Origin of the sequence: Bradyrhizobium sp. 521_C7_N1_3, assembly GCF_052075975.1 — a bacterium.
GTDB classification, from domain to species: domain Bacteria; phylum Pseudomonadota; class Alphaproteobacteria; order Rhizobiales; family Xanthobacteraceae; genus Bradyrhizobium; species Bradyrhizobium japonicum.
Genome location: NZ_CP197232.1, coordinates 7,085,245 through 7,142,915, shown reverse-complemented (window position 1 = coordinate 7,142,915; position 57,671 = coordinate 7,085,245). Strand labels below are relative to the sequence as shown.

Genomic DNA, 57,671 nt, shown 5'->3' with positions numbered 1-57,671 from the left:
TTGCGGCGCTCGGCGTCTATGGCGCCTCCGCCATCACGGCCCTGACCGCGCAGAACACGCGCGGCGTCACCGGCATCCACGCGGTGCCAGCCGACTTCGTCACCGCGCAGATCGATGCCGTGTTTTCCGATCTCGAGGTCGGTGCGGTGAAGATCGGCATGGTGGCGCAGGCCGCCAGCATCGATGCGATCGCGGAGGCGCTGTCGCGCTGGAAGCCTCGCCACATCGTGCTCGATCCCGTGATGGTCGCAACCTCCGGCGATCGCCTGCTCGCCGCGGAGGCGGTGGAAGCCCTGCGCAAGAAACTGATGCCGCTGGCGTCGGTGATCACGCCTAATCTGCCCGAGGCCGCGGCTCTGCTCGACGAGCCCGTCGCGACACGCGAGGCCGAGATCGAGAGCCAGGGGCGCCGGCTGCTGGCGCTGGGCTGCCGCGCGGTTCTGATCAAGGGCGGGCACGGCGAGGGCGCCGAAAGCACCGACTATCTCGTCGAGGCCGAGAACACGATCGCGCTTGCGGCGCCGCGCGTCGCCACCCGCAACACCCACGGCACGGGGTGCTCGCTATCCTCGGCCGTCGCGGCCGGGCTTGCCAGGGGCGAGGATCTGGAGCGGGCCGTGCGGAACGCCAAGGCCTGGATCAGCGCAGCGATCGCGGCCGCCGACCGCTTCAGCGTCGGCCACGGCCACGGGCCGATCCATCATTTCCACAAATTTTACTGATCCGGGCCGCGGGCGCACCGCCGGCGGCGCGCAAGACCGCTGCCGTTAACCTGTTCAGCCATCGGTTCCAGGGTCTTGCGGAGGCCGCTGCGGCGCCATGTCGCCTGATTGTCGCATGCGACTGATATTCGCGGGGAGGGCGAGGCAAGGTCTGATTCGTATTCGAGGGTGCCTCAAGGGTTCAATCTGTCATCCCCCTGTCACGGGACATTTGTTACAGGCTGGCGCATGGGAAGTTACGATGTGAGTGACGAGAGCCCGGAGCGGCGCTTTCGCACTTTGTTCATCTCCGACGTTCATCTCGGAGCCCGCGGTTCTCAAGCCGACCTGCTGCTCGACTTCCTGCGCTACCACGATGCCGATACGATCTATCTCGTCGGCGATATCGTCGACGGCTGGGCGCTGAAATCGAGCTGGCACTGGCCGCAATCGCATAACGACCTGGTCCAGAAGCTGCTGCGCAAGGCGCGCAAGGGCGCCAAGGTCATCTACATTCCCGGCAATCACGACGAGTTCCTGCGCAACTATTACGGCACGCATTTCGGCGGCATCGACGTCGTCGAGAACACCGTCCACACCGGCGTCGACGGCAAGCGCTATCTCGTCATCCACGGCGACATCTTCGATCTCGTGGTGCAGAACGCGCGCTGGCTCGCCCATCTCGGCGACAAGGCCTACGACTTCGCGATCCAGATGAATCGCTTCGTCAACTTCTTCCGGCGCATGTTCAAGGTGCCCTATTGGTCGTTGTCGCAATGGGCCAAGCAGAAGGTCAAGAATGCCGTCAACTATATCGGCGCGTTCGAGCAGGCGCTCGCCGCCGAGGCGCGGCGTCACGACGCCGACGGCGTGATCTGCGGCCACATCCACTATGCCGTGATCCGCGACGAGGCCGGCATCCGCTACATTAATTGCGGCGACTGGGTCGAGAGCTGCACGGCGCTGGTCGAGCATGACGACGGTCATTTCGAGATCATCACCTGGGCGGATCAGGCGCGGAAGCCGGCACAAGTCCCGCAGGTCGCAGCCAGAGCTGCATAACAGAGGCCGCTTGATGCGCATCCTGGTCGCGACCGACGCCTGGCACCCGCAAGTCAACGGTGTGGTTCGGACGCTGACCAAGCTCGCAGACGCCGCCAACGCGCTCGGCGTCGAGTTCACGTTCCTGACGCCGCAATCGTTCCGCACCTTCGCGATGCCGAGCTACCGCGACGTGCGGCTCGCCATGCCGCGCCCGGCGCGAATCGCGAAGCTGATCGAGGAGGCGCGCCCCGACAGCATCCACATTGCGACGGAGGGGCCGATCGGCCTGATGGTCCGCCGCTACTGCCGCCAGCGCAAGCTGCCGTTCACGTCCAGCTTCCACACCCGCTTTCCCGAATATGTCCGCGCCCGCGTGCCGGTTCCGGAATCCCTGATCTGGCGGGCGCTGCGCCGATTTCACGCGCCCAGCCGCGCCGTGATGGCGGCAACGCCGGCGCTCGCCCGCGAGCTTGGCGAACGCGGCTTCGACAACGTCGTGCTGTGGCCGCGCGGCGTCGACACCAGCCTGTTCCACCCCCGCGGGATCGACCTCTGCCTGCCGGCGCCGGTGTTTCTCTCGGTCGGCCGGGTCGCGGTGGAGAAAAACCTCGAGGCGTTTCTCGATCTCGATCTGCCCGGCACCAAGGTGATCGTCGGCGACGGCCCGGCGCGGGGCGCGCTGGAAGAAGCCTATCCGGATGCGATCTTCCTGGGCGAGAAGCACGGCGAGGCGCTGGCGGCAATCTATGCGGCGGCCGACGTGTTCGTGTTCCCCAGCAAGACCGACACGTTCGGCCTGGTCCTGCTGGAGGCGCTCGCCAGCGGCCTGCCGGTCGCGGCCTTCCCGGTGAAGGGCCCCCGCGACGTGATCGGCGATGCACCGGTCGGCGCCCTCGATCACGATCTTCGCAATGCCTGCTTCGCCGCGCTCGACGTGTCCCGTCAGGACTGCGTCGAATTCGCTGCCAATTACACCTGGGAAGCCTCGGCGAGGGCGTTTGTGGACAGCATCAAGGCGGTTGGCGCGGTGCTTCCAGGCAGGAATGGGGCCGAGCCGGTTAGTTTCGTAGCCTGAAAACCAAGGTTCATCGCGCGGAGGTGTCTTGCCCCGCGCCTCGTCCGGCGCGATAACATTGGGCATGACCGAACAGCTCCTCCCGATCGGCCCTGCCGATATCGAAGCAGCAGCGCGCGTGATCGCGCCCTTCGCCATCCGCACCCCGCTGTTGTCTTTTCCCGTGCTCAACGAGCGCGTCGGCGCGAAGGTCTTCCTGAAGCCGGAGATGCTCCAGCGCACCGGCTCCTTCAAGTTCCGCGGCGCCTTCAACAAGGTCGCCTCGATCCCGCAGGACAAGCGCGCCGGCGGCGTCGTCGCATTCTCGTCCGGCAACCACGCCCAGGGCGTGGCGGCCGCGGCCAAGATCCTCGACATGCAGGCGACCATCGTGATGCCTGCGGATGCGCCGCTGTCGAAGCGCGAGCGCACCAAATCCTACGGCGCCGAGGTCGTGCTGTACGATCGCGATCGCGACGACCGCGAGGCGATCTCGCGCGGCATCGCCGAGAAGCGCGGCGCTACGCTGGTCAGGCCCTATGACGACCCGTTCGTGATCGCGGGGCAGGGCACTGCAGGTCGCGAGATCGCGGAGGACATGGCTGCGCTCGGCCTCAGTCCCGACATCGTGGTGGCGCCGGCCTCCGGCGGCGGCCTGATCGCGGGCGTCGCCACGGCCGTGAAGGCGCGCTATCCACGAGCCGAGATCGTGGTGGCCGAACCCGAGGCGTTCGACGATCACGGCATTTCGCTGACCGCCGGCCACCGCGAGCCGCATGGGCCTGCGGGCCGCACCATCTGCGATGCGCTGATGGCGCTGATCCCCGGCGAGATGACCTTTGCGATCAACAGCAAGCTCTTGGCGCGCGGCGTAACTGCATCCGACAAGGAAGTCGGCGCGGCCGTGGCGTTTGCCTATCGCGAGTTGAAGCTGGTGGTCGAGCCGGGCGGTGCGGTGGGCCTTGCCGCGCTGCTTGCGGGACGTCTCGACGTCGCCGGCAAGAACGTCGTCATCGTCCTCTCCGGCGGCAATGTGGATGCGGATCTGTTTGCCGAGCTGGTGGCCTAGGTTTCGGACCTTCTAACATGAGGAAGGGGCAGAGCGTTGCCGCTCTGCCCCTTTGTCGTTTCGCTTGTGGCGATCAGCGCATGATGCCGCGGTGATTGTTGCCGCCGCCCATGGAGGGCGCCTGGTTCATCGACTGCCGGAAGTTGTTGCTGTTGCCGCCGTTGTTGACCACACGGTTGGTCGCATTGAACTGCGGGCGGTTGTTCTGCTGGTTGTTCTGGACCTGCACTTTGTTCACCGGGTTGTTGTTGAGCTTCACGATGCCGGTGTTGCCGTTGTTGACGCGGATCGCGTTGTTCTGCGTCTGAACGACCGGCTTCGTATCGACGGTCGTGCCACCCTTGCCGACATTCACCGGCATGCTCACGATCTTGCCAGAAGTGCCTTTGGTCGTGCCGCTATTGTTGCTGCCGCCGTTCGGCGTATTGTTGGTCGCGGGCAGCGTCACGATCTTGCCGGTGCTGCCATTGGTATTGGTCGTGTTGGTCGGTGCAGGCAGGGTGACGATCTTGCCCGGGGTCTGCGATGGCATGCCGTTCGGCTGATTGTTGCCCGAGGGCAGGTTGACGATCTGGCCGCCATTGCCGAGCTTGCCGAGGACGTTGCTGTCGACCGGCTTCTGCACGACCGGCAGGTTGCCGTTCACTTGCGCGCCGCCATTGCCCTGCTGCATCAGCGGCATGTATTTGGGCTGGCCGAGATTGCCGACCTTGAAGGTCGGGGCAACGTTCTGCGGTGCCAGGAACTTGGTCGCCTGCATCAGCGGGATCAGCTTCGGCTGGGCCTGCAGCTTCAGCGCGGATTGCGCATAGGGGCTGTTGCCGTAGCTGTCATAGAAGCTCTTGTAGCCGAGCGGGGAGTTCGCGAGCACCGCCTTGTGCCAGGCCTGCGTGATCAGCAGGTTGTTGAGCAGCCAGCGGATGTGGTCGCACAGCGGGTCGTGCGGGTACATCTGGATGAACTCCTCATAGTACTCCGGACGTCCCTCGGACACGACGTAATCATAGGCCTGGCGCGTCGAGCGGCTCGGCAGGTTGGAGGCCATCTGCACGACCGGCGCGCTCACCGGCGCGCGGTTGGCGGCGACAGCGGTGTCACCGAAGAAGGTGAAGTCCGAGGTCAGCGACGAGCTTTCCCACGGGATCTGCGCGCCGCTGGTGGTCTGGTTCACTTCCAGACGCACGCGCTTGAACAGCTGCTCGATCGGCACGTTGGGTTCGCGTGCGGCGTTGAGGAAGGCCTGGGTGTAGGGGCTGTGGCCGTTGGTGCCGTCCTGTGCTTCCGCGCCCGGCGCGGTCGAATAGCCGACGATCGAGCCGTTCGGCGCATCGACGATGGCCAAGCCGCGGCCGGCGTCGTTGACATCAGGGAACGGATTGTTGCGGCAGGCATCGAGGATGACGATGCGCATGCGGCTCGGGATCGTCTCCAGCGTCGACATCACGTCGACCAGGCGCACCGAGTTGCTCACGAGCTCGGTGGGGTTCGAAACCTTCGCGTCCACGGGAACGAGATAGTTCTCGCCGGCGAGCTGCACACCGTGACCGGCGTAGTAGACGATGGCGACAGTGTTCGGACCCCGCGCGGAAACCTTGGCGGAAAAGTCCTGGACGACGCGGAGCATGTCGTTCTGGGTCAGGTCGGTCGCGGCAACCACCTCGAAGCCGGCGGAGTTCAGGAACTGCGCCATCGACTCCGCGTCATTGTCGGGGTTTTGGAGCTGTGGCGCGTTCTTGTAGTTGGAATTGCCGATCACCAGCGCCACGCGCTGTTCCGGGCCTTGCAGCGCGGTCGGGGCAGGCTGGACCGGGGCGACCTGCGCGGAAGCAGGGCCGCAGGCGAAGCTGAACAGGCTTCCCACGAGGCTAGCCGTCATCAGGAAAGGCTTTAGGCGGAACATGGCGTGCTCCTCTGGCACTCATCTCGATGCGAGGTTGGTTGCGAGGAAGCTTGGTCGCGTTCGAGCCCGTGGCCCGTGCTCGCAAACACCATGGTGAGCTGCGTGATCTGAATCACGTTTGGAACCCGCTATGGTGAACGGCCGATGATCGGCCGCGCCGGTTCGGCCCGCGAAGACCGTGCTTTTGTTCTATCGCGCGGCGGCTTTGAGCTTTGGTGTGGCGCAGGTCGGCGACATGCTTCCTGATCAGGAAGGGCGTGATCTGAACGGTCATCGCGCTTCAGGCTGCTGTTTGAACATATCTCCGCGCTAGCCCCGCCCCATCAGATGAGCCGCCGAGCGCCAGGCGTGCTGCGACAGGGCTTCGAGGTTTCGCACCGCCTCGACACGAAGCAGGGCGGCGTCGGCGGTCAGGGTTCCATTGGCCACCGCACCGAGCGTCGCACTGCGATGGGCGCGCAGCATTTCGGCGAGCTGTGTCGTACAACGCTCGAGTTCGGCGATCGCCTCGTCGGGCGGGTCGGCGCGCGGACCGGCCATGGCGTCGCCGGCGCGCGAGGTGGGTACGGAGTGCGGCGATCCGTCGACGCGGGGCGGCGCCGCCACGCCGCGCGCAATCGCAGCCGCGCTTCGCATGATCTCGGCACATAGCTCTCGGGCGCGGATGTCCTCCGGTCCGCTTGCCACCGAAGCGAAATTGTTTCCTCCACTTGCGAGGTCCGTCAGCCGGGACGCGTGGTCGAGGGCGTGCAGCGTGCTCGTCAGACGCTGTTGCTCGTCGTCGGTCTCAGGCGGTCCAGCCACATCCGACAGGAATATTTGCGCCTGGCGCACGGCATCGGCCGCCTCCTCTACGGATACAGCGTCCTTCCCCAGGCGTATCGATCCAGCGCGGCCGTCCAGTTTCGCCTCGACCGAACTGCACACCGTCAAGAGCACGCGCGCGATCGTGCGCCGTACCGCTTCCACCGCCACGATCGGGGTCTCAAGCGCCGAAGGATCGAGACATCGCGTCAGCGGCGAGCCGCGCTCGGGCAGAATCCGTTCGACCAGTCGCGTGAACGGATTGATCAGGGGCAGCAGGACCGCGACGCCGACGACGTTGAAGGCCGTGTGGTAGCCGGCCAGCAGCGTGACGCCGTCGATCGTGTCGGAGGCGTGCAGCAGCAAGGGCGTTACTATGGGAAAAGCCACCAACGCGATGAGTGCGGCAATCAGCTTGAAAAGAACGTAGGCGATGGCCAGCCGCTTCGCGGTCGGGCTCGCGCCGATCGCGGCCAGGGCGGAACTCGTCGCTGTTCCGATGTTCTGGCCGATGATCAGGGCGCAGGCCTGGTCCAACCCGATCGCGCTCGCGAAATAGGCGGACAGGGTCACCGCGATCGCGGCCGTCGACGATTGCATCAGCGCTGTCATGACCAATCCGATCACGACCAGCGCCAGCACGCCGAAGAGGCCCGACCACCATGACACCCCGGGACTGCCGAGGACTGCGGGCAGGTCCGCCGGGTGCAATCGTTCAGCCAGGCCGCCCATGCCCTGCTGCAGGGTCGTCAAGCCGAACAGCACAAGTCCGAAGCCGGCGAGCGCGGCGCCGACCCCGGAGATTCGTCCCCTGCCGAGAAGCTTGGTCAGCGCGCCGACGAAGATCATCGGCAGCGCCGCGGCCGTGAGCGAGACGCGGACGCCGATCAGCGCGACCAGCCAGCCGGTCCCGGTGGTGCCGATATTCGCGCCGAAGACGAGGCTCAACCCTTGCTGGAAGGTCAAGAGGCCGGCGCTGACGAGACCGATCGTCGTCATGGTCGTTGCGCTGGAGGACTGCACCAGCAGCGTGACCACGGCCCCCCAAAACGAGCCAAGCAGCGGCGTTGACGCAGCGTTGCCGAGCACAGTGCGTAGCGCGGAGCCGGCCAGCGTCTTCAGGCCCTCCGTCATCACGGTCATGCCGAGCAGGAAGAGACCTACCCCGCCGAGCGTCGAGATCGCCGTGGACATGTGTGCTCCTTCCGACAGGGCACCCCGAATAGCGAAGCAGACAGTACAGCAACGGACTGCTGAAAGGTCGGATCAATTATTGCACGATGGTCGGGCTTCCCGCATTTCGGATGGGCGTGATCAGCCGGGGGACGTCATCGAATCGGTCCGGCCGCCCGATCGCCGCGTGCCGACGCGTAACGATTCCGCGAAAGCCGGCATGGCTGCGTGTGGGGGATATTGATCGAGGCGGCGAAAAGTCTCGCACCCGGATTTGAATGGCCTTCTCGCAAGCGACTGTCTATGGTCGATGCATGTCGCGCCTTATGTGTCTATCCATTGCTGTCGCCCTGTCGCTGCTGCCCGCCATCGCGTCTGCTGCGTCATCTCAAAAACGCCCCAAGCCGGTCTGGCATGGTTACGGCTTCCTGCCGGGCTATCGCCAGCCGCTGAGCAACAGCATTCCGCTCTACAAGCAGAAGGAGGCGATGCGGCGCATGTCGCGCAGCGACCGCCGCCATTGGTACATCGACCCGGTGCCCCAATATTACGGCTGGGATGGCGAATGGCGCTATTTCGGCCGGCCCGGCTTCGGCGGCGGCCGCTACAATGGCGGCAGCTTCGGGCCGTGCTGGACGCGGACCCCGATCGGCGCGGTGTGGAATTGCGGGTGAGCGCGCGCTGCGATTAAGGGAAGCTGTGGACGATTTCGATCATGCCGACGATCGCGGCGTTGAACGCATCAAGGTCTTCGGCCGGAATCCAGTACTCCAGATGTGAGCGCCCGCCGGCTTCTTGCACGTCGTACTTCGCGATGAAGCTGCGCTTGACCGCAAAGCGCGTCACGAAGCCCGAGCCGCTCGCCGGCACATTCCAGTCGCGCGCGATCTTGACGGCGTAGTCCTCGGTCAGCACCGGATAGAAGATCGGCTGATCACGCAGGCGCGGCGGAAACGCACGCATGCCGGATTGCTCGATCAGCTCCAGCTCCTTCGGGCCCACAGGGCGCCAGAGGGTGAGGGTGTCTGCGGTGGACATGGTCGCGATAACCGGGCTCTCGTGGACGTCATTGCGAGCGGAGCGAAGCAATCCAGAGTCTTTCTGCTGAGGCAGTCTGGATTGCTTCGCTGCGCTCGCAATGACGATGTAGAGCGTGCTTCCCTTTACGAGAAGAACGCGATCTTCTCGGCCTGGGTCATGCGGCGGATTGGCGCCATGGGGTCGTTGGCCGCCGCGCGGGGCTTTTGCAGGATGCCGCTGGCGAGGATGGTGGCGCCGAGCGAGGGCTCGGGCAAGGAGGTGGACAAGGGCGAGGGCATCGGAAGCGTCGCGGTCGGCGCCGCACCGAATGTCGCGGCGGCCGCCATGGCCGGGGCCGGCTGCTCCATCACTTCGGCGGCGGCCTCCGCGATGGCGTCGGTCAGGCGCGCGAGCGAGTCCATCGCGATCGGCGCGTCTTCGGCGGGCTCCTCCGCGACTGCGGTGGCGGCCGGCTCGGCTGCGACCGGCTCCGGAAGCTCTGCGGCGATGGGGGCTGCGACCTCCGCGACCATCGGCGCCGGAATGGCCGCTGCCAGCTCGACCGGTTCGGTGATCTCGTCGAACTCCGGATCGGGCGCGGCCATTTCCAGCGCGATGGCCTCGAGGATGGCTTCGTCCTCGGCTTCCGCGGCGGCATCGAGCGAAACCCCGTCAGTCACCTCGGCGAACACGGCGGCCTCTGCGATCTCCTCTTCGGGTTCGACCTGATTGCCGGCGACGAGCTCCGGCTCGGTCGCGACGTCCAATGCCTCCTGGCCAACGGCGCGTGCTTCGGCGGTGCCGGCCTCGACCGCTGCTTCAGGCGCCGGAGTCGCTGCGATGTCCTGCGGCGCCTCCGTAAAAGCCACGGGCGCTTCCTGCACCGGCGCAGGCGCGGGATGCACCGTCGCTTGCGGCGCTGTGTCGCCGTCACCATCGAGCTGCTCGACCCGATCCCTGAGCAGATCGAATGCGGCCTTGAGCTCGACGCGGGGGTCGATGGTCGATAGCTGTCCGCAAGCCGCCTCGATGGAGGCGAGCTGCGAATCAATGAGATCGCAGATTCGCCCGTCGGCGCCGATCTCGCGCCAGCGCCAGGAGATCTCCTTGATGATGCGCACGCCGCGCGGAATCGGCGCGAGGCTGGCCTCGATCGCCGCGGGATCGAAGGCGGCGATCGCGATCGTCTCGGCTTCGCGGATGGCGCGGCGGATCTCGACCAGCGCCTCGGGCAGGCGATCCTCGACGACCGGTTGTCGCTGTGCCGCAAGGGTTTCTTCGATTTTCGCGACCGCATCGAGCACCATGCGGGTATCCGCATTGCGGTTGCGCTTGGCATATTCGCCGAGGAACCAGCGGCCGCGCGCGGTCTCCATGAAGGCTTCGCGGATCGCGTCGTAATCCTGCTCGTTCGGCTCGGCCGCACGGGCAGACATAGGCGAGAGGGCGAATGCTTCGTTGGCCATGACAATCTCGTCGCGCAAATCACCACGCGTTACTGTAACGATCACCACGATATCGACCGAATCGCAATTGGTTTGATGGCAGGCGAATCACAAATCCCCACGCAAGCCGCCGTAAAGCGGCGATTCGCCGTGAGTCTGGCGCTGTTCTATTCGGCGGTCTTCGCGGTGTCGGGCACGCATCTGCCGTTCTTTCCGGTCTGGCTGAAGGCGATCGGCATCGACGCAAGCTGGATCGGCCTCATCAACGCGCTGCCGGCGATCACGCGCTTCACCACGCTGCCGCAGATCACCGCCCTTGCCGAAAGGCGACATGCCATTCGCGCCGGCATGATGGTGTCGGTGCTGGCAACCGCGATCGGGTTCACGGCGGTCGGCCTGCAGCAGCAGCCGCTGGCGCTGTTCCTGATCTATGCGCTGACCTGCATGATGTGGACGCCCACGACGCCGCTGACCGACGCCTATGCGCTGCGCGGCGTTGTGCGCTACGGGCTCGATTACGGACCCTTACGGCTGTGGGGCTCGGCGGCGTTCGCCGCGGGCTCGCTCGCCTGCGGCTATCTCGTCGACCACATCGCGGTGCGCGATCTGATCTGGATCATCGTCGCGTGGGCCGTCGTTGCGGTCGCCGCCAGCCTGCTGCTGCAGCCGCTCGACGATGTCAGGCGAAGGACGACGGAGGCGCATGCCGGCAAGGCCTTGCTGCGCGATGGCGGTTTCTGGGCCGTCATCGCGTCGGCCGCGCTGATCCAGGGCAGTCACGTCGCCTATTACACGTTCTCGGCCATCAACTGGCAGCTCCACGGCTTCGGCGGGTTGACGATCGCGGGCCTCTGGACGCTGGGTGTGATCGCCGAGATCGTCGTCTTCGCGCTGTCGCCGCGCTTCTCGCTGTATCCGTCCACGCTGATCGCGATCGGCGGCGTGAGCGCCGTGGCGCGCTGGATCGTCACCGCGCAGGAGCCGCCGCTGGCGCTGCTCGTGATCGTGCAGCTCGGCCACGGCCTCACCTTTGGCATGACCATCGTCGGCACCATGAACCTTCTGGTGCAGCGCGTGCCATCGCATCAGATCGCCCGGGGGCAGGGCTATTACGCCGCGTGCAACGGGCTGCTGGGTGCAGCGACATCGATCGCGTCAGGTGCGATCTACGCCCGCATCGGCGACAGCTTGTACTACGTCATGGCCGCGATGGCCGCGGCCGGCGCGCTGGTGATCTGGTCCGCGCGGCATCGGCTCAAGGCTCATCCCCAGAGCGAGGTCTCAGGCGGATAGACCAGGCTGTCGTCGTAGCGCAGCCCATGATCGCGATCGCGCGCGAGCAGCAGCGGGCCGTCGAGATCGACGAAGCGCGCCTGCGGCGTCACCAGCATTGCCGGGGCCATCGACAACGAGGTCGCGACCATGCAGCCGATCATGATCTCGAAACCGAGCGCCTGCGCCGCATCGGCCATCGCCAGCGCCTCGGTGAGACCGCCGGTCTTGTCGAGCTTGATGTTCACGGCGTCGTAGCGCTCGCGGAGCGGCGCGAGCGATTTGAGGTCGTGCACGCTCTCGTCAGCGCAGACCGCGAGTGGCCGCTTGATCCGCGCCAGCGCGCCATCCTTCCCGGCCGGCAGCGGCTGCTCGACCAGGGTGACGCCGACGGCGTCGCAGGCGGCGAGATTCTGCTCCAGATTGGCCTCGGTCCAGGCCTCGTTGGCATCCACGATCAGCTCGGATTCGGGGGCGGCCTTCCGAACCGCCGCGATCCGCTCCGCATCGCCGTCGCCGCCGAGCTTGATCTTGAGCAGGGGTCGGTGCGCCGCCTTGGCGGTCGCCGCCGCCATGGCCTCGGGGGTGCCCAACGAAATTGTGAAGGCGGTGGTGCGCTCGCCCGGCACCGGGCGGTCCAGCAGGTTCCAGGCCCGCAGGCCGGTCGCCTTGGCCTCGAGGTCGATCAGGGCGCAATCCAGCGCGTTGCGAGCGGCTCCCGGCGGCATGGCGGCCTGCAGGGCTTCTCGCGACAGGCCGCCGGCGACGGCCGCCTGCATGGCCTGGATGGTGGCAAGGGTCGCCTCGGGGGTCTCGCCATAGCGGGGATAGGGGACGCATTCGCCGCGACCGGTGAGGCCGTTCCGGCTCACTTCGGCCACGACGGTCACGGCCTCGGTCTTGGCGCCCCGGCTGATGGTAAAACTGCCGGCGATCGGAAAGCGCTCGATTCGCGCGGCCAGGGCGGGAACTTTGCTGGAAGTCATTTTGAACTCTGGCGAAATCTGAACCTGCTAGTTACCTCTAGCAACTAACATTAACCAGTTGGGGATACCTTCTCTGGGTAAGGGCGTGTGCACAACCATCTGATTCTACCCGTTTCTCGCGCCCCGGCACGGGAGCGGACACCTTGAGCGGCGATCCGAAGCTGGAACGGATTGCCAAAGGCAACGCGCTGGCACTCTGCGCCACCGGAACCTGGACCGCGAGCTTCGCGCCGGTTCTGGAGCGGATGGTGGCTGACGCCGAAAAGCTCGCCGGCAGTTCGCAAAGCATCTTCATCGACGTCTCCGAGGTCGCCAAGCTCGACACCTTCGGCGCCTGGCTGATCGAACGGCTGCGCCGCAGCCTGACCCAGGGCACCGTCGAGGCGCAGATCGCGGGGCTCTCCGCCAATTATTCGAGCCTCGTGGACGAGGTGCGGCGGGTCAGGGCGACGCCGGTCGTCGACAGCAGCGCGGTCACCATCACCGGCATGCTGGAGCAGATCGGCCGGGCCGTGGCCGGGGTCGCCGGCACGGTTGCGGGCCTCGTCGACATGCTCGGCGCGGTGCTCGCGGCGGGGTTTCGCGTCTTGATCCACCCGCGCTCGTTCCGCCTGACCTCGACCGTGCACCACATGGAGCAGGTCTGCTGGCGCGCGGTGCCGATCATCGTGCTGATCACGTTCCTGATCGGCTGCATCATCGCCCAGCAGGGCATTTTTCATTTCCGCAGGTTCGGCGCCGACATCTTCGTCGTCGACATGCTCGGCGTGCTGGTGCTGCGCGAGATCGGCGTCCTCCTAGTCGCGATCATGGTCGCGGGTCGCTCGGGCAGCGCCTACACGGCCGAGCTCGGCTCGATGAAGATGCGCGAGGAGATCGACGCGCTGCGCACGATGGGTTTCGACCCGATCGAGGTACTGGTGCTGCCGCGCATGCTGGCGCTGGTGCTGGCGCTGCCGATCCTTGCCTTCCTCGGGGCCATGGCGGCGCTTTATGGCGGCGGCCTCGTCGCCTGGCTCTATGGCGGCGTCGATCCCGAAGCCTTCCTGCTGCGCCTGCGCGACGCCATCTCGATCGACCATTTCATCGTCGGCATCGTCAAAGCACCGGTGATGGCCGCCGTGATCGGCATCGTCGCCTGCGTCGAGGGGCTCGCCGTGCAAGGCAGCGCGGAATCGCTCGGACAGCACACCACGGCCTCCGTGGTGAAGGGCATCTTCTTCGTCATCGTCATGGACGGCGTGTTCGCCATCTTCTTCGCCTCGATCGGAATGTGACGATGGCGCAAGAAACTCAAGACGCGATTCAAGATCCGATTATCCGCGTCCGCGACATTACGGTGCAGTTCGGCGCGACGCGCGTGCTCGATGGCCTCAACCTCGACGTCAAGCGCGGCGAAATCCTCGGCTTCGTCGGCCCATCCGGTGCCGGCAAGTCGGTGCTGACGCGCACCATCATCGGCCTCGTTCCCAAGGTCGCGGGCTCCATCGAGGTGTTTGGCGTCGACCTCGATTCCTCCAGCACCGCGCAGCGCCGCAGCGTCGAGCGCCGCTGGGGCGTGCTGTTTCAGCAGGGCGCGTTGTTCTCCTCGCTGACCGTGCGGCAGAACATCCAGTTCCCGATGCGCGAATATCTCCGGGTCTCGCAGCGGCTAATGGACGAGATCACCCTGGCCAAGCTCACCATGGTCGGGCTCAAGCCGGAAGTCGCGGATCGCTTTCCCTCGGAACTGTCGGGCGGCATGATCAAGCGCGTGGCGCTGGCGCGCGCGCTGTCGCTCGATCCCGATCTCGTGTTCCTCGACGAGCCGACCTCGGGCCTCGATCCGATCGGCGCCGGCGATTTCGACGAGCTGGTCAGGACGCTCCAGCGTACTTTGGGCCTGACCGTTTTCATGGTAACGCACGACCTCGACAGCCTTTACACAGCCTGCGACCGCATCGCCGTTTTAGGGAACGGTAAGATCATTGCGGCAGGGTCGATCGCCGACATGCAGGCCTCGCAGCATCCCTGGCTGAGACAATATTTCCACGGCAAGCGCGCCCGTGCGGTGATGGGCTGAGGTGCCGGAGTAGCTGATGGAAACGCGGGCCAATTACGTACTGATCGGATCATTCACGCTGGCGGTGATCGCCGCGGCGATCGGCTTCGTGCTGTGGTTCCAGTCGCTGCACACCACCAAGCAGCGCAGCCCCCTGCGTGTCGTGTTCGAGGGCCCGGCGGCGGGCCTGCGCAACGGCGGTAGCGTCAATTTCAACGGTATCCGGGTAGGTGAGGTGGTCTCGGTGAAGCTCGATAACCCGCGGCGGGTTGTCGCACTCGCCATGGTCGAGAACAACACCCCGCTCCGCAAGGACACCTTGGTCGGCCTCGAATTCCAGGGCCTCACCGGCGTCGCCGCGATCTCGCTCAAGGGCGGCGAGGAGGCGGCACCTCCGCCGCCGCTCGACGAGGACGGCATCCCGTCGCTGACGGCCGATCCCAACAAGCTCCAGGACGTCACCGAGGCGATCCGCGGCACGCTCCAGAACATCAACAAGATCGTCGCGGACAATCAGGAGTCGGTGAAGAACTCGCTGAAGAACCTCGAGACCTTCACCAATTCGCTCGCGCGCAACTCCGAGAAGATCGACGTCGTCATGGCCAAGGTCGACGGCGTCATGCACAAGGCCGACAGCCTCATGCTCGGTCTCAACACGCTCGCCGGCGGCAAGGACGGCGGCGAGCTGTTCCAGGCGGTGAAGTCGATCCGCGAGCTGGCCGAGGATTTCGACAAACGCTCCGGTGCATTGATGACCGACGGCCGCCGCACGCTCGGCGACATCAGCCGCGCTGTGAACAATTTCGACCGCAACCCGACCCGCGTGCTGTTCGGCGCCAGCAACAGCGCCCCGGCCGCCGCGCCGCCGGCCGAACCGCCGAGGGCGGCGCCGGCCGCGAGCGGCAGGCGGCAGTAGCGGCGCCTCCGCCGCCATCCCATCATCGAACGCATCGGTTCATCGGCACGGCGCCATCGTGGTGTCGTGCGCGTTCGTGCGTTCCCGGGCCGCGATACGAAAGTATGGGGGTCTGGCCGCGCCAAGGTAGGGGAGGGGGCGGCCGTCGTTGTCGGCTATATCGCGCTCAAGGCGCGCTTCAAGCAGAGCGCGTCGTTTCACTCACAGGGGAGAGAGCGCGTGGTACGTCTGTTGCTGCTGTTGCCGTTCATCGGGCTGATGATCGTGCCGTTCTACAATGTCCGGGAGCCCCATCTGTTCGGCTTCCCCTTCTTCTACTGGTATCAGCTCGCCTGGGTGCCGCTGACCTCGCTGCTCACCTACATCGTCTACAGGAGCGTGCCTCGTGCTGATTGATGTCGATAGCGCGGCGTTCGCCGTATTTCTCGCACTGTTCATCCTCGTCACCGGCATGGGCTTTGTCGCCTCGCGCTGGCGCAAGCCGGAGACGCTCGCCCATCTCGACGAGTGGGGCCTCGGCGGCCGCAAGTTCGGGACCTGGATCACCTGGTTCCTGGTCGGCGGCGATTTCTATACCGCCTACACGGTGATCGCCGTTCCGGCGCTGGTCTATGCGGTCGGTGCCTACGGATTCTTCGCGCTTCCCTACACCATCATCGTCTATCCGTTCGTGTTCGCGGTGATGCCGGTGTTGTGGAAGGTCGCCAAGGAGCGTGGCTACGTCACCGCGGGCGACGTGGTGCGCGGTGCTTACGGTTCACGCGGGCTCGAGCTTGCGGTCGCTGCAACCGGCGTGCTCGCGACGATGCCCTACATCGCGCTTCAGCTCATCGGCATGGAGGTGGCGATCAAGGCGCTGGGGCTGCACGGCGAGGTGCCGCTCGTTCTCGCCTTCCTGGTGCTGGCACTCTACACCTATTCGTCGGGCCTGCGCGCACCCGCGCTGATCGCTTTCGTCAAGGACATCATGATCTACATCGTGGTGATCGCCGCGATCGCGATCGTGCCCTCGAAGCTCGGCGGCTACGGCGCGATCTTCACCGCGGCGGATGCGGCCTTTGCGGCGAAAGGCTCGGGCGGCATCCTGCTGTCGCCGGCGCAGATCGTACCCTACGCCTCGCTGGCGCTGGGCTCGGCGCTCGCGGCCTTCATGTACCCGCACACGCTGACCGGCATCTTCGCCTCCTCAGGCGGCAACACCATTCGCAAGAATGCGATGCTGCTTCCGGCCTACACGCTGCTGCTCGGCCTGCTCGCGCTACTGGGCTACATGGGCCATGCCGCGGGCCTGAAGCTCGCGAGCAACAACGACGTTGTGCCGGAGCTGTTCAAGACGCTGTTTCCAAGCTGGTTCGCAGGCTTCGCGTTCGCCGCCATCGCGATCGGCGCGCTCGTTCCGGCGGCCGTCATGAGCATCGGTGCGGCCAATCTGTTCACCCGCAACTTCTGGAAGGTGTGGGTCGATCCGAAGGTGACGCCGGCGGGTGAGGCGAAGGTCGCCAAGATCACCTCCATGCTGGTGAAGGTGGGCGCATTGCTCGCGATCCTGCTGATGCCGACGCAGTTCGCGCTCGACCTGCAGCTGCTCGGCGGTCTCTGGATCCTGCAGACGCTGCCGGCGCTGGTGTTCGGCCTGTATCTGAACTGGTTCTCGAGCACCGCGCTCCTGGCCGGCTGGGCCGTCGGCCTTGCAGGCGGATCGTGGCTCGCCTGGTCGGACGGGCTGAAACCGCTGCACGGCATCGACTTCGGCGCCGGCAAGGTCGCGATCTACACCGGGGTGCTGGCGCTCGCGCTCAACATCGTGGTCGCCGTCGTGGTCAACCTCGTGCTCAAGGGCCTACCGCAGGCGCGGCTGTCGCGCGAGGCGGCCTGAGGTCAAGCTCCAAGCGGCGGCCGGACATCCGGCCGCCGGACTTGAAAAGTGCCTTCCATGCGATTGAAAACGCTCTAGTATCCGCCCGCTTCGGCCGCTCGTCGCGGGCGATCAGACGGTCTCGAGTGAGGATGTCTTGCAGGCGTGGTTCGTTCTCGCGGTCGCGGCTGGCTATGTGACCACGCTGTTCCTGATTGCCTGGTGGGGCGATCGGCGGAGCGTCGACGGGCCGCTGGTTTCGCCCAAATCCTGGGCCGCCGCGATCAGCTACTGCCTGACGCTTGCGGTCTACAACACCTCCTGGAGCTTCTACGGGTCGGTCGGTCGTGCCGCCACCAGCGGGTTGGACTTCGTCACGATCTATGTCGGCCCGACGCTGGTGCTGTTGTTCGGCCAGCCGCTTCTGTCCAAGGTGATTGCAATCGCCAAGGCCCAGAACGTCACCTCGATCTCGGACTTCATCGCCGCCCGCTACGGCAAGAGCCAGGGGCTCGCCGCCTTCGTGACGCTCGCATCCCTGCTCGGCGTACTTCCCTATATTGCGCTTCAGCTCAAGGCCGTCGGCAAGAGCTTCGACTATCTGATCCTCCAGCCGGAGCGGGCAGGCGGTGAATCGCTCCGGTTCTGGCAGGACTCGGCGTTCGGCGTCGCCGCGTCGATGGCGCTGTTCGCGATCGTGTTCGGCGTCCGGCATGTCCACGCCAGCGAGCATCATCGCGGGCTGATGCTTGCGATTGCCTTCGAGAGCGTCGTCAAGCTGGTCGCATTCCTGATCGTCGCGCTGTTCGTGCTGTTCGGCCTCTCCGGTGGGCCGGTCACTCTGCTGTCGCAGTTCCAATCGGACCCGCAATTGGCGGCGATATTGACCTTCGACCCAACGCAGCCGGTTTGGCCTTCGACGATCCTCATCTCGGCGATTGCCTTCCTGTGCCTGCCGCAGGCGTTTCACGTCGCGGTCGTCGAGAACGAGGCGCCGAGCCACACGCACACCGCGGCGTGGCTCTACCCGACCTATCTGGCGCTGTTCAGTCTGCTGATCCTGCCGATTGCCGCGGCAGGGCTCGCCAGATTCGGTGCGATGATGGACCCCGACACCTACGTCATCTCGCTGCCGGTTGCGGCGGACGCGACCACCGTCAGCCTGATCGCCTTTCTGGGCGGACTGTCGGCCGCCACCGGCATGGTGATCATGACCTCCGTCGCGCTGAGCACCATGCTGTGCAACGACGTCATCATGCCGCTCGTGCTGCGCTCGCGCTTCTTCGGCCTGCGCGCGCAGAGCCAGCCGGTGACCTCGATGCTGGTGGCGGTGCGCCGGCTGTCGATCCTCGGCATCCTGCTGCTCGCCTATCTGGTGCACCGCCTGGTCAACCAGACCTATCCATTGACCGTGATTGGTCTTCTGTCGTTCGTCGCGGTCGCGCAATTCGGTCCGGCGTTCGTCGGCGGCCTGTTCTGGCAACGCGCGAACAAGACCGGCGCGTCGATCGGGATCGCAGTCGGATTTTTCGTCTGGGCCTATACGCTGTTGCTCCCATCGGCCGCGCCGCTCTGGCCCGCGATCGAGGAGATTATTCGCCAGGGCCCGTGGCGGCTTGCCTGGCTCAAGCCCAATGCGTTGTTCGGCCTCGAGGGGCTCGACCCGATCTCGCATGCCACTTTGTGGAGCCTTACGGCCAACTTCGTCTGTTTCCTGGCATTCTCGGCGCTTGGGCGGCAGTCGACCGTCGAGCGCAACCAGGCCGCGGCGTATGCCGATGGCGTCGTGCGCGAGATGGTCCCGAAGCTGTCCTCGCGCGTGCTGGTCCGTCTCGACGATCTCCGCGCGCTGGCGCTGCGTTTTGTCGGTGTGGAGCGGGGCTCCGCGGCCTTCGACAGTTACCGCGCTTCCCGCACGACCGGCGCCGGGCCGCGCCTCGATCCGTCGGGCCTCGTCGATCTCGACTCGATCCGCTTCACGGAGAACCTTCTCGCCGGCGCAATCGGCGCGGCGTCGGCGCGCGTGGTGATCGCAGCTTCGCTGGAAGGGCACTCGCTATCGCGACGGGAGGCGATGGCGATGCTGGACGAGGCGTCCGAGGCGTTGCGCTTCAACCGCACCCTGTTGCAGAGCACGCTCGAAAGCGTGCCGCAGGGGATCTGTGCGTTCGACGCCGATTTCAACATCACGGCCTGGAACGGCCGTTTCATCGCGCTGCTGGACCTGCCACCGGACTTCGTGCGTGTCGGCCTTCCCTTGGCGGAGCTGATCGTCTTCAACGTCGAGCGCGGCGAATATGCCGCCTCCGAGTTCGCCGCGCTCCTGGTCAATCGTGACGTCGCCACGCAGAGCTGGCCCTATCTGTACGAGCGCAAGCGGCCGGACGGCACCGTGCTCGAGATCGTCTACGATCGCGTCGCGGAGGGAGGCTACGTCTCGACCTACACCGATGTAACCGAGCGGCACCGCGCGGCGGAAGCCCTGCGGCGGGCCAATGAGGATCTCGAGCTGCGCGTCCGCGAGCGCACCGAGGCGCTCGAGCAGGCGAAGGCGGAGGCCGAGCAGGCCAATCTCGACAAGACCCGTTTCCTGGCGGCCGCCAGCCATGATCTGCTGCAGCCGCTGAACGCCGCGCGGTTGTTCCTGTCCGCGCTCGACGAGAGTCTGCATGCCTCGTCGCAATCGGGCGACGCCGACAAGGAACGAACCCTGGCGGGCAGCGCGATCACGGCGCTGCGCTCGACCGAGCATGTGCTCGACAGGCTGCTCGACATTTCCTCCTATGATGCCGGTGCCGTTCGCGCCGAGCCGTTCGAATTTCCGATAGCGGATCTTCTCGTGCAGTTGAACGTGGAGTTCTCGGCAATGGCGCGCGAACGTGGGCTCGCGCTGCGTGTCGTCGATTGCAGCATCGCCGTGCACAGCGATCCGCATCTGTTGCGGCGGATCTTGCAGAACCTGCTGTCGAACGCGCTGCGCTATACGCGCAAGGGCCGCATTCTGCTCGGCTGCCGGCGACGCGGCGGTGATCTGCGCATCGAGGTCTGGGATACCGGCGTCGGGATCGCCGCCGAGGACCAGAAACGGATATTCGAGGAGTTCCATCGCCTGGCGCCCGGATCGGAGAAGGGCCTGGGCCTCGGCCTTGCGATCGTGGATCGTGTCTCGCGGCTGCTGGGCCACGCCGTCGACGTCCGATCGCGGCCGGGACGCGGCTCGTGCTTTGCCGTCACGGTGCCGCTGGCGCGCGGAGCGGGGACTCCGCTTCAGCGCAAGCCGGCGAGCGTGGCGCCGGCAGTGGCAGAGCGTGCGATGACGATCCTGTGTCTCGACAACGACGCGACCATTCTCGACGGCCTCACGGCTCTGCTGGGCGGCTGGGGGCACCATGTGCTGGTCGCTGCAGACGCCGACGGCGCGATGCTGGCCGCCGCTGCCAGTCCGCCGGATGTCGTGCTGCTCGACTACCACCTCGACGGCGGTCGCAGCGGCTTGGACTTTCTCGACGATCTCAGGCAGAAGTCGGGTCGCGACGTCCGCGCGCTGATCGTCACCGCTGATCGCAGCGAGGCGGTGCGCAAGGAGGCGAGGGCGCGCGGCTGCGAGATCCTGTCGAAGCCGGTCAAGCCGGCGGCGCTGCGGCGCTTCCTCGGCGGCGAGGCCCTGAGCCGGCAGTTCGGTGCGAAACAGAGGACATCGTCGGCGTGACCATGCGCATCCTCATCGGTGACGATCACCCACTGGTACAGGCCGCCTTGCGCAGCGCGCTCTCGAGCGTGCTGCCCGACCTCGAGATCGTCGCCTGCCAGTCGCTCGACGAGGCGTTGGGCGTGCTGTCGGCCCAGTCCGACGAGATCGACCTGATCCTGTGGGACCTGACGATGCCGGGCATCCAGGGATTTGCCGCGCTGTTCATCCTGTCGGCGCAGTTCCCGACGGTGCCGGTCGCGATCATCTCGGCGCGGCAGGACGCCGCCACCATCCGACGCGCCATTGCCTATGGCGCATCCGGCTACATCCCGAAATCGCTCGGCCTGCCCGAGATGGCGGACGCCATTACGCGCATCCTCGCCGGTGAAATCTGGATGCCGCCCAATATCGGCGGTCGGGGCTCGATCCAGAGCGCGGACGTCGAGCTCGCCGCGCGAATGGCCTCGCTGTCGGCGCAGCAGCTGCGCATTCTCGCGATGATCGTCGAGGGCAAGCTCAACAAGCAGATCGCGGGCGAGCTCGACATCGCCGAACAGACGGTGAAGGGCCATGTCTCGACGATCCTGCGCAAGCTCGGCGTCGGCTCGCGTACCCAGGCCGCCGTCCTTGCCGAGCGGCTGTCGTTCGGCCAGCCCGGGGGCAATTGAGCCGTCGACATCCAAACGAAAACGGAGGCCGTGAGGCCTCCGTTCTCATTCGCCGTTCGTTGTCGCTACGGGCTGATCACCCGAGCCGGCCCGCCGCGTGTGCGAGCAGGGTGTAGACCAGGCCCGTCTCCGAGGTCAGGTGGCTGCGCAGCTCCTGCGGACCACGGCCGTCGCGGGCGACTTCGTCGAGCAGGCGCTCGAACTCGGCGACGTAGCGGTCGACCGTGCCCTTGAAGTTGCGGTCGGAGCGGTACTTGCGGGCGACCTCGTCAAAGGCCTTCTGGCCGGCGGGCGTGTAGAGGCGCTTGGTGAAGGCCTTGTTCTCGCCGCGCTGGTAGCGGTCCCACATCTCGGCGGCGAGGTTGCGGTCCATCAGGCGGCCGATGTCGAGCGACAGCGACTCCAGCGGATTGCTGCTGCCACCCTGCGGAGCCTGCGGCTGCGGCGCAGGTGCAGCGCGGCCACGCGGGGCCTCACGTCCGGTCGGAGCGCCCTGGTTGGCGTCGGTGCGGTTCAGGAGGTCCGACAGCCAGCCGTCGCGGCCCTGGTCGTTGTTCGCGGGCGCGACCGGCGGCGCTTCGGTGCGGCGCGAGGCGGCGGGCATGCCGAGGTCCGGCGGCGGCAGCGTCGAGGCGCTGCCGGTGTCGCGGGCGCGGGTCTCGGTGGTGCGCGCGCCGACGGCCGCCAGCAACGGCTCTTCCTGGCGCTGCGTGCCGGCGCGGCCCGCCGTGGAGACGTCGAGGCCACGGCCATGCTGGGCCACGATGCGGTTGAGCTCGGCGAGGGCCTCGATCTGGTCGACGATCACCTTGCGCATCTGCGCAGTGCTCTCGGCGGCCTCCTGCGGCATCTCCAGCACGCCGCGGCGCAGCTCGTTGCGGGTGGCTTCGAGCTCGTTGTGCATCTCGAACGCCATCTGCTTCATGCTGGAGACGAGGTTGGTGAACTTCTCGGTCGACTGCTTGAACATCGTATCCGCCTCGTCGGTGGTCTGGCGGTAGATGTCGTGCATGGCCTCGATGGTCTGGCGGTGCTCCTCCTCGGACGCCACGCGCACCGCCTCGAACTGGCGGGTGATCGCGGCGGAACCTGCGCCGGCGGTCTCCGCGACGACGCGGGCGATGTCGCGGGCACGCTCTTCGGCGGCGGCCAGCGATTCATCGAGCAGGCCAGTGAAGCGCGACAGACGCTGGTCGAGATCGGCCGTGCGCAGGTCGATGGTCGTGACGAGCGATTCCAGCGCCTGCTTGCGTTCGGCGAGGGAAGCGGTGGTGTTCTTGTTGCTCACCTCGACCACCTGCGCGGCCTCGACCAGCGCCTTGCCGTGCGCGTCGAACTGGGTCGACAGCTCGCCGAGGTCCTGCAGCGCCCGCGTGGTCTTCGTATTGAAGACGTTGAGCTGGTCTTCCAAGTTCTGCGTCGCAGCGCCGTTGCGCGAGGTGACGTCGTTCATCGCCGAGACGAAGTCGGCGACGCGCGTCACCAGCGCCCGCTCGAGCGAGTTGAGGTTGTCGTGCGCACCGGTCAGCACCTCCTGGAGCAGGATGTTGCCTTCGCGCAGACGCTCGAACAGGGCCACCGTGTCGGTACGCAGGATCTTGCTGGTCTCCTGCATCTCGGTGACGGCCGCGATCGAGACCTGGCGCGACTGGTCGATCGCCGAGCGGGAGGCCTGCTCGAGGTCCTTGAGCGACTTGCCGACCGCGCCGGTGGCCATCTCGCTCGCCGCGTTGATGGTGCGTGCGACTTCGGAGCCGTTGCCCATCATCGTCTGCGAGAACGCATGGCCGCGCGTCTCGATCGACTTCAGCGCATCCGAGGTGACGCGGTCGATGTCGAGCGTGAGCTGGCTGGTCTTCGAGCCGATCGCGTCGACCAGCGCGCCGCGCTTGGCGTCGATCATGTTCGACAGACGGTCGGCCTGCTGCTGCACGTAGGTGACGATCTCGTCGGTCTTGCCGGTCATGGCCTGGCCGAAGCTGCTGCTGGCGGCGAGCACCGAACGCTCGACGTCGGCCGAGCTCGACTTGACGCGCGAGCTTGCCTCGTTGGAGGCGCTGATCAGCGCGTTCTGGGCGTTGAGCGCGCTGGTCTGGATGTCGTTGGTGGCGTTGGTCGTGGCCGTGCTCAATGCGCGCTCGATCTCGGTCGAGATCGTGCGGATCTGGCTCGCGGCATCCGCCGACGTCGACGTCAGCGAGGTCTGCGCCTCTCGCGCGCTGTTGAGGATGGTCGAGGCGGTGTCGGCGCCGACCGAGGTCAGCGTGCGCTCGATGTCCGTGGTCAGCGACTTGATCTGGCTTGCCGCATCCGTCGAGGCGGTGATCAGCGTGCCCTGGGCCTCGCGCACGCCGCTGGTGAGCGCCTCGATGGTGGCGCCGCCGGCGGTCGCCAGCGCGCGCTGCATCTCGGCCGCCAGCGAACGGACCTGGCTGGTCTGTTCGGCCGAGACGGAGAGCAGAGTGCTCTGGGCGTCGCGGGCGCTGGTCGTGATCGTCTCGGCGGTCGACTGGCCGACCTGCGAGAGCGACCGATGCACTTCGACCGCGAGCGACTTGACCTGGGTCGCGGCATCCGAGGACGCGTTGACGAGCGTGGTCTGGGCTTCGCGGGCGCCGGTCATGATGGTCTCGGCCGTCGAGGTGCCGGCCATCGAGAGCGAGCGCTGCACGTCCGAGGACAGCGCCTTGATCTGGTTGGCGGTCTCGGTCGAGGCGGCAATCAGCGCACTCTGCGCGTCGCGGGCGCCGGCGGTGATCGATTCCGCCGTGGTGGCGCCGGCCAGCGACAGTGAACGCTGCACGTCGGCGGTGAGGGTCTTGACGTGGTTGGCCGCGTCCGACGACGCCGTGACGAGCGTGGTCTGCACCTCGCGGGCGCCGGCCAGGATCGAGGCTGCGGTGGCAGAACCGGCCGCCGAGAGCGTGCGTTCGACGTCGACCGCGAGCCCCTTGATCTGGTTGGAGGCATCGCCCGAGGCCGCGACCAGGGTCGACTGAGCCTCGCGGGCGCTGCTCAGGATCGAGTTCGCAGCACCGGTGCCGACCGCGGTCAGCGCGCGCTCGACCTCGGTGGAGGTCATCTTGAGCTGGGCGTTGACGTCGGAGGAGACCGTCATCAGCGACTGCTGGGCGGTGCGCGCACCGGTCTGGATCGTTTCGCTGGTGTTGACGACGAGGTTGGTGAGCGAGCGCTCGGCGTCCTCGACATGCGAGCGGATCGCGGTCGAGATCATCTCGGCACGGGACATCATGTCCTCGCTGGCCTGACGGCCGCTGCTCTCGATGCGGCCGGCGACGGCTTCGACACGCGAGCCGAGCAGGTCCTCGAACTGCGCCACGCGCACGTCGATGTCGTTGGCGACCGAGCCGACCTTGGTCTCGATGGCCTGGTGAATGTCCTGGAAGCGCGCCGTGACCGTGTCGGTCAGGTGCGTGCTGCGGCCGTCGATCATCTCGGCGACGCCGGTGATGCGGCGGTCGACCGCCTCGATCGCCTGCGCGGTGCCGTCCGTGAGCGTCGAGGTCAGGAGGGTGAGGCGCGTGTCGATCGACTGCACGGCCTGCGAGGCGCCGTTCGTCACCGCAGTCGTCAGGTAAGTGAGGCGCGTGTCGATGGATTCGAGCGCCTGCGAGGCGCCGCCCGAGAGCGTCGTCGTGAGGTGCGTCAGCCGCGTATCGATCGACTGGATCGTCTGCGATGCGCCATCGGTGAGCGAGGTCGCGAGATGGTTGAGGCGCGTATCGATCGTCTCGATGGCCTGCGATGCGCCGTCAGTGAGCGACGTCGTGAGGTGAGTGAGGCGGGAGTCGATCGACTGGATCGCCTGCGCGGCACCATCGGTCAGCGACGAGGCGAGGGTGTTGAGGCGTCCGTCGATGGTTTCGGTCACCGACTTGGCGCGGGTGTCGAACGACTCTTCGAGCGCGGCGACGCGGCCGACGAGCTGGTCGTCGAAGGTCTTGATGTGACCTTCGATCGTGCCGTCGAGGCTGACGATCTTGTCGTTCAGCGAGGCGTCGAGGTTGGTGACACGTTCGCCGACCGTGGTCTCGAACTGCACCAGGCGCTGGTCGAGCACGGCCGTGATCGCCCCGCCGTTCGAGGTGAAGCGGGTATCGAAATTGTCGACATAGGTCTTCAGGCTCTCGGCGATGTCCTGGGTGCGCTGGCCCATGCGATCGACGATCTCACCGCCGAACGTCTTCACGGTGCGGTCGAACTCGGAGATGTGGCGGGTGATCAGCGCGCCGAGCGTGCCGGAGTCGCGGGCGAACTTCTCGACCAGCTCGGTGCCCTGGTTCTTCACCAGCTCGTCGAACGCGCTCATCTGCAGCGACAGCGAGTCGTGCGCGGTCTCGGTCTGGCTGACGACCTTGGCGACGAGGGTGTTGACGGTGGCGTCGAGCGCCTCGCTCGCCTTGTCGCCGGAGTTCATGATGTGGCCGGCGAGCCGGTTGCCGGCATCGTCGATCTTGGCGGAGAGGTCGTTGGAGCGCAGCTCGAGCTCGAGCAGCAGCGAGTCCGACGAATTCTTCAGGCTGTCGTGCACCTGCTCGGTGCGCTCGGAGATGCCGTCGACGATGGCGGCGGAGCGCTGCTCGAACTCGCCGGTGATGCGGTCGATGCGCTCGTTCAGCATCTCGTGGACGCGGTCGGCGAGGTCGACGAACTCGTCGTGGACGTGGCCGGTCTTGAAGTTGAGGCTGGTGGTCAGCCGCTCGCTGGCGTCGAGCACGGCGCGCGTGGTCTCGTTGCTGGCCTCCTCGAGGCGGTCGAGCAGGTCGCCGCCGCGCTCGCCGAGCGCGAGGATCATGTTGTCGCCGGCGTTGCTCAGGGCGCCCGTGATGTGGGCGCCGCGCTCTTCCAGCGCGCCGGTGATGCTCTTGGCGACCTCGTCGACGCGCGAGGCGATCGCGTCCGAGATCAGCGCGATGTCGTGGCGCAGGTCGATCTGCACGCCGGAGATGGCGCTGCGGACCTGCTCGGCCTGGCCGACCAGATTGTCGCGCTGGTGCGCGATGTCCTGGAGCAGAGAGCGGATGCGGACTTCATTGTCGGAATAGGCGCGTTCGAGCGCCGCAACCTCGTTGGCGACGAGCGTCTCGAGCTCGCCGGCGCGCGCGATGGCGCGCTCGATGCCGTCGCCCATCGCCGCGACCTCGCGGCGGATGGCCTGGCCGACGGTGACCATGGAATCGGACGCCGAGCCCTCGGGCTCGGAGAAGCGGATCGCGACCTGCGCCATCGCCTGCGCGATCATGCGCATTTCCTGGCCGCGCCAGACCAGGCTCGCCAGGAAGTAGAACAGCATGATCGGCGCGAAGAACATCGCGATCAGGCCGGCGATGACGAGCACGCCGCCGCTCTGGCCCATGGCGGCCTGGATCGAGGGCAGGAAGCCGACGGTGAGCGCGGCGCAGGCTGCGAGCCAGACGCCGGCGAAGATGGTGGCGAAGGTGTAGACGCTGCGGGCAGGGCGGCCCTTCTGAAGCGCCTGAAGCAACTGGCCGATGGTCTCGCGGTCGTCGTTGGCGGCGCGGCGCGAGGTGCGCGGCTCCTCGATCGTATCGAACACGGTGGCGCGCTCGTTGGCGGCAGGACGCGGCTCGAAGGTCGGCTCGTCGAAGATCGGGGGAGCCGGCGGCCCCACCGGAGCCGACGTTTCGTTGCGCATCGAGGCGTTGCGGCTGGTGTCCGCGGCCGTGTCGCTGATGTTCAGGGCTTCCTGGATCGCAGAAAGCGCAACTTCTGTGGGGTCTTTGACCTTCTTCGGAGTGTTCGCCATGTTCAGTCCGAGCCCTCGTTACTTGTACGCATCCCCCCGCGAGCCCTGCGCGCGCTACGCAAGCCCACAGACCGGATCATGCCGCTTGCGCGGATTCCGAGCCGTCCCCACCCGGACGGCTTGTCCGCCAATTTCCGCAACATCCTATTGGTAGAGCGTCGCGAATGAAATGCCCGGGATTAAGACAATCTTAATCATCGTTAACAGGATAGCGCCGTAACGCCTTAGCAATAAATGGAATTCTCCACTGGACTCGCCGGATTGCGGCAACTTTTCGTCAATAACCGGGCGGATTTACGTAAAACGGCCCAAACACTTCGTTAACCATTTCCATGCTTCGGTGGGGGCAACCTGACCGCCGGATCGGCGGACACCGCGCGATGCCGGGGCCTGCGCCATGACGCCTGAATTGCAACGGATGGACTGGATGCCTTCGCCCCCGCTTGCACCCATCGACAGCCCGCTCGACCTTGATCACCTCTCGCGCATGACGCTCGGGGACACTGAGCTGGAACAGGAAGTGCTCGCGATGTTCGCCGAGCAGGCGGTCCGCCTGGTTGCGGCGATGGCAGCCGTGCCGGCCGAGGCTGGCGCACTCGCCCACAAGCTCAAGGGCTCCGCGCGTGGAATCGGCGCCTTTGCGGTGGCCGATGCCGCGGCCAGCCTGGAGATCGCGGTCCGGACCGGCCATGGCCAGCCCCACGCCTTCGCCGCGCTGAAAGAGGCGGTGACCGAGGCTCGCGCCGCCATCGAGGCTATCCTGAAGCCCTAGGCCGACAGGGCTAGAAACCGCGCTCTAGTCTTTTGTTTTGACGCGTTTTCTTCCCGCGAAGCGGGATTCACGTCGCTTCAAAACCCTATGGCGCCGGGCGGATCGACCCGTTATAGGACAGCCCGGACCCTCCTTCATTCGCAACATCGCGGCAGCACGAGCACACATGGCCAAGATTAACTTTGTCGACCACAAGGGCGAAACCCGTACGGTGGAAGTCGAGAACGGCGCGACCGTGATGGAAGCCGCCATCCGCAACAGCATTCCCGGCATCGAGGCCGAATGCGGCGGCGCCTGTGCCTGCGCGACCTGTCACGTCTATGTCGACGAAGCCTGGCGCGAGAAGGTCGGCAGCCCGACGCCGATGGAAGAGGACATGCTCGATTTCGGTTTCGACGTGCGCCCGAACTCGCGGCTGTCCTGCCAGATCAAGGTCTCCGACGAACTCGACGGGCTCGTCGTGGCGACGCCGGAACGGCAGGCCTGACCGTCCCTCACTATATTAGGTGCTCGGCGGCGCGACCTCGATACCGCGCTTGTGCCAGGGCCTGAGCTTCTCGATGATCTCAGCGGTGAGCGGTGCGGGCCGCCGCGTCGCCTCGTCGAGCATGACGCCGACCGACATCGCCGATGCGATGCACTTTCCTTCCGAAAACACCACCTGTTCGAAGGTCACCGACGTCCGTCCGAGCTTGACCACGCCGAGGCCGAGCTCGATCTTGTTCGGCCAGTGCAGCTCGGCGCGGAAATGGATGTCGAGCCGCACCATGATCCAGGCGAGGCCCGGCGGCGTCAGCCCGTATTCCGGGCTCTTCATCAGCGTGACGCGGCCGGTCTCGAAATAAGTGGCGTAGACCGCGTTGTTGACGTGCTGGTTCGGATCGAGATCGCCGAAGCGGACATTGTCGCCGAGACGATAGGGATAGTCCTCCAGCCGTGGCGTCGTATCGAGGCGGCTTGGTGCGTTCACCGATTGATCTCCGTCATATCGCATCCCGTTACAGCCCAGTTATCCTGACCCGGCAAGTGGGCGCGGCTGCGGGGTGCTCCCGCTTTTATGCCTTCCCTGATCCATCCCCGTTGGCTAGACAGGCAGGGTCACTTCTGCCTCCGGGCGCCGTCCAACCGATAACGATCGATAAAGAGACGACATGAGCGACGTGATCAAAACCGATGTGCTGATTATTGGCGCCGGCCCCTGCGGTCTGTTCGCCGCCTTCGAGCTTGGCCTTCTCGACATGAAGGCGCATTTCATCGACATCCTCGACAAGGTCGGCGGCCAGTGCGCCGAGCTCTATCCGGAAAAGCCGATCTACGACATTCCCGGCATTCCGCACGTTTCGGGGCAGGGCCTCACCGACGCGCTGATGGAGCAGATCAAGCCGTTCCATCCGACCTTCCATCTCGGCGAGATGGTGGAGACGGTGGAGAAGATCGGCGATCCCTTGTTTCGCTGCACCACCGACGCGGGCAAGGTGTTCGAATGCAAGGTGGTGGTGATCGCGGCCGGCGGCGGTTCGTTCCAGCCCAAGCGCCCGCCGGTGCCGGGCATCGAGGCCTATGAAGGCACCTCGGTGCACTACGCCGTGCGCAAGATGGAGGCGTTCCGCGACAAGAGCGTTCTGATCGTCGGCGGCGGCGATTCCGCGCTCGACTGGACGCTCAATCTGCATCCGCTCGCCAAGCGCATCACGCTGCTGCACCGGCGCGACGATTTTCGCGCCGCGCCTCACAGCGTCGAGCAGATGCGCGCGCTGGTGGCCGACGGAAAGATGGATCTGCGGCTCGGGCAGGTCACCGCGCTGTCCGGCGCCGAGGGCAAGCTGACCGGCGCCACCGTCAAGGGCAACGACAACAGCGTGAGCGAAATTTCCTGCGATACCATGCTGCCGTTCTTCGGGCTGACCATGAAGCTCGGTCCGGTCGCGAACTGGGGCATCGCGCTGGAGAACAATCTGGTGCCGGTCGAGACGTCCGCGTTCGAGACCAACGTATCCGGCATCTTCGCCATCGGCGACATCAATACCTATCCCGGCAAGATCAAGCTGATCCTGTGCGGCTTCCACGAGGGCGCGCTGATGTCGCAAAAAGCCCATCGCTACGTCTATCCGGAGAAGCGGCTCGTGTTCCAGTACACGACCTCGTCCTCCAGTCTGCAGAAGAAGCTCGGTGTCAACTGACGGCACCGGGTTCGGCAGGCAATGCCCTATGTTTCTGGTGCTGGAACCGTTCGCGAAATCGCCGTAGTCTGCGGCCATTGCAGTGGCGGCTTAGCAAGGTGATCATAATGCGGACTCTCTTTTCCAGCTTTCGGTTGCTCTCGCTCCTCGCGCTCGCTGTTGCGGTGACGCCAGGTGCGGTGAAGCCGGCTGCCGCACAGGCGCAGCAGCCAACCGCCGCCGGTCTTTGGCAGAAGATCGAGGACGGCAAGACGGTGGGATGGTTTCTCTTCGTCGACCACAACGGCATCTTCGAAGGCGTGATCGCAAAAACCTTTCCGCGCCCCGGCGACGACCCGAACGAGGTCTGTGCGAAGTGCACGGATGATCGCAAGAACGCGCCGGTGCTCGGGCTCTCCTTCATCCGCGACATGAAGCGCGAGGGCTTGAAGTATGACGGCGGCAACGTGGTCAATCCGCGCGACGGCAACATCTGGAAGGCCAAGATGTCGGTCAGCCCGGACGGGCAGACGCTGACCATGCGCGGCTTCCTCGGCATTTCCCTGTTCGGCAAGGACGAGACCTGGACGCGTCTTCCCGACGCCTACATCGCCCAGGTCGATCCTGCCATCGTCGCCAAATATCTCCCCGCACAGGCCGCGGCGACGACGAAGCCTGCGCCTGCGGCCGCGGCGAAGAAGGGCGGCGCCATGATGGCGCCGGCGCCGAAGCAGTAGGCTCGCCGTCGGCCGTTGTCGCCGTCGCGGTTGTTGCCTCACACGTCGCTGTCATTCCCCGCGAAGGCGGGGAATCCAGTACGCCGCGGCCTCTCTGTATTCTCGCGCTGCCTCTGGAATACTGGATCGCCCGATCAAGTCGGGCGATGACAGCTGAGTTTCTAGTGATGCGCTCGCAATGACGGGGAGAGACCGTCAATACGTCCGTGCCTTCTTGCAAGGCGCGTAGAACGTGCCGTTGCCGGCGACGACCCGCTCGAGGCATTGCCGGGGATCGGTGATCTCGCCGTCGACCTGGAAATAATAGGCCTGCGATCCCAGGCTCAGGACGTAATGTCCCGGCGCAAGCTCAAGCCCTGAATCGCCGGTGTGAAGCTCGTACATCTCGGGCTTCCCCGGGATCGGCGACACCCGGAACGGATAGGAGAAGTTTCGGATCACCCCGACATCTTCTCCGCCGCCCAGATTCTTGCCTGCAGCATCGGTCGAAAACTCCCTGGCGATCTTGGCGACGACCCGAACCTCGACGCGCTCCGGGATCGCGTTCGCGGCGTCCCGCCGAAACACGATGAACTTGACGCGGCCGTTCGGCAGATGCGGACGATCGGGCTTCTTGAACTCCGGTGAAATCGCGATGCGCATGTCCGGCGCCATCACGCCGGTCGCATTCAACTCCGCCAGCGATTTGTCGTCGATCAATGCGTAGATGCCGTAGTCGGTTGGCAATATGCGCGTCGGAGGAGGCGGGGCGGGGGCGACCATCTCCGGCTTGGCGACCGTGATCGTCGTCTCCGGCTTGGGCGATACCTGAGCGATCTCCTGGGCCTGGGACGAAATCTGCCGGCGCAGCGCGGCGATGTTGTCTCGCTGCGAGACGATCAGGATGACTGCGCCAACGGCAAGCAGGATGGCCGCCGTACGCTTGATCACCGGTAGGAGCGGGCCCGAGATCGCAGGCAGCTTGTTGCGGGATATCTCGATCCTCGATCGCAAAACGGTCGCGTCGCCGGACACCAGAAGACCGCCTGTCTCAGTCGCCTTTGACGACGCGAGCTGTTGTGACGGCAGGCGCTCCAGCGGCGCCTGGTCGCGCGAGAATTTTTCGACCTCCTCGATTGCGACCTCGAGCGCCCGCTTCATCTGGTCGATATTCCTGGCGTCGGCGTAGGTGAACTGCTCCTGGAGCTTGTAGCGGGCAAGGTCGTAGACCATCTGCCGCCTGGCTTCCGCGTCGTCCTTCACCGTTTCGAGCATGCGCGAAATCACGAGCGCAAACTGCACTTCGCTTGCGGGCAAGTCGGTCGAATCCTGCTGGCCAGGAAGCAACTCTCTCGAACTCATAGCGCTGACGGTCCAATGCCAGTCACGCCAACACCTGATTTCTCTAATTGAAACAGTTGATTAAACGATGCGGCCCGCGTCCGCGGCCGTTTCGTACACGTCCTCGCGGAACAAGGAAAGCCTCCAAAGCGGCTGCGGCAAATTGCCGACGCGTTGGACATGCAGGACGTGCGCGCCGGCCGGGGCAACACCGTGCGGCCGTAGTTCTCCGGAATGCGCGCTGGCGCCGGATTTGCATAGCTGTCGCAAAGCCGCTGGGGAGCGAGTCGCCGTCTCCACGCCTGCCGCCATCGTGCGGAAGGCGGACGGCGGTGTTTGTCCCTCGCGGCGCTGATTGCGATCCGCGGAGACGATATGCGACTTGCCAGACTATGTGCGGCGGCGCTGCTGGGGCCAATGGCGCTGCTTGCGACCTCGGCGCTGGCGCGCGACGACGGCCGCTACGCCAACTCGCCGCTAAAGCCCTGGTTCGAGAGCCTGCACAGCCAATACGGGCAATGCTGCTCGGATGCCGACGGCTACGTCATAGCCGACGTCGACTGGGAATCCGATCGCGGCCACTACCGCGTGCGCATCGACGACGAGTGGGTCGCCGTGCCAGACGGTGCCGTGATCACCGAGCCGAACAAGATCGGTCGCACCATGGTATGGAAGCACTATGTCGACGGCCATCCACGCGTGCGCTGCTTCATGCCCGGCAGCATGACCTAGCGGTCGTGGCTAGAATTTGTACGTCACGCTGCCGAGCACCGTGCGGCCGATACCGAGAAAGCAGTCGCCGCGCGCCAGGCACGTGGTGACGTGACGCTTGTCGAAGAGATTGCTGGCATTGACCTGAAGCCGCCAGGAACCGGTCTCGTAACGAACCATGGCGTCGAACAGCGTGTAGTCGGGTGTGCGGAGCGTGTCGGTGCCGTCCCAGGAGGTGCCGATGTAGCGCACGCCGCCACCGAGCGTGACCCCGGGCAAGCCGAGCAGGGACAGGCGGTACTTCGCCCAGAGCGAGGCCTGGTGATCCGGCACGGTCTCGACATGCTTGCCGGAATTGTCGCCGCTTTCCACGCGGGCATCGAGATAGGTATAGGCGCCGATCAGGTCGAGCTCCGGCGTGACGCGTGCAAGCACCTCGAGCTCCGCGCCGCGGATGCGCACCTTCCCGGTCTGGATCGAGAAGCGGTCATCATTGGGGTCGCTGGCCAGCCGATTCCGTTCGGTGGTGTCGAAGATCGCGCCGTTGATCGCATCGCCCGGTGTCGGATTGTACTTGAAGCCGAGCTCCACCATCTCGCCGCGCTGCGGCGCGCACACCGTGGCGCAGACGCCGCTGCCGAACACCGGGTTGAACGACTGCGCATAGGTCACGTAAGGCGTGACGCCGAACGGCAGCTCGTACATCAGCGCGGCGCGGCCGGTAGTCGCCTGGTAGTTTTCGACCGGCGAGCCCTGCGTGTCACTGGTGACGTAGTCGTGGCGCAGCCCAAGCACGGCGAGCCACGGTCCGAGGCGCAACTGGTCCTGAGCGTAAAGACCGAGCTGGGTCTGGCGCAGATCCGGTTCGGGAGACATCGTCGGCGCGGGTACGCCGCGGTAGACCGGGGCATAGAGATCGAACGGCGTCGGGTCTGTGGTGAAGCCCGATTGCGCGTGTTCCCTGAACTCACGGTAATCGGTGCCGAACAACACTTTGTGTGCGACCGGTCCGGTGTGCAATTTCAGCTCGGCATTGCTGTCCGAGGTCAGGTTGTCCTTGACCGTCTCGCGGCTCCATACGCTGCGCGCCACGGTGCGTCGGCTGGCATCGAGAAATGGATAGTTCGGATCGCTTGGATCGACGAAGTTCAGGTCCGGCCATGTCGACCGGTAGATGCCCTCGACATGGGCGTAACGCAGGTTTTGCCGGATCTTCAGGGTGTCGCTGAAGCTGTGCTCGAACAGGCTGCTGATCGCGCCGGTCTCGGTCTGGTACTTGTCGAAGCCGGGCTCGCCGGCGAAGCGCTGCACCGGAATGTAGCCGTTGGGTCCGGCAAACAATGTGCCCTCATGCGGAAGGAAGGCCGTGGAGGATCCCGTGGTGTCCTTCTGATAGGTGCCGAGCACCGTCCAGCTGGTGTTGTTGGTCGGCCGCCAGGTCAGTGACGGCGCGAGCACGATGCGATCGTCCTTGACGTAGTCGGTCTGGGTGTTGCTGTCGCGGAACACGCCGATGAAGCGATAGAGCCACTCGCCGTCCTTGGTCAGCTTTCCCGTGGAGTCGAGCTGCACCTGTTTACGGTTGAAGCTGCCATATTGCACGCCGATCTCATTGGCGGATTCGGCCTGCGGGCGCTTCGAGATCAGGTTCAACAGGCCGGCGGTCGAGGTGTCGCCGTAGAGCACGGAAGAGGGGCCGCGCAAGACCTCGATGCGCTCCAGCGTGTACGGCTCCGGCCGCCATTCGTTGAAGTTGTTGGTGTTCACCATGCGGGTGCCGTCGAGATAGATATTCGGGTCCTGGCCGCGGATGCGCGGATAGTCGCCGCGCGAGTCCGCGCCGTAGGCGTCGGCGAACACGCCGGGGACATAGCGCAACGCCTCCTGAACGGTGGTCGCGCCCTGGTCGATGATGCGGTCGGCGGTGACCACGCTGATCGATTGTGGCGTCTCGCGCAGCGGCGTGTCGGTCTTCGTGCCGGTGCCGCTGCGGGTCGCGACGTAGCCGCGGACGGGGCCTGTCGCGGTCTCCGCGCCCGTGCTCGCGCCGGCCGCCTGTGTATCGGCGTTCGATGGTGCGCGCTCGGCCTGACGACGGCGGCTTGCCGCCTGTGCGGCCTGACGGGAGCGAGATGGACGTGTGCGCGCCGCCGGCCGCGACGATTGCTCGACCACGACGGCGGGCAATTCCTGCGTCGATGACTGCGCCTCGGCCGGCGCCGCATCCATCAAGCCTGCCAACAGCGGCAGCGCGCTGCCGATCAATCTTGCCGTCGTTCTGAGATATGTAGTCATTCGCGACCCCATCATTTGCGGGGCGGACGACTAACAAGCGTAGTCGATGGCTTGAAGAGCGGGAGGGGCGCAATGGTCCCTCAATCATCAGATTTGGAATTAGTATTCATATAAGTAGAGCGCGCGCCGGTTGATGCCGGCGCGCAGATCCGCAATTGTGAACGTGACGCAGTGCGCTTGGCGCGGCGCCGATTAGCGCTGCTCGCTCGTCGCGCCCGCGCTGGCGAGCCGCTTGACGCGCGGCGACAGCACCGACATTTGCGCGGGCGAGGCGGGCATGTCGGCGACGATCATCGCGGGCGCAGCCGACTGCTCCTCGACTCCGGCGCCGCCGAGAACCTGCACTTGGGTCGTCGAAATCGGAAACGACTTCACTTCGTAAGAGGGAAGCTCGCCGGCAAATGCACCCGCCGAGCTCGCAATCATGGCGCCGGCAACGGCAATTATTGAAAGAACGCGCATTGGAAAATCTCCGTGGAAGATGGCAATCGGAGGTTTGGTCGCGGCGATGCCGCGCCAGGTTCGCTTGTGCGCCAACATTCGACCGCCGCCGGCGGATCTATTTGATTGCGTGATGCGACAGACGTGAAACGCGGAAGAAGTTTTCCGCGCCAATGTTTCCGGACGGTTTCGCGAGAGCCGTCGTGCGGTGAGGCGTTGGTCGTGCCCTACGTGCCGAATCTGGATTCTCGCACCACCGCATCCGCGCGGTGACGTAGGTCCGGATTGAGCGCAAGCCCGAGGCCAGGCGCACGCGGTGCAGACACGATGCCGTTGCTTATGGTCGGCAGCGCAGTGACGAGATCCCGATACCAGGTCGACAACGTCGCACGCACGACTTCCTGGAAGATCGCGGTCGGCGCATGCAACGCAAGATGCAGGCCCGCCATCAGTGCGACCGGGCCGGTGCAATCGTGCGGCGCGAGCGGCTTGTTGTAGGCTTCGGCGAGAGCGGCGATCTTGCGCGCCGCGCTCAAGCCACCACACCAGGCGATGTCGAGCATCACCACGTCGATGGCGTCGGCTGCGAGCAGATTGCGGAAGCTCGCGGCGCCCGCCAGCGTCTCGCTGCCGCAAATCGGCGTCTTCACGCGCCGCCTGAGGTCGGCAAGGCCCTGCACGTCGTCCATCTTGTTGAGGGGGTCCTCGACCCAGAATACGCCGTAGTCTTCCAGCGCGCGGCAGATGCGTTCCGCAGTGTGCGCGCCCCACAGACTGTGCAGCTCGCACATGATCTCGATGCGCTCGTCAACGGCGTCGCGGATCTTCCGGAAAGGTTCGAGACCGGTCTTGAGGTCAGTCAGCGAAATCGAATGGCCACCGTTTGCGGCAAAGGGGTCGAACGGCCAGATCTTCATGGCCCCATAGCCTTCGCTCAAAAGGCTTTCGGCGAGCGCTCCGGCGTCGCGCATGAAGGCGATCTGGTCGTCATAGGGACCAAGCGCGGCATCATCCGCGCCGATCTCGCGGCGCTTGGCGCTCTTTGTGTTGTAGGCGTAGCCGGCGCAGGTGTTGTAGGCGCGGATTTCGAGCCGGCTCGCGCCGCCGAGCGCCTCGTGCACGGGAATGCCGTGGCGCTGGCCCTTGATGTCCCACAGCGCGATGTCGATGGCGCTAGCGGCGCGCACCTCGGCGCTGACGCTGTGAAAACCAAGATAGGGCGTCAGCAACTGGCGCGAGATCACCTCGATGCGGCGCGAATCCTGGCCGAGCACGAGCGGTGCGGCGAGCTCGTGCACCGCAGCCTCGACCGCCTCCGCGCCGCGAAAGCTCTCGCCGAGGCCGATCAGTCCTTCGTCGGTCTCGACCTCGACCCAGATTAGGTTCGGCCGCTCTTCGATGCGGATCGTGCGCAGGGTCGTGATGCGGGACATCAACGTCCTCTTGGTTCTTTTGCCGGCTGGCCGCCGTCAGGTCACCGGCGCCGGGTTGAACAGCGTGAGGTCGTTGTGGATGCCCCAGCGGTCCGACCACGGTTTTGTGCGGCCGGAGGCGACGTCGAGGATCAGGCGGAACAGGTCCCAGCCGGTTTCCTCGATGGTCTTCTCGCCGGTGGCGATGCCGCCCGCGTCGAAGTCGATCAGATCCTTCCAGCGCCGTGCGAGCTCGGTGCGGGTCGCGACCTTGATCACAGGCGCGGCGGCAAGACCGTAAGGCGTGCCGCGGCCAGTGGTGAACACTTGCAGCGTCATGCCGGAGGCGAGCTGCAGCGTGCCGCAGATGAAGTCGGAGGCGGGCGTTGCCGCGAACAGCATGCCCTTCTGGGTCGCCTTCTCGCCGGGCGAGAGTACGCCGGTGATGGCAGACGAGCCGGACTTGACGATCGAGCCGAGTGACTTTTCGACGATGTTGGCGAGGCCGCCCTTCTTGTTGCCGGGCGTGGTGTTGGCGCTGCGATCGGCGCCGCCGCGGGCGAGATAAGAGTCGTACCAGGCCATCTCGCGCACCAGCGCGCGGCCGACGTCCTCGTTGATGGCGCGGCGGGTGAGGAGCTGGATCGCGTCGCGGACTTCGGTGACCTCGGAGAACATCACGGTCGCGCCGGCGCGCACCAGCAGGTCCGCCGCAAAGCCCAGCGCGGGGTTGGCGGTGACGCCGGAGAAGGCATCGCTGCCGCCGCACTGCAGGCCGATGACGAGGTCGGAGGCCGGGCAGGTTTCGCGGGTGCGGGTGTTGAGGATTTTCAGGCGCGCTTCGGCCTGGGTCATGATCGCGTCGACGATGGCGCCAAAGCCGTCGAAGGCTTCGTCCTGCATGCGCACGATGGCATCGCTGACGCCTTCCGGCACCAGCCGCTCGGGCGCGAGCTTTTCGCATCCAAGGCTGATGACCAAAATCTCGCCGCCGAAATTCGGGTTCTGCGCGATGTTCTGCAGCGTGCGGATCGGCACCACCGCGTCAGGGGCATTGATGGCGACGCCGCAGCCATAGGCGTGCGTCAGCGGCACGACGTCGTCGACGTTCGGGTATTTCGGCAGCAGCTCGGCGCGGATGCGCTTCACGGCGTATTCCATCGTGCCCTTGACGCATTGCACGGAGGAGGAGATGCCGAGGATGTTCTTGGTGCCGACCGAGCCGTCGGTGTTGCGAAAGCCTTCGAAGGTAAAGCCTTCGAGCGGCGGCAGCGGCGCGGGGACGGCGGTCGAGATTTCCAGCTTGTCGAGGGCAGGGGCCTCGGGCATGCGGATGCGCGCTTCATCGACCCATTCGCCGGCCAGGATCGGCGAGAGCGCATAGCCGATGATCTCGCCATAGCGGACGATCGGCGCGTCTTGCGCGATGTCGACCAGCGCCGTCTTGTGTCCTTGCGGCACGAAGGCGCGCAGCGTCAGGCCGCTGGCGAAGCGGGAGCCGGCGGGAAGCCCGAAATCATTGACCACGATCGCGACATTGTCGCGCTCGTTGAGCTTGATGTAGCGGGGCTGCTCTTTCGCTGCGACGTCCTGGTCCATCTGCGCTCGCCTCCGAAGTCGTAGGGTGGGCAAAGGCGCAACGCGCCGTGCCCACCATCTTTCCCGATTGAGACCTTGGTGGGCACGCTTCGCTTTGCCCGCCCTACAATATCTTCCCCGTGGTTAGCCCGGATAGGTATAGGCCGTCTTCACCGTCGTGTAGAACTCGCGGGCATAGGAGCCCTGCTCGCGGGCGCCGTAGCTCGAACCCTTCCGGCCGCCGAACGGCACGTGATAGTCGACGCCGGCGGTCGGCAGGTTGACCATCACCATGCCGGACTCGCTGTTGCGCTTGTAGTGCGAGGCGTATTTCAGGCTGGTGGTGCAGATGCCCGAGGCGAGGCCGAACTCGGTGTCGTTGGAGATTGCCAGCGCTTCCTCGTAGTTCTTGGCGCGGATGACGGCGGCGACGGGGCCGAAAATCTCCTCGCGCGCGATGCGCATGTTGTTGTTGGCCTCGGTGAACAGCGCCGGCTGGAGGTAGTGGCCGGGCGTCTCGCGCTTGAGCAGCTCGCCGCCGAAGGCGAGCTTGGCGCCCTCGTCCTGGCCGATCTTGATGTAGCGCAGGTCCTGGTCGAGCTGGCTCTGGTCGACGACCGGGCCGATATGCACGCCGGCCTTGAGCGCGTCGTCCACCGACAGGCTGTTGAGGCGCTCGGACACCGCCGCGACGAAGCGATCGTGGATGCCTTCGGTGACGATCAGGCGGGAGGAGGCGGTGCAGCGCTGACCGGTCGAGAAATAGGCGCCGTTGACGGCGACCTCGACGGCGGTCTTGAGGTCCGCGTCGTCAAGCACGACCAGCGGATTCTTGCCGCCCATCTCGAGCTGGAACTTCTTCATCGGGTTCGAGAGCACGCAAGCCTGCGCGATCTTGCGGCCGGTCTGCACCGAGCCGGTGAAGGAGATCGCGGCCACATCCGGGTGATCGAGCAGGGTCTGGCCGACCACGGAGCCGGAGCCGACCACGAGGTTGAACACGCCGGCCGGAATGCCGGAACGGGTGATGATCTCGGACAGCGCATGCGCCGAGCCCGGCACCAGCTCGGCCGGCTTGAACACCACGGTGTTGCCGTAGCAGAGCGCGGGCGCGATCTTCCAGGCCGGGATCGCGATCGGGAAATTCCAGGGCGTGATCATGCCGACGACGCCGACCGGCTCACGGGTCAGCTCGACGTCGAGGCCGGGACGCACCGAGGCGCCCTTTTCGCCGATCAGGCGCAGCGCCTCGCCGGCGAAGAATGCAAAGATCTGGCCGGCACGGGCGACCTCGCCGATGCCCTCGGGGAGCGTCTTGCCTTCCTCGCGGGCGAGCAGGCGGCCGAGCTCTTCCTTGCGGGCGAGGATTTCGAGAGAAATCTTGTTCAGCGCGTCATAGCGCACCTGCGGCGTCGACTGCGCCCAGGCGGGGAAGGCGGCCTTGGCTGCCGCGATCGCCTTCTCGGTCTGCGCCTTGTCGGCCTTGGCGTATTCGCCGACGAGATCGTTGGTGTTGGAGGGGTTGATGTTCTTGGTGACGCCGGAGCCGTCGACCCATTCGCCGCCGATGAAGTTCTTCAGGATCGCAGTCATGTAGTCCTCCGAGATTTTCTTAACGCACGAGGCAGGGACGCTTGTCGTCAAAGGTCCAGCCGGGGATCAGGTCCTGCATGGCAGTAGCGTCATCGCGGGCGCCGAGTCCATGCTTCTTGTAAAGCTCATGCGCGGCTTCGATGGCCGGGCGGTCGATTTCGATGCCGAGGCCCGGCCGCTCGGGCACGGCGATCTTGCCGCCCTTGATCTGGAGCGGCTCCTTGGTCAGCGCCTGGCCGTCCTGCCAGATCCAGTGGGTGTCGATCGCGGTGACCTTGCCGGGCGCGGCGGCGCCGACATGGGTGAACATCGCGAGCGAAATGTCAAAGTGATTGTTGGAGTGCGAGCCCCAGGTCAGACCGTTGTCACGGCAGGTCTGGGCAACGCGTACCGAGCCCTGCATGGTCCAGAAATGGGGATCGGCCAGCGGAATGTCCACCGCGCCCAGGCGCAGCGCGTGGGAGAGCTGGCGCCAGTCGGTCGCGATCATGTTGGTCGCGGTCGGCAGGCCCGTGGCGCGGCGGAACTCGGCCATGATCTCGCGGCCGGAGAAGCCGGCCTCGGCGCCGCAGGGATCCTCGGCATAGGCGAGAATGCCGTGCATGTCCTTGCAGAGGCTGATCGCCTCGTCGAGCGACCATGCGCCGTTGGGGTCGAGCGTGACGCGTGCGTTGGGGAAGCGTTTTGCGATGGCGGTGACGGCCTCGATCTCCTGCTCGCCGCGGAGCACGCCGCCCTTGAGCTTGAAGTCCGCGAAGCCGTAGTGGTCGTGGGTGGCTTCCGCGAGCCGCACCACGGTCTCCGGCGTCATCGCCTCCTGGTGGCGCAGGTTGAACCATTCGGGCTTGCCGGTCTCGCCCTTGGTGTAATCGAGCTTCGACCTGCGGCGATCGCCGACGAAGAAGAGATAGCCGAGCGTCTCGACGCTCTTGCGCTGCTGGCCTTCGCCGAGCAGCGCCGCGACGGGCAGGTTGAGGTGCTGGCCGAGCAGGTCGAGCAGCGCGGACTCGATCGCCGTGACCGCATGGATCATCACGCGCAGGTCGAACGTCTGCTTGCCGCGGCCGCCGGCATCTCGGTCGGCGAACGCCGTGCGGACGTCGGCGAGGATGTTGTTCATCGCGCCGACGGTCTTGCCGATCACGAGATCGCGGGCATCCTGGAGCGTCTGCCAGATCTTTTGCCCGCCCGGCACCTCGCCGACGCCGGTGTGTCCGGAATTGTCGGTGAGGATGACGATGTTGCGGGTGAAGAACGGCGCGTGCGCGCCGCTCAGGTTGAGGAGCATGCTGTCGCGGCCCGCGACCGGGATCACCTGCATCGATGTGACGACCGGTGCGCCAGAAACCTCAGTCTGGGCCATCGCACGCTCCTCCCTGTTGTTGTCTGCTATTCTGCAGCCTGTTGTGACGATCGGATGGCGGGCAGATTCTTCACCAGTGCGGTCAGTTCCGCCATCTCCTGCTCGGACAGATCGGTGAGCGGCGGGCGGACGGGGCCGGAATCGCGACCGATCACCTTCATGCCGGCCTTGATGATCGAGACCGCATAGCCCTTCTTGCGGTTGCGGATCGCGATCAGCGGCAGGATGAAGTTCTTCAGGCCGGCATGGATCGTCTCATGGTCGCGCTTGCGCACCGCGGCGTAGAAGTTGGTGGCGAATTCCGGAACGAAGTTGAACACGGCCGAGGAATAGGTCGTCACGCCCATGTCGAGATAGGGCAGCGCGAAGGTTTCCGCGGTCGGCAGGCCGCCGATATAGGTGAGGCGGTCGCCGAGCTTGGTGTAGACGCGGGTCATCAGCTCGATGTCGCCGATACCGTCCTTGTAGCCGACGAGGTTCGGGCAGCGCTCGGCGAGGCGGGCGAGCGTATCGGGCTGCAGGATGGCGTTGTCGCGGTTGTAGACGATGACGCCGATCTTCACGGCGGCGCAGATCGCTTCCACGTGGGCGGCAAGGCCGTCCTGCTCGGAATGGGTCAGATAGGGCGGCAGCAGCAACAGGCCGTCGGCGCCGGCCTTTTCCGCACCGATCGCGATCTCGCGCGCGGTGGCGGTGCCGTAGCCGGTGCCGGCGAGCACGGGCACGCGGCCCTTGGTCTCGTCAACGGCGATCTTGACCACCTGCGGAACCTCGGTCGGCGTCAGCGAGAAGAACTCGCCGGTGCCGCCGGCGGCGAACAGGCCGGCAACGTCATAGCCGCACAGCCAGTCCATGTTTGCGCGGTAGGTCGCCTCATCGAAGGAATAGTCCGCCTTGAAGGGCGTGACGGGGAAGGACAGGAGGCCCGATCCGATCTTCTGGGCCATTTCCTGCGGGGTCATCTTGCTCATGGGCGCTGCTCCCTTAATTGCGTGTTGTGGAGGACGCGGGCCGAGGCCTGCGCGTCCATGCGCCGTTGTTTAGGAGACCGTTCGATGCGCGTCCAAGCCAAAGCCTATATCGACCGATGCGGATTGAGCATCAATCGTCCGCCACCTCCGCGGAGGACAATTCGCCTGCGATCTTGACCAGCGCGGAGAGCAGCGGGTTCTCGTCGTCGCGGCGCCAGACCATGAACAGCTCGACGGGCACGCGCGTGCGCAGCTTCAGCGGCCGCAACCGCACGTCGGAGATCTTCAGGCTCGCAGCCGCGGCCGGCACGATGGCAAGGCCGAGGCCGGCGCGGACCATGGCGAGGATCGAATGGATCTGGCTCAGATGCTGGACGTAGCGCGGCAGCACGTCGGCGCGGGTGAACAGCGCCACCAGGAGATCGTGGAAATATCGGCTCTCATAGGGCGAGTACATCACGAAGGGCTGGTCGTCGAAGTCCTTGATGGTGATGGTCTCGGCATTGGCCAGCGGATGCTTCTTCGGGATCGCGGCGAGGAGGGGCTCGGCGACGACGCGGCGGCTGGTCAGCTCGGGGCGGGCGATCGGCGGCCTGAGCAGGCCGGCATCAATCTGACCCGAGGTCAGCGCCTCGAACTGGTCGCCCGAGACCATCTCCTTCAGCGAGAAATCCACCTCGGGCAGCTTGGCGCGGCAGGCCGCGACGAGCTCGGGGAGGAAGCCATAGGCGGCGGCCGCGGTGAAGCCGATCTTGACCGAGCCGGTCTTGCCGAGCGCGATGCGGCGGGCGACTTGCGAGGCGCTTTCCGCAAGCTTCAGGATGCGCCTTGCCTCCGGCAGGAAGCTGCGCCCCGCCGGCGTCAGGCGCACCGAGCGGCTGGTGCGCTCCAGCAACGGCGCATCGATGATGTGCTCGAGCACTTGGATCTGCCGCGACAGCGGTGGCTGGGTCATGTTCAGCCGCGCGGCGGCGCGACCGAAATGCAGTTCTTCGGCCACCGTGACGAAACAGCGGAGCTGGTTGAGGTCGAACATCGATACATGCCTTAGATGAATAAGGCGTTTCCCCGGCACTTCTAGCATCGATCATCCCCAAAACAAAGACGGCGGCTGAGGAGCCGCCGTTGAGTTGCCTGGTCAAGCTCCCGTGGGAGCCCTCAGGAGGAACGTTTGAGCACCACTCGCTCGATCTTGCCGACCACCACGAGATAGGCGAACGCGGCCACCAGCGCATTGGCGCCGACGAACAGCAGTGCGCCGTTGAATGAGCCGGTCGCCGCCAGGATGTAGCCGATCACGATCGGGGTGCTGATCGAGGAGAGGTTGCCGAAGGTGTTGAACAGGCCACCGGAGACGCCGCCGGCTTCCTTGGGCGAGGTGTCGGAGACGACCGCCCAGCCGAGCGCGCCGATGCCCTTACCGAAGAAGGCGAGCGCCATGAAACCGACCACCAGCGCCTGTCCGTCGACATAGTTGCAGGCGATGATCGACATCGACAGCAGCATGCCGCCGACGATCGGGATCTTGCGCGCCATGGTGAGCGAACCGGTCTTGCGCAGGATGGCGTCGGAGATGACGCCGCCGAGCACGCCGCCGATGAAGCCGCACAGCGCCGGCAGCGTCGCGACGAAGCCGGCTTGCAGGATCGACAGGCCGCGCTCCTTGACGAGGTAGACCGGGAACCAGGTCAGGAAGAAATAGGTCAGCGTGTTGATGCAGTACTGGCCGAGATAGACGCCGAGCATCATGCGGTTGGAGAGCAACTGGCGGATGTGGTCCCAGCCGGAGCCGGACTCGGGCGCACGCTCCTGCATCAGATCGTTTTTGGGCGCATCGAGATCGACCAGCGCGCCGCCTTCCTTGATGTAATCGAACTCGGCCTCGTTGATGCCGGGATGCTCCTTCGGGCCGTAGACGGTCTTGATCCAGACCAGGCCCATGATGACGCCGAGCCCACCCATCACGAAGAACACGAAGCGCCAGCCGTAATCATGCGCGATCCAGCCCATCAGCGGCGCGAAGATCACGGTGGCGAAATACTGTCCGGAATTGAAGAAGGCCGACGCGGTGCCGCGCTCGTTGCCGGGAAACCAGGCCGCGACGATGCGGGCATTGGCGGGGAAGGAGGGCGCTTCCGCGACGCCGACTAGGAGGCGAAGTGCGAACAGCACGATGATGGCGGCGCCGGCGCTGAGGAAGCCGACCCAGCCCTGCATCATCGTGAACAGCGACCAGACGATGATGCTGAAGGCATAGACGAGGCGCGAGCCGTAGCGGTCGAGCAGCCAGCCGCCCGGCACCTGCGCCACGACATAGGACCAGCCGAAGGCCGAGAAGATCCAGCCCATGGCGACGGGATCGAGATGCAGCTCCTTCGAGAGCGCGGGGCCCGCGATCGACAGCGTGGCGCGGTCGGCATAATTCACGGTCGTGACCAGGAACAACATGGTCACGATGAACAGCCTGACGCGAGACCTCCTCACGTCCGCTGCGGACGACACCACTGCGCTCATCACGCGCCTCCTTAGAACTCGAAATGTTTCCTCACTGCGACTCCTAGAGGCGCGCGCGGCAAAGTGTCCAAGTTCAAGGGAGTATCGATCGATGCCGTTTTTGGATTGATGGAACGGCAGGTGCGGGGAACGATCACGAGGTGACGAGAATGTGCGATTGTGATGCGCGAGGTCGTGCTCCGCACACCACCGTCATTCCCGCGACCCGGCTACGCCAAGGCTTCGCCGGGGCTTCAGTCCAGGGGCGCCGAAGCTTCAGCGTAGGCGGCAAGCGGGGAATCCAGTACGCCGCAGCCTCTCGATTCAATCACCGCTGTCACAGAGTACTGGATCGCCCGCCTTCGCGGGCGATGACACCGAGTATGTGGGAGCAGTGTCGTGCTACTGCTGCGTGCCCAGCAGCGGCGCCAATAGTCCGCGCGTCACGCCGGGCGGCACGGCATCGAGGCCGAGCACGCTGCTCGCGGCCGGCAGTGCGGCGTCCGCCATCGCGGCGTGGCCTTCTGCGCTTGGATGCACGGCGCCGCCGTAGACGGCGGACAGCACGCCCCAGGTGGCGTCGTGGATGTCGGTCGGCTGGCTCGCCGCCGGCAGACCTTGCGGATAGGTCATCGCGGCAAAATAGCTGTCATTGGCATCGCGGATCCAGCGCGCGCGCGGCAGGTAGGCGCGATATTCCGAGGCGCCGCGGCCGCACAGCATCGGCTGGCTCGCTGCGCTCACGATATCGGGATTGAAGCTCTGACCGTTTTCGGCGAAGCACGTGCGGTCGAATTCGGGATCGTTGCCCGCATGGGCGCAGAAGCCGTGATCGGCGAACGTCGCCTGATGCGAATCCACGAAGGTCATGCGGTCGGCTTCGGGATCGCGGCACAGCGCCCCGCGCGTGCAGGTCGCGAGCCCCTTCAGCTGCGGCAGGAATTCGGTGTCGACGAAGGTCGAGACGCGGGCCAGGCGCTGCGGATCGGCGTTGAAGGATGGATGAATGTCGAACCCGGCGCGGCCGCCGCGGCAGGGGACGCCGCCATCGGTGAGCGCGGGATTGGCGTAGGAGACATAGACCACGTGCGAGAGGTCGCCACCGACGAGCGGCTTCAGCGCCTCGCGCAGCTTGACGAAATTCTGTGGCAGCTCGCGCGCCAGCGCATCACGGGAATCGTCGACGCTCGCCATCACGCCGGAGCGGCGGAATAGCGCGCGCTCGGTCGCGGTGTCGACGATGACGTCGGCGACGAGGCCGGAGAAATAGACGTCATTGGCACCGACCGAGAGCAGCACGAGATCGAGCGTGCGGTCCGGCTGGCGCTTTTTTGCCGCGGTGAGCGCCTCGCGCAGCTCGGCGACCTGTGCGTTCACGCTGGTGTTGCAGACGCCGGTCTTGCCGGGCGGGCATTCGCGGGCGCGCTGCGAGCCCAGCAGTCCGTCGCCGATGCTGGCGCCGGTGCAGGCGAGCGGCAGAAAGGTCACCGCGATGTGGGTGTAGCGCACCGCGAGCGCGAGAGCCGTGCGGGCCTGGTAGCTGTAGAGCGAGCGGTGGCAGGGCGAGTTGAACCAGAGCGCGCCGTAATGCTGCCAGTTCGCGAGCGTGTCGGGTGCCTCGCAGGCGCGGCCGCCTTTATAGCCGGCGCGGCTCGGCCGGTAGTACTGCGCACCGGCGGTACCGAGATAGGAGCGGAAGCAGAACCCCTCGTCCGACAGCGCCAGCGGCCGGTCCGGGTTGCCTTCGCCGGAGGCGATGCTGTCGCCGAGCCCGGCAACGAAGATGTCGCGGACCTGGATCTCGGCCTGGACGCGCTGGGTCGGATCGGAACCGGAGGAGACGTCGACGCTCGCGACCGTCTGCTTGCCGTAGCGGACGCGCAGGTTGATCGGCTCTGCGCAATCGAAAGTCGAGGTCTGCGGCCCGTCGCCGTCGTCGAACGACCAGGCGCAGGTGGCGCCGACCGGAACCGCGCCGGTCAGGCGCACGGTCACCGGATGGTCGGTCGGGGTGATGTAGTTCTCTTTGACGTTGTCGCGGGTGCAGGGCTGGTTGACCCGGCCCTGCAGGTCGATGCAGAGCCGGTTGACCATGTTGCGGGCCCAGCCGCGGCCCTCGCTCTGGAGCTCCAGCGACTGCTCTGCGGCGAGGATGCTGCGGTTACGCGCGTTCTCGACATGGAGCAGGAAGTCGCGCTCCTCGCGGAACAGGCGGAAGCGGTTGCGCACCTCCCACGATATTTGCATGGCACCGGCGCTCTGCGCGGCGGCGCGCTCGAGCGGCAAAGACGTCAGAATCCCGGCAAGCAGCAGGAGGCCTGCGGGAAGGGTACGAAAGGAAAAAGGGATCATGACCCGCGTGTTCAACGGCAAAGTTGAGGCGGAAATAAGAGAGCATTGCCGCTCCGCCCGCAACCTCTGTCTGACGGGCGCCCGCCCGCCTTACCGCTTGCTGGCCTGTCGCAACGACCGCTCGCGTTCCATCGCTGCGACCTGCTTGGGCAGGTTGGCCTGCGCGCAGGCCTCGGCCAGCCGCCGCCGCTCCTGCCAGGGCTCGACCACGTTCATCCAGAGCTCGCGCGCGCCCATGATGGAGATGGCGAGGCCGAACGGGATCACGAAATAGAGGATGCGGAAGACCAGCAGGGTCGCCAAAAGCTGCTCGCGGCCGAATTCGGGCAGCGCGACCAGCATGGCGACGTCGAACACGCCGATCGAGCCGGGCGCGTGGCTGGCAAAGCCGATCAGCGTCGCCAGGATGAACACCACCGCCAGCGACATGAAGTCGATCGGCGGATTGGCCGGCATCAGCAGGTACATCGCCGTCGCGCAGAAGCCGAGATCGACCACGCCGATCAGGATCTGGACCAGCGTCAGCGGCGCCGAGGGCAGCACCACCTTCCAGCCCTTCTGGCCGAGCTCGCGGCGCTTCTCGCCCATGCAGAGCCAGACCAGATAGGCGCCGATCGAGGCGAGGCCGCCGAGCCCGATCAGCCGGTTGATCGACGACGGGAGTTGATCCATCGATGAGGCGGCATCCGGATGGATGACCATGCCGATCGAGAGCACGAAGATGTTACCGAGCCAGAAGGTCAGGCCCGAGAGGAAGCAGATTTTCGCGACGTCGATCGCGTTCAGCCCGTAGTCCGAATAGATCCGGAAGCGGATCGCGCCGCCGGTAAAAACGGTGGCGCCGATGTTGTGGCCGATCGAATAGGACGTGAAGCTGGAGAGTGCTGCGATGCGATAGGGCACATGCTTCTTGCCGATCGTTCGCAGTGCAAAATAGTCGTAGAAGGTCAGCGTACAGAACGCGAAGACGACGCAGATCGCCGCCAGCCCGATATTCCCGCGGGGAATCTCGGTCAACGCGGTCAGGATGACGCCGGTATCGATGTCCTTGAGAGTGCGCGCAAGCGTGGTGATCGCGAAGGCGATGATGAAGACGCTCGCAGCAACACCGAGCCGTCGCCAGCCGATCCATCTCTTGAAGCCGCGCTTCAGCGCGGGCAGCAGTCCGTGCATTCATCCTCCCGGCGGGGGGCAAGACCGATCGGCCAGACATTGGCCGGTCGGGTGCGATCACTGCCCGAAATGGGCTTCGACCGCTAGGCATGATGTAGCTCATTTAAGGCAAAAACAGCGACTTGTGCAGCCCTTGACAACGATAGGTTCTGCGTTCGACCGATAGGTTCTGCGGTGGACCGCCGCTTTTGTCATATGTGGTTCACATCGGGCGCGCGTTAAGCATATGAGTCGAGGCACTTGCCTGGAACGCGCGTCCGCATCTTGACATAATCTCGTGTCCGCCCGCAGTCGGCATTGTTCCAGCGCAAGCGATGCGAGGTTTTTTGGAACGTCGGTACCGTGCGCCGGTTAGCGCTCCATCAGCAATCGAACATGGCGGAATCATCGGCTTTTCGTGCGAGCCGACGCCTCCGTGTTCCCGAAACCGCGAGGATCGGAACGATGGGACTGTTCACAAAAGACATCAAGACCATGAACGACCTGTTCGTGCACCAGCTTCAGGACATCTATTATGCCGAGCAGCAGCTCACCAAGGCGCTGCCGAAAATGGCAGATAAGGCCACCGATCCGCAGTTGAAGCAGGGCTTTTTGACGCACCTCGAAGAAACCGAGCAGCACGTCAAGCGGCTTGAGGAAGTGTTCAAGATGCACGGCGCGCAGGTGAAGGCGGTCGACTGCCCGGCTATCGACGGCATCATCGAGGAAGCCGACGAGACCGCTGGTGAAGTCGCCGACAAGGCGGTCCTGGACGCCGCCCTGATCAATGCGGCCCAGGCCGCGGAGCATTACGAGATCGTCCGCTACGGCAGCTTGATCGCCTGGGCCAAGCAGCTCGGCCGCAACGACTGCGCCACCGTGCTCGCCAAGACGCTGGAAGAAGAGAAGGCGACCGACAGGAAGCTGACCACGCTCGCCGAGAGCAAGGTCAACCTGCGCGCGGCGAGCTAGGACCCGGCGTTGCCGCGAAAGGCGTCGCGCGGTCATCCGCGCGGCGTTCGCATATGACGCATCCATCATTCGGTCATCGTCGAAACATGATGGCGGGCTGAAAGCGTATGTTTCGCATGGGGCTGCAACCGAGGCGGCAGCATGCGAGCCAGCACCATCAAATATGAACCTCTCGACGACCGCGCCAGCGCGCAGCGTGCCGGCTCGCGCCTTGCAACCTCCCTCACGCTCGCCGCGATGAGCCTCGGCTATGGCGTGGTCCAGCTCGACGTCACCATCGTCAACACCGCGCTGGATGCGATGGGCAAATCGCTCGGCGGCGGCGTCGCCGAGCTGCAATGGGTAGTCAGCGCCTACACCATCGCCTTCGCCGCTTTCATTCTGACCGCCGGTGCGCTCGGCGATCGGATCGGCGCCAAGCGCATCTTCATGGCGGGATTCGCCATCTTCACCGCGGCCTCGCTCGCCTGCGCGATGTCGCCCAATGCGGCCGTGCTGATCGCAGCGCGGCTGGTGCAGGGGCTGGCGGCGGCGATCCTGGTGCCGAATTCCCTGGCGCTGCTCAATCATGCCTATGCGGACGACCGCGAGCGTGGCCGCGCCGTGGCGGTCTGGGCCGCCGGAGCCAGCCTGGCGCTCACTGCCGGTCCCTTCGTCGGCGGCGCGCTGATCACGCTGGTCGGCTGGCGCGCGATCTTCCTGGTCAACCTGCCGATCGGTCTTACCGGTCTGTGGCTGAGTTGGCGCTACGCCAGCGAGACCACGCGGTCGCGCGCGCGAGAGATCGATCTGCCCGGCCAGCTCGCTGCGATCGGTGCGTTGGGCGCGCTCGCCGGCGCAATAATCGAAGCTGGCGCGCTCGGCTGGAGTCATCCAGCCGTGATCGCAGCATTCGTTGCCTCAGCCGCATTCGCGGTGCTCTTCGTCTGGCGCGAGAGCCGCACCGTGCAGCCGATGCTGCCGCTGTCGCTATTCGGTCACCGGCTGTTTACCCTGACCACGATCGTCGGCCTCCTCGTCAACATCGCGATCTACGGCCTGATCTTCGTGTTGAGCCTGTATTTCCAAGGGATCAACGGGCTGTCGGCCTGGTGGACCGGGCTCGCCTTCGTGCCGATGATGGGGGCGGTGTTGCCCGTCAACCTGCTGGCGCCGCGTCTAGCCGAGCGCATCGGCTCGTGCCCGACCATCGTGGTCGGCGCCTGTATCTCGGCGCTCGGCTGTCTCGGGCTGCTCTGGATCGAAGCCGGGACCAGCTACTGGGCGATCTTTGCGCAGATGATCGCGATCAGCGGTGGACTTGGCCTGCTGGTGCCGCCGCTGACCTCCACCTTGCTCGGCAGCGTCGACAAGGCGCGCTCCGGCATCGCGGCCGGCGTCCTGAACGCGACGCGGCAAACCGGCAGCGTGCTCGGCGTCGCGCTGTTCGGCTCGCTGGTGGCCTCGGACAGCGCATTCATGACGGGCCTTCACCAGTCGCTAATCATATCGGCGGCCGTCCTGCTGCTCGCCGCCGCCGTGATCGGCCTCGGCGCAAATGCACCTGACGCAAAGGCGCAAGGGCGCTCAATGTGAGCGAACCCACACATTCTCTGTTCACCATTCCCGAAACCGGCGCATAGCCGGTTACCGACTGTCCATCTCTGCCGGCTCTAGTGCGGTTGGAATAGGGGCCGGCAATGTATCAAGTTCTTTACTGCCTGACGGATCAGCACGACTGGCGTCTGGTCGCGCTCGGCGGAGCGGTGTGTCTGCTCGCCAGCGCGGCGGCGATCAGCCTGTTCCACCGCGCGCGTGCGGCGCGCGGGGGAGCTCGTGTATCGTGGGTCGCGCTTGATGCCGTCGTCGCCGGCAGCGGCATCTGGGCAACCCATTTCATCGCGATGCAGGCTTACGGGCCTGGTGCGGGCGGCGCCTACAATATTCCGTTGACGGTCCTGTCGCTGATCTTCGCGATCGCGGTCACCTTCATCGGACTGAGCATCTCGGTGTCGGTGGCGCAAGCGGGCTTGGTTGCGCTCGGCGGCGCCGTCGTTGGTGGCGGCGTTGCCGCCATGCATTACACCGGCATGATGGCGCTCGAGATTCCCGCGCATGTCGGCTGGACGACCGGCACAGTGACGGTCTCGATCATCCTCGGCATCGTTCTCGGGTCGCTTGCTCTGGTCGTTGCGGGGCGGCGCGACACCCTCGCGGGCGCGCTCGGTGCGACGGTGCTGCTGACGCTTGCCATCGTCTCACATCATTTCACCGCCATGGGCGCCGTGGAGCTGACGCCGGATCCCGCGGTCGTGATCAGCGGCCTGTCGATCCCGCCGGCCTCATTGTCCATCCTCACCGCCAGCGCCGCCGCTGCGATCATCGCGATCGCGCTCGCGGCAGCTCTGCTCGACCGCCGCGCCAAGGGCGAACTGGGACGCCAGCAGGTCGTGCTGGATACCGCGCTCGAGAACATGTCGCAGGGATTGTGCATGTTCGATGCGGACGGCAAGATCCAGCTCTTCAACGAGCGCTACGCGGCAATGCTCGGCCGCACCGACATTCCGCTCGCCGGCCGCCTGCTCGTCGACGTGCTGCGGGAAGAGCAGGCCAGGGGCCAGTGGCAGGGCGATGCGGGCGAATTCTTCGCGCGCCTCGTGGCCGACGCGCGCGAGGGCCGCACGACCAGCCAGGTCGTCACCCGGTTCGGTCGCTCCATCCGCGTCGTCAACCAGCCGATGCATGGCGGCGGCTGGGTCGCGACCTTCGAGGACATCACCGAATGGCTGGAGGCGCAGGCCAAGATCTCGCACATGGCGCGCCATGACGCGCTGACCAATCTTCCGAACCGCGTGCTGTTCCACGAACAGCTCGAGCAGGGCCTGCGCCGGGCGAAGTCGGGCGACCAGCTCGCGGTGCTGTGCCTCGATCTCGATCACTTCAAGGACATCAACGACTCGCTCGGCCATCCCATCGGCGATGCCCTGCTCAAGGAAGTCGGCCGCAGGCTGAAGGCCACTGTCGGTGCGAGCGACACCGTGGCGCGGCTCGGTGGCGACGAGTTCGCTGTGGTCCAGATCGGGCGCTCCGAGGAAGCCGCGGCGCGAGCCCTTGCCGGCCGCCTCGTCGAGGTGATCTCCGCGCCTTACGAGATCGACGACCATCAGATCGTGATCGGCGTCTCGATCGGCATCTCGCTGTCGCCGCAGGACAGCGACAATCCGGACGAGCTGTTGAAGAACGCCGACCTCGCGCTGTACCGCGCCAAGGCGGACGGCCGCGGCACCTATCGCTTCTTCGAGACCGGCATGGATGCGCGCGCGCAGGCGCGGCGGCTGCTGGAGATGGACTTGCGGGCGGCGTTGCTACGCGACGAGTTCGAGGCGTACTACCAGCCTATCCGCGACGTCGCCAGCGGTCGCGTCGTCGCCTTCGAGGCGCTGCTGCGCTGGAACCATCCGCAGCGTGGCCTGATCGCCCCCATCAACTTCATTCCGGTGGCCGAGGAAACCGGCCTCATCGTCCAGCTCGGCGAGTTCGTGCTGCGCAGCGCCTGCAGTGACGCCGCCACCTGGCCGGACGATGTCGATGTCGCCGTCAACCTGTCGCCGGTGCAGTTCAAGAGCCCGAACCTGATCGCATCCGTGACCGATGCGCTGGCCGCCTCGGGGCTCGCGGCGCGCCGGCTCGAGCTCGAGATCACCGAATCGGTGCTGCTCCAGAACAGCGAGGCGACGCTGACCACCCTGCACGAGCTGCGCGCCATGGGCGTGCGGATCTCGCTCGACGATTTCGGCACCGGCTATTCGTCGCTGAGCTACCTGCGCAGCTTCCCGTTCGACAAGATCAAGATCGACCGCTCCTTCGTGTCGGAGCTTGCGACGCGCGAGGATTCCATGGCGATCATCCGTGCCGTGACCGGCCTCGGGCGCAGCCTCGGCATCGTCACCACGGCGGAAGGCGTCGAGAACGACGCGCAGCTCGAGCTGCTGCGGCGCGAGGGCTGCACCCAGGCGCAGGGCTATCTTTTCAGCAAGCCGCGGCCCGCATCCGATGTCGCGTTGATGCTGAACCGGCCGCGGCTGCGCGTATCGGCCTGATATCTAGCCGCGGCGCAGCGCGAAATGCGCGCCGCAGAACGCCATCACGGCGCCAAGACATAGCGCAGCGAGCCCGGCGAGCACGCCCGAGACGGTCGGGATCGGGCTCGGCGCCGAGGCCACCTGACCCGCACCGGCAAGCAGCAGCACGCCGACCGCGATCAGGAACTGCCGCATCCGCTGCGGGATCTGCCCGGAGACGGCGCTCTGCATCAATGTCGCGGTGAAATAGCCGCCGGAGAAACCGACCGTGGCAATCAGCCACCAGGCGATCGCTGCGCCCGCGGGTATGAATTCATGCGTGTCGGAATGCCAGAGCCCGCCGAGGTCGAGCCCGTAGCGTGCGCCCAGCATGTGCACCGCGAGCGCGAGCAGGACGCCGGAGATCACGGCGGCGCCGAGAATCAGTCGGCGCGGAAAAAAGGTCGTCTCAGCCATGCCCCGCTTGTAGGATGGGCGAGGGCGATCGCGCAAGCCGATCGCAGGCGGGATTGCGCGGACGGGATTGATTGTGGGGATGCAGGTTTCGGGAGCGCAAGGCCCGTCGGTCACGAGCTACGCCTACAAGGCGTCGCTGATCGGCTCGGCGCATCGTTTCGAGCTGACGGACGCGGGCCTGTCCTGGCACATCGCCGGCCGCTCCGGCCTGTGGCGCTATGACGAGATCTCGGCGGTCCGGCTGTCGTTTCGCCCGGTGTCGATGCAGCAGCACCGCTTTCGCGCCGATCTCAGCCACACCGGCGGCGGCCGCGTCAGGATCCTGTCGACGAGCTGGCAGACCGCGGCGCTGATGGCGCCGCAGGACAACGGTTTTCGCGATTTCATCATCGAATTGCACGCACGGATGGCGCAAGCCGGCAGCCGCGCCGAATTGACCGCAGGCCTCGGCCGCAAGACCTATGCGGCGGTGCTGGCCTTCCTGGCGGTGCTGACGGTGGCGATGACTGGGCTTCTGATCCGCGCGCTCATAATCGGGGAGTTCGCCGGCGCCCTGTTCATCATCGGCTTTGCCGCCCTGTTCGCCTGGCAGGTCGGCGGCTTCGTGCGGCGCAACCAGCCGCACAGCTACAGTTTTGATCACGTGCCGAAGGCCTTGCTGTCTTAGGTGCAATCGGCCGCAATCAAACGTGACTTCGCGCCCCTGCGCCGGTGTCGCATCGTGCGGCCATGTCAGACCTGCATCGTGCCACGCGCCCGCTTACGGCGAATGAGATCGCCGAGATCAACCGGACGCATCTGATCGATACGCCGCTCCGGCCGGCCGACCTGTTGTTCATGTTCGGCACCCGCGAGGACGTCGGCTTGCGCGCCGACACCGCCGCAAGGCTGTGGCGCGAGGGCCTGTTCCGCTGGTCGATTGTCAGCGGCGGTGTGACACCGGGCTCGGAGCAATCCGAGTGCACCATCATCAAGGCGGCGATGACCAAAGCGGGCATTCCGGCGGACCGGATACTCGAGGAGCATCTTGCAATGAACACTGGCGAGAACGTGATCTTCTCGCTGCCGATCATTGATGCGGCGCTTGGCTTGCAAAATATCCGCAGCGTGATCTGCCTCGGCAACAGCTGGACCGCGCGGCGCTATCCGATGACGCTGCACCGGCACTGGCCGGAGGTTGAGAAGATGCTTCTGACCGTGGACAGCTTTGCCGCGCCGCGCGCGCTCTGGCACACCGATACCGAGTTTCGTCGTCGCGTGCTGCACGAATGGGACAAGATCGAGCCGTACAAGGCGAGGGGTTTTATCACGGAATGGCCGGAGGCCTGACGGGCAAAGGGAAGCTACTCCGTCGAGTCGAAATCCTCTTCCTTGGTGCCGAGCAGCGACACGAGCGTGCGCAGGCCGGAATCGAGCTGCTCGAGCGAGGGTGGGGCGAGCGCGAGCCGCACCGCGTTCGGTGCATGTCCGTGCGCAATTGCAAACGTCGAGGATGGCGTCAGTGCGATGCCGCGCCGGGCTGCTGCGGCGACGAAGGTCTGCGAGCGCCAGTGTGGCGGCAGCGTCAGCCACAAATGATAGGAGCGCGCGTCGGCCGCGATCTGGTAGCCGGCAAGCAGCCTTGTCGCGGTCTGCTGTCGGCGCGCAGCGTCGATCCGTTTCAGCCGAGTCAGCTCGGCGACGGTGCCGTCGGCCATCAGCCGCTGCCCGGACGCCAGCGCATGGCCCGAGGCGATCCAGCCGCCGGTCCGGACCGCGCTCATCACGCTCTCGCGCAGATGCGGCGGGGTTACGAGGATGCCGAGCGCGAGGCCCGGTGCGACCTTCTTGGACAGGCTGTCGATCACGATACAACGGTCCGGCCCGAGAGTCGCGAGCGGCGTATCGTCGGCGAGGAAGCCGTAGACGGCGTCCTCGATGATGGTGAGATCGAGCTTCTCGGCGACGCGCATGATGTCGGCGCGCCGCGTTGCGTTCATGGTGACGCCGAGCGGGTTCTGGATGATGGGCTGGAGATACAGCGCCGACAGATGCGCTTCGCGATGCGCCTTCTGGATCGCATCGGGACGCGCGCCGTATTCGTCCATCGGAATCGGGACCAACGTCACGCCGAGCCGCGCCGCGATGCTCTTGACGTAAGGGTAGGTCAGCGCCTCGACGCCGCAGCGGCCGCCGGTGGGAACGAGGGCGGCGAGCGCGGCGGCGAGCGACTGCTTGCCGTTGGCGGTGAAGACGATCTGCTCGGCCTGCGGCGTGAAATCCTTGCGCGCGAGATAGGCGACGGCCGCAGTGCGCGCGCTCTTGGTGCCGGTACTGGTCGAGACGCGCAGGGCGGATTCGAGCGCATCGACGCGCTCGAGCCCGGCAAGGCTCTTGGCAATCATCGCCCATTGCTGCGGCAGTAACGGATAATTGACCTCGAAATCGATCCGCGCGTCGCGCGGCTCGCTCAACGCCTCGACCTCGCGCTTGATGTCGCCGGAGATGAAGGTGCCGCGGCCGACCTCGCCGACGACGAGCCCGCGGCGAAGCAACTCCGTATAAACCCGGCTCGCGGTCGAGACCGCGATGCCGCGGTCATAGGCAAAATTGCGCTGTGGCGGCAGCCGGTCGCCGGGCCTTAACGTGCCTTTAGTGATATCGGCCGCAATGGCATCGGCAAGCTTCACGTATTCGAACTTGGACATTATTGCACCGAGAGCAATGTTTTACTTGCTCCGAGTAGTGTACTGGAGCATTTAAGTTCCATCAAGTTCCGCGATTGAGCCGAGGAGAGCGAGAGCAATCCGATGGCAAATGAGGTGCAGGCGCTCACAGCGTCCGCGCCAACGGCACCTGCTTCGCTGCGCGGACAATAGGCCGGAGAAGAAAAATGACCACGATCTCGCAAACTGCCGGGCGGAGTTTACGCCCATCCTCGTCGGGCGGATTTTTCAGCACGCTCGCCAACCTCGCTCATGCGCTGTTCGACCGCCTGGAGCGCCGCTCTGCCGTCAAGACGCTGAACGAGCTCGACGACCACGCCTTGCGCGACATCGGGATCACGCGCAGCCAGATCGAGGACGCCGTCTACGGGCAGTTCAAGGCCGAGCTGACGCGGTATCTGTAAGTTCATTCGGCTACCACGCCTGGCAAGTCCGGGCGTGGTGACAATGCCTCCGCATCGTCATTGCTTCGCTGCGCTCGCAATGACGGCGTTTGTTGTGGCGATCAATGCCTGACCACCAGCACCGAGCACTTGGCGTAGCGCACGACGTGCCCGGCGTTGGAACCGAGGAAATAGGTGCGCATCGCCGGCCGGTGCGAGGTCATCACGATCAGGTCGGCCTTCATGTGCACGGCTTCCTCCAGGATCTCGTGGTAGATGCCGCCCTGGCGCACCACGCTGGAAATGCGCCCCGTCTCG

General features: G+C 65.9%; 46 protein-coding genes (2 of these 46 only partly in view). 24 read left to right on the top strand and 22 right to left on the bottom strand.

Annotation, left to right across the window (positions count from 1 at the left end):
* The 4 genes from thiD to AB7008_RS33760 all read left to right on the top strand — a co-directional run.
* On the top strand, positions 1-722 hold the 3' portion of the coding sequence (gene thiD, locus AB7008_RS33775; protein WP_028159778.1) for a bifunctional hydroxymethylpyrimidine kinase/phosphomethylpyrimidine kinase. 79 nt of this gene lie to the left of the window's left edge; 722 of the gene's 801 nt are visible here — the last part of the coding sequence; its start codon lies off the left edge, out of view; its stop codon occupies positions 720-722.
* A gap of 228 nt (positions 723-950) precedes the next feature.
* Positions 951-1,763 (top strand): UDP-2,3-diacylglucosamine diphosphatase, encoded by an 813-nt coding sequence (locus AB7008_RS33770; protein WP_441260188.1) that lies wholly within the window; start codon positions 951-953, stop codon positions 1,761-1,763.
* Positions 1,764-1,776: 13 nt separating this feature from the next.
* Positions 1,777-2,820 (top strand): glycosyltransferase family 4 protein, encoded by a 1,044-nt coding sequence (locus AB7008_RS33765; protein WP_248878779.1) that lies wholly within the window; start codon positions 1,777-1,779, stop codon positions 2,818-2,820.
* 64 nt (positions 2,821-2,884) lie between these two features.
* Complete coding sequence (locus AB7008_RS33760) at positions 2,885-3,868, top strand: threonine/serine dehydratase (RefSeq protein ID WP_248878778.1); 984 nt, start codon at positions 2,885-2,887, stop codon at positions 3,866-3,868.
* A 73-nt stretch (positions 3,869-3,941) separates the two neighbouring features.
* On the opposite strand, the gene AB7008_RS33755 is transcribed toward AB7008_RS33760, so the two are convergent.
* Both AB7008_RS33755 and AB7008_RS33750 read right to left on the bottom strand, forming a co-directional pair.
* Entirely contained in the window at positions 3,942-5,768 is a 1,827-nt protein-coding gene (locus tag AB7008_RS33755) for a caspase family protein (RefSeq protein WP_441260187.1), read from the bottom strand.
* Between the two features lie 309 nt (positions 5,769-6,077).
* Positions 6,078-7,766: a Na/Pi cotransporter family protein gene (locus tag AB7008_RS33750; RefSeq protein ID WP_212496271.1), complete on the bottom strand. Its 1,689-nt coding sequence runs from the start codon at positions 7,764-7,766 to the stop codon at positions 6,078-6,080.
* Positions 7,767-8,059: 293 nt separating this feature from the next.
* Here AB7008_RS33750 and AB7008_RS33745 point away from each other — a divergent pair, with 293 nt between their 5' ends.
* A complete protein-coding gene (locus AB7008_RS33745) occupies positions 8,060-8,419 on the top strand; it encodes a hypothetical protein (protein ID WP_441260186.1) in 360 nt (119 codons plus the stop codon).
* Between the two features lie 13 nt (positions 8,420-8,432).
* Here the strand turns inward: AB7008_RS33745 and AB7008_RS33740 are convergent, their stop codons facing one another.
* Together AB7008_RS33740 and AB7008_RS33735 are read right to left on the bottom strand one after the other, a co-directional pair.
* Positions 8,433-8,783: an ADP-ribosylation/crystallin J1 gene (locus tag AB7008_RS33740; protein ID WP_304490573.1), complete on the bottom strand. Its 351-nt coding sequence runs from the start codon at positions 8,781-8,783 to the stop codon at positions 8,433-8,435.
* Between the two features lie 125 nt (positions 8,784-8,908).
* The gene (locus AB7008_RS33735) at positions 8,909-10,231 is read right to left on the bottom strand and encodes a hypothetical protein (RefSeq protein ID WP_304490572.1); all 1,323 of its coding nucleotides are present in this window, start codon (positions 10,229-10,231) and stop codon (positions 8,909-8,911) included.
* Positions 10,232-10,306: 75 nt separating this feature from the next.
* On the opposite strand from AB7008_RS33735, the gene AB7008_RS33730 reads away from it, so the two are divergent.
* Positions 10,307-11,503 (top strand): MFS transporter, encoded by a 1,197-nt coding sequence (locus AB7008_RS33730; protein WP_212496268.1) that lies wholly within the window; start codon positions 10,307-10,309, stop codon positions 11,501-11,503.
* On the opposite strand, the gene dgcA is transcribed toward AB7008_RS33730, so the two are convergent.
* Positions 11,473-12,468, bottom strand: coding sequence for an N-acetyl-D-Glu racemase DgcA (gene dgcA / locus AB7008_RS33725; protein WP_304490571.1), 996 nt, complete (start codon positions 12,466-12,468; stop codon positions 11,473-11,475). The genes AB7008_RS33730 and dgcA overlap by 31 nt on opposite strands.
* A 143-nt stretch (positions 12,469-12,611) precedes the next feature.
* Between dgcA and AB7008_RS33720 the strand changes: the two genes are divergently transcribed.
* The 7 genes from AB7008_RS33720 (at position 12,612) to AB7008_RS33690 (ending at position 21,639) form a co-directional block, all read left to right on the top strand.
* Positions 12,612-13,745 (top strand): MlaE family ABC transporter permease, encoded by a 1,134-nt coding sequence (locus AB7008_RS33720; RefSeq protein WP_304490570.1) that lies wholly within the window; start codon positions 12,612-12,614, stop codon positions 13,743-13,745.
* Between the two features lie 2 nt (positions 13,746-13,747).
* Complete coding sequence (locus AB7008_RS33715; RefSeq protein WP_028159766.1) at positions 13,748-14,530, top strand: ABC transporter ATP-binding protein; 783 nt, start codon at positions 13,748-13,750, stop codon at positions 14,528-14,530.
* A 16-nt stretch (positions 14,531-14,546) separates the two neighbouring features.
* Positions 14,547-15,425, top strand: coding sequence for an MlaD family protein (locus tag AB7008_RS33710; RefSeq protein ID WP_304490569.1), 879 nt, complete (start codon positions 14,547-14,549; stop codon positions 15,423-15,425).
* Between the two features lie 219 nt (positions 15,426-15,644).
* Entirely contained in the window at positions 15,645-15,821 is a 177-nt protein-coding gene (locus tag AB7008_RS33705) for a DUF3311 domain-containing protein (RefSeq protein ID WP_028159764.1), read from the top strand.
* Complete coding sequence (gene mctP / locus AB7008_RS33700) at positions 15,811-17,301, top strand: monocarboxylate uptake permease MctP (protein WP_304490568.1); 1,491 nt, start codon at positions 15,811-15,813, stop codon at positions 17,299-17,301. The genes AB7008_RS33705 and mctP overlap by 11 nt, the downstream gene beginning before the upstream one ends.
* A gap of 136 nt (positions 17,302-17,437) precedes the next feature.
* Positions 17,438-20,989: a hybrid sensor histidine kinase/response regulator gene (locus AB7008_RS33695; protein ID WP_304490567.1), complete on the top strand. Its 3,552-nt coding sequence runs from the start codon at positions 17,438-17,440 to the stop codon at positions 20,987-20,989.
* Complete coding sequence (locus AB7008_RS33690; RefSeq protein ID WP_212496261.1) at positions 20,986-21,639, top strand: response regulator; 654 nt, start codon at positions 20,986-20,988, stop codon at positions 21,637-21,639. The genes AB7008_RS33695 and AB7008_RS33690 overlap by 4 nt, the downstream gene beginning before the upstream one ends.
* Positions 21,640-21,715: 76 nt before the next feature.
* Here AB7008_RS33690 and AB7008_RS33685 read toward each other — a convergent pair whose 3' ends face one another.
* Positions 21,716-27,427: a negative regulator of septation ring formation gene (locus AB7008_RS33685; protein WP_441260185.1), complete on the bottom strand. Its 5,712-nt coding sequence runs from the start codon at positions 27,425-27,427 to the stop codon at positions 21,716-21,718.
* Positions 27,428-27,824: 397 nt separating this feature from the next.
* Between AB7008_RS33685 and AB7008_RS33680 the strand changes: the two genes are divergently transcribed.
* Both AB7008_RS33680 and AB7008_RS33675 read left to right on the top strand, forming a co-directional pair.
* Positions 27,825-28,199 (top strand): Hpt domain-containing protein, encoded by a 375-nt coding sequence (locus AB7008_RS33680; protein WP_441260184.1) that lies wholly within the window; start codon positions 27,825-27,827, stop codon positions 28,197-28,199.
* A gap of 166 nt (positions 28,200-28,365) precedes the next feature.
* Positions 28,366-28,686, top strand: coding sequence for a 2Fe-2S iron-sulfur cluster-binding protein (locus tag AB7008_RS33675; RefSeq protein ID WP_014493954.1), 321 nt, complete (start codon positions 28,366-28,368; stop codon positions 28,684-28,686).
* Positions 28,687-28,701: 15 nt separating this feature from the next.
* On the opposite strand, the gene AB7008_RS33670 is transcribed toward AB7008_RS33675, so the two are convergent.
* Positions 28,702-29,169, bottom strand: coding sequence for an acyl-CoA thioesterase (locus AB7008_RS33670; RefSeq protein WP_028159760.1), 468 nt, complete (start codon positions 29,167-29,169; stop codon positions 28,702-28,704).
* A 181-nt stretch (positions 29,170-29,350) separates the two neighbouring features.
* On the opposite strand from AB7008_RS33670, the gene AB7008_RS33665 reads away from it, so the two are divergent.
* Both AB7008_RS33665 and AB7008_RS33660 read left to right on the top strand, forming a co-directional pair.
* Positions 29,351-30,379 (top strand): NAD(P)/FAD-dependent oxidoreductase, encoded by a 1,029-nt coding sequence (locus tag AB7008_RS33665; protein WP_028159759.1) that lies wholly within the window; start codon positions 29,351-29,353, stop codon positions 30,377-30,379.
* A 107-nt stretch (positions 30,380-30,486) separates the two neighbouring features.
* Positions 30,487-31,095 carry a DUF2147 domain-containing protein gene (locus AB7008_RS33660; protein WP_212496258.1) on the top strand — a complete coding sequence of 203 codons (609 nt, stop codon included), beginning with the start codon at positions 30,487-30,489 and terminating at the stop codon, positions 31,093-31,095.
* A 195-nt stretch (positions 31,096-31,290) separates the two neighbouring features.
* Here the strand turns inward: AB7008_RS33660 and AB7008_RS33655 are convergent, their stop codons facing one another.
* Complete coding sequence (locus AB7008_RS33655; protein ID WP_441260183.1) at positions 31,291-32,391, bottom strand: hypothetical protein; 1,101 nt, start codon at positions 32,389-32,391, stop codon at positions 31,291-31,293.
* Positions 32,392-32,790: 399 nt separating this feature from the next.
* On the opposite strand from AB7008_RS33655, the gene AB7008_RS33650 reads away from it, so the two are divergent.
* A complete protein-coding gene (locus AB7008_RS33650; protein WP_212496256.1) occupies positions 32,791-33,147 on the top strand; it encodes a hypothetical protein in 357 nt (118 codons plus the stop codon).
* Between the two features lie 9 nt (positions 33,148-33,156).
* Here AB7008_RS33650 and AB7008_RS33645 read toward each other — a convergent pair whose 3' ends face one another.
* From AB7008_RS33645 to AB7008_RS33595, 11 genes are all read right to left on the bottom strand, one after another.
* Positions 33,157-35,421: a TonB-dependent siderophore receptor gene (locus tag AB7008_RS33645; protein WP_441260182.1), complete on the bottom strand. Its 2,265-nt coding sequence runs from the start codon at positions 35,419-35,421 to the stop codon at positions 33,157-33,159.
* Positions 35,422-35,613: 192 nt separating this feature from the next.
* Positions 35,614-35,883, bottom strand: coding sequence for a hypothetical protein (locus AB7008_RS33640; protein WP_063624848.1), 270 nt, complete (start codon positions 35,881-35,883; stop codon positions 35,614-35,616).
* 206 nt (positions 35,884-36,089) lie between these two features.
* Positions 36,090-37,295, bottom strand: a complete 1,206-nt coding sequence (locus tag AB7008_RS33635) for a mandelate racemase/muconate lactonizing enzyme family protein (protein WP_441260181.1) — start codon at positions 37,293-37,295, stop codon at positions 36,090-36,092.
* Positions 37,296-37,331: 36 nt separating this feature from the next.
* The gene (garD, locus tag AB7008_RS33630) at positions 37,332-38,873 is read right to left on the bottom strand and encodes a galactarate dehydratase (protein ID WP_441260180.1); all 1,542 of its coding nucleotides are present in this window, start codon (positions 38,871-38,873) and stop codon (positions 37,332-37,334) included.
* Positions 38,874-38,996: 123 nt separating this feature from the next.
* Positions 38,997-40,445 carry an aldehyde dehydrogenase family protein gene (locus tag AB7008_RS33625; protein WP_041954682.1) on the bottom strand — a complete coding sequence of 483 codons (1,449 nt, stop codon included), beginning with the start codon at positions 40,443-40,445 and terminating at the stop codon, positions 38,997-38,999.
* Between the two features lie 19 nt (positions 40,446-40,464).
* On the bottom strand, positions 40,465-41,808 hold the full coding sequence (gene gudD, locus AB7008_RS33620; protein WP_441260179.1) for a glucarate dehydratase: 1,344 nt from the start codon (positions 41,806-41,808) through the stop codon (positions 40,465-40,467).
* 26 nt (positions 41,809-41,834) lie between these two features.
* On the bottom strand, positions 41,835-42,779 hold the full coding sequence (gene kdgD, locus AB7008_RS33615; protein ID WP_014493965.1) for a 5-dehydro-4-deoxyglucarate dehydratase: 945 nt from the start codon (positions 42,777-42,779) through the stop codon (positions 41,835-41,837).
* A 130-nt stretch (positions 42,780-42,909) separates the two neighbouring features.
* Positions 42,910-43,815 (bottom strand): LysR substrate-binding domain-containing protein, encoded by a 906-nt coding sequence (locus AB7008_RS33610; RefSeq protein ID WP_014493966.1) that lies wholly within the window; start codon positions 43,813-43,815, stop codon positions 42,910-42,912.
* Positions 43,816-43,937: 122 nt separating this feature from the next.
* Positions 43,938-45,293, bottom strand: a complete 1,356-nt coding sequence (locus tag AB7008_RS33605; RefSeq protein WP_028148546.1) for an MFS transporter — start codon at positions 45,291-45,293, stop codon at positions 43,938-43,940.
* A gap of 381 nt (positions 45,294-45,674) precedes the next feature.
* The gene (locus AB7008_RS33600; RefSeq protein ID WP_441260178.1) at positions 45,675-47,624 is read right to left on the bottom strand and encodes a hypothetical protein; all 1,950 of its coding nucleotides are present in this window, start codon (positions 47,622-47,624) and stop codon (positions 45,675-45,677) included.
* A 90-nt stretch (positions 47,625-47,714) separates the two neighbouring features.
* Positions 47,715-48,797, bottom strand: coding sequence for a lysylphosphatidylglycerol synthase transmembrane domain-containing protein (locus tag AB7008_RS33595; protein ID WP_028158294.1), 1,083 nt, complete (start codon positions 48,795-48,797; stop codon positions 47,715-47,717).
* A gap of 444 nt (positions 48,798-49,241) precedes the next feature.
* Here AB7008_RS33595 and AB7008_RS33590 point away from each other — a divergent pair, with 444 nt between their 5' ends.
* The 3 genes from AB7008_RS33590 to AB7008_RS33580 all read left to right on the top strand — a co-directional run bounded on the left by AB7008_RS33590 (position 49,242) and on the right by AB7008_RS33580 (position 53,827).
* Positions 49,242-49,748 (top strand): YciE/YciF ferroxidase family protein, encoded by a 507-nt coding sequence (locus tag AB7008_RS33590; protein WP_441260177.1) that lies wholly within the window; start codon positions 49,242-49,244, stop codon positions 49,746-49,748.
* A 141-nt stretch (positions 49,749-49,889) separates the two neighbouring features.
* On the top strand, positions 49,890-51,323 hold the full coding sequence (locus AB7008_RS33585) for an MFS transporter (protein WP_441260176.1): 1,434 nt from the start codon (positions 49,890-49,892) through the stop codon (positions 51,321-51,323).
* Positions 51,324-51,427: 104 nt separating this feature from the next.
* Positions 51,428-53,827, top strand: coding sequence for a bifunctional diguanylate cyclase/phosphodiesterase (locus AB7008_RS33580; protein WP_441260175.1), 2,400 nt, complete (start codon positions 51,428-51,430; stop codon positions 53,825-53,827).
* Positions 53,828-53,830: 3 nt separating this feature from the next.
* Here the strand turns inward: AB7008_RS33580 and AB7008_RS33575 are convergent, their stop codons facing one another.
* Complete coding sequence (locus tag AB7008_RS33575; RefSeq protein ID WP_041954698.1) at positions 53,831-54,265, bottom strand: hypothetical protein; 435 nt, start codon at positions 54,263-54,265, stop codon at positions 53,831-53,833.
* Positions 54,266-54,344: 79 nt separating this feature from the next.
* Here AB7008_RS33575 and AB7008_RS33570 point away from each other — a divergent pair, with 79 nt between their 5' ends.
* On the top strand, positions 54,345-54,932 hold the full coding sequence (locus AB7008_RS33570; protein ID WP_441260174.1) for a hypothetical protein: 588 nt from the start codon (positions 54,345-54,347) through the stop codon (positions 54,930-54,932).
* A gap of 62 nt (positions 54,933-54,994) precedes the next feature.
* Entirely contained in the window at positions 54,995-55,594 is a 600-nt protein-coding gene (locus AB7008_RS33565) for a YdcF family protein (protein WP_441260173.1), read from the top strand.
* Positions 55,595-55,608: 14 nt separating this feature from the next.
* On the opposite strand, the gene AB7008_RS33560 is transcribed toward AB7008_RS33565, so the two are convergent.
* Positions 55,609-56,952 carry a PLP-dependent aminotransferase family protein gene (locus tag AB7008_RS33560; protein ID WP_441260172.1) on the bottom strand — a complete coding sequence of 448 codons (1,344 nt, stop codon included), beginning with the start codon at positions 56,950-56,952 and terminating at the stop codon, positions 55,609-55,611.
* Positions 56,953-57,137: 185 nt separating this feature from the next.
* On the opposite strand from AB7008_RS33560, the gene AB7008_RS33555 reads away from it, so the two are divergent.
* Positions 57,138-57,374, top strand: a complete 237-nt coding sequence (locus AB7008_RS33555) for a DUF1127 domain-containing protein (RefSeq protein WP_014493976.1) — start codon at positions 57,138-57,140, stop codon at positions 57,372-57,374.
* 101 nt (positions 57,375-57,475) lie between these two features.
* Here the strand turns inward: AB7008_RS33555 and AB7008_RS33550 are convergent, their stop codons facing one another.
* Positions 57,476-57,671, bottom strand: the final stretch of a protein-coding gene (locus AB7008_RS33550) for a universal stress protein (protein ID WP_028148535.1). 230 nt of this gene lie beyond the right edge of the window; the window shows 196 of its 426 coding nt (coding positions 231-426); its start codon lies off the right edge, out of view — the gene reads right to left on this strand; it ends in the stop codon at positions 57,476-57,478.

What these genes read in the sequence shown, in the direction of transcription:
- AB7008_RS33715 (WP_028159766.1), top strand. Translation starts at nt 13,748, where the DNA reads ATGGCGCAAGAAACTCAAGACGCGATTCAAGATCCGATTATCCGCGTC.
- AB7008_RS33675 (WP_014493954.1), top strand. Translation starts at nt 28,366, where the DNA reads ATGGCCAAGATTAACTTTGTCGACCACAAGGGCGAAACCCGTACGGTG.
- AB7008_RS33760 (WP_248878778.1), top strand. Translation starts at nt 2,885, where the DNA reads ATGACCGAACAGCTCCTCCCGATCGGCCCTGCCGATATCGAAGCAGCA.
- garD (WP_441260180.1), bottom strand. Translation starts at nt 38,873, where the DNA reads ATGGACCAGGACGTCGCAGCGAAAGAGCAGCCCCGCTACATCAAGCTC.
- AB7008_RS33570 (WP_441260174.1), top strand. Translation starts at nt 54,345, where the DNA reads ATGCAGGTTTCGGGAGCGCAAGGCCCGTCGGTCACGAGCTACGCCTAC.
- kdgD (WP_014493965.1), bottom strand. Translation starts at nt 42,779, where the DNA reads ATGAGCAAGATGACCCCGCAGGAAATGGCCCAGAAGATCGGATCGGGC.
- AB7008_RS33710 (WP_304490569.1), top strand. Translation starts at nt 14,547, where the DNA reads ATGGAAACGCGGGCCAATTACGTACTGATCGGATCATTCACGCTGGCG.
- AB7008_RS33600 (WP_441260178.1), bottom strand. Translation starts at nt 47,624, where the DNA reads ATGATCCCTTTTTCCTTTCGTACCCTTCCCGCAGGCCTCCTGCTGCTT.
- AB7008_RS33610 (WP_014493966.1), bottom strand. Translation starts at nt 43,815, where the DNA reads ATGTTCGACCTCAACCAGCTCCGCTGTTTCGTCACGGTGGCCGAAGAA.
- dgcA (WP_304490571.1), bottom strand. Translation starts at nt 12,468, where the DNA reads ATGACTTCCAGCAAAGTTCCCGCCCTGGCCGCGCGAATCGAGCGCTTT.
- AB7008_RS33580 (WP_441260175.1), top strand. Translation starts at nt 51,428, where the DNA reads ATGTATCAAGTTCTTTACTGCCTGACGGATCAGCACGACTGGCGTCTG.
- AB7008_RS33635 (WP_441260181.1), bottom strand. Translation starts at nt 37,295, where the DNA reads ATGTCCCGCATCACGACCCTGCGCACGATCCGCATCGAAGAGCGGCCG.
- AB7008_RS33745 (WP_441260186.1), top strand. Translation starts at nt 8,060, where the DNA reads ATGTCGCGCCTTATGTGTCTATCCATTGCTGTCGCCCTGTCGCTGCTG.
- AB7008_RS33730 (WP_212496268.1), top strand. Translation starts at nt 10,307, where the DNA reads ATGGCAGGCGAATCACAAATCCCCACGCAAGCCGCCGTAAAGCGGCGA.
- AB7008_RS33625 (WP_041954682.1), bottom strand. Translation starts at nt 40,445, where the DNA reads ATGACTGCGATCCTGAAGAACTTCATCGGCGGCGAATGGGTCGACGGC.
- AB7008_RS33750 (WP_212496271.1), bottom strand. Translation starts at nt 7,766, where the DNA reads ATGTCCACGGCGATCTCGACGCTCGGCGGGGTAGGTCTCTTCCTGCTC.
- AB7008_RS33685 (WP_441260185.1), bottom strand. Translation starts at nt 27,427, where the DNA reads ATGGCGAACACTCCGAAGAAGGTCAAAGACCCCACAGAAGTTGCGCTT.
- AB7008_RS33565 (WP_441260173.1), top strand. Translation starts at nt 54,995, where the DNA reads ATGTCAGACCTGCATCGTGCCACGCGCCCGCTTACGGCGAATGAGATC.
- AB7008_RS33735 (WP_304490572.1), bottom strand. Translation starts at nt 10,231, where the DNA reads ATGGCCAACGAAGCATTCGCCCTCTCGCCTATGTCTGCCCGTGCGGCC.
- AB7008_RS33740 (WP_304490573.1), bottom strand. Translation starts at nt 8,783, where the DNA reads ATGTCCACCGCAGACACCCTCACCCTCTGGCGCCCTGTGGGCCCGAAG.
- AB7008_RS33585 (WP_441260176.1), top strand. Translation starts at nt 49,890, where the DNA reads ATGCGAGCCAGCACCATCAAATATGAACCTCTCGACGACCGCGCCAGC.
- AB7008_RS33680 (WP_441260184.1), top strand. Translation starts at nt 27,825, where the DNA reads ATGACGCCTGAATTGCAACGGATGGACTGGATGCCTTCGCCCCCGCTT.
- AB7008_RS33765 (WP_248878779.1), top strand. Translation starts at nt 1,777, where the DNA reads ATGCGCATCCTGGTCGCGACCGACGCCTGGCACCCGCAAGTCAACGGT.
- AB7008_RS33660 (WP_212496258.1), top strand. Translation starts at nt 30,487, where the DNA reads ATGCGGACTCTCTTTTCCAGCTTTCGGTTGCTCTCGCTCCTCGCGCTC.
- AB7008_RS33605 (WP_028148546.1), bottom strand. Translation starts at nt 45,293, where the DNA reads ATGAGCGCAGTGGTGTCGTCCGCAGCGGACGTGAGGAGGTCTCGCGTC.
- AB7008_RS33560 (WP_441260172.1), bottom strand. Translation starts at nt 56,952, where the DNA reads ATGTCCAAGTTCGAATACGTGAAGCTTGCCGATGCCATTGCGGCCGAT.
- AB7008_RS33645 (WP_441260182.1), bottom strand. Translation starts at nt 35,421, where the DNA reads ATGACTACATATCTCAGAACGACGGCAAGATTGATCGGCAGCGCGCTG.
- AB7008_RS33770 (WP_441260188.1), top strand. Translation starts at nt 951, where the DNA reads ATGGGAAGTTACGATGTGAGTGACGAGAGCCCGGAGCGGCGCTTTCGC.
- AB7008_RS33650 (WP_212496256.1), top strand. Translation starts at nt 32,791, where the DNA reads ATGCGACTTGCCAGACTATGTGCGGCGGCGCTGCTGGGGCCAATGGCG.
- AB7008_RS33665 (WP_028159759.1), top strand. Translation starts at nt 29,351, where the DNA reads ATGAGCGACGTGATCAAAACCGATGTGCTGATTATTGGCGCCGGCCCC.
- AB7008_RS33755 (WP_441260187.1), bottom strand. Translation starts at nt 5,768, where the DNA reads ATGTTCCGCCTAAAGCCTTTCCTGATGACGGCTAGCCTCGTGGGAAGC.
- AB7008_RS33590 (WP_441260177.1), top strand. Translation starts at nt 49,242, where the DNA reads ATGGGACTGTTCACAAAAGACATCAAGACCATGAACGACCTGTTCGTG.
- AB7008_RS33555 (WP_014493976.1), top strand. Translation starts at nt 57,138, where the DNA reads ATGACCACGATCTCGCAAACTGCCGGGCGGAGTTTACGCCCATCCTCG.
- AB7008_RS33595 (WP_028158294.1), bottom strand. Translation starts at nt 48,797, where the DNA reads ATGCACGGACTGCTGCCCGCGCTGAAGCGCGGCTTCAAGAGATGGATC.
- AB7008_RS33575 (WP_041954698.1), bottom strand. Translation starts at nt 54,265, where the DNA reads ATGGCTGAGACGACCTTTTTTCCGCGCCGACTGATTCTCGGCGCCGCC.
- AB7008_RS33640 (WP_063624848.1), bottom strand. Translation starts at nt 35,883, where the DNA reads ATGCGCGTTCTTTCAATAATTGCCGTTGCCGGCGCCATGATTGCGAGC.
- gudD (WP_441260179.1), bottom strand. Translation starts at nt 41,808, where the DNA reads ATGGCCCAGACTGAGGTTTCTGGCGCACCGGTCGTCACATCGATGCAG.